This window comes from Dokdonia sp. PRO95, from assembly GCF_000355805.1.
Lineage (GTDB): Bacteria > Bacteroidota > Bacteroidia > Flavobacteriales > Flavobacteriaceae > Dokdonia.
Map to the genome: position 1 here is coordinate 1,163,435 of NZ_CM001837.1, position 57,671 is coordinate 1,221,105.

The 57,671-nt window shown below is 37.0% G+C and carries 49 protein-coding genes and 1 tRNA gene (1 of these 50 cut by a window edge); 29 read left to right on the top strand and 21 right to left on the bottom strand.

Going from position 1 to position 57,671, the window contains the following annotated elements:
- The 3 genes in view from D017_RS05040 to D017_RS05050 are tightly spaced (at most 6 nt apart) and all read right to left on the bottom strand, a layout consistent with a single transcriptional unit that may run on beyond the window.
- Positions 1-152, bottom strand: the beginning of a protein-coding gene (locus D017_RS05040; RefSeq protein WP_035335037.1) for a succinylglutamate desuccinylase/aspartoacylase family protein. 847 nt of this gene lie to the left of the window's left edge; 152 of the gene's 999 nt are visible here — the first part of the coding sequence; its start codon is at positions 150-152; the stop codon falls past the left edge of the window.
- A 6-nt stretch (positions 153-158) separates the two neighbouring features.
- On the bottom strand, positions 159-1,031 hold the full coding sequence (gene rimK, locus D017_RS05045; RefSeq protein WP_035335038.1) for a 30S ribosomal protein S6--L-glutamate ligase: 873 nt from the start codon (positions 1,029-1,031) through the stop codon (positions 159-161).
- Entirely contained in the window at positions 1,006-1,452 is a 447-nt protein-coding gene (locus D017_RS05050; RefSeq protein ID WP_035335039.1) for a RimK/LysX family protein, read from the bottom strand. Before D017_RS05050 ends, rimK begins: the two co-directional genes overlap by 26 nt.
- A 102-nt stretch (positions 1,453-1,554) precedes the next feature.
- On the opposite strand from D017_RS05050, the gene uvrC reads away from it, so the two are divergent.
- From uvrC to D017_RS05065, 3 genes are all read left to right on the top strand, one after another.
- Positions 1,555-3,351 carry an excinuclease ABC subunit UvrC gene (gene uvrC / locus D017_RS05055; RefSeq protein ID WP_035335040.1) on the top strand — a complete coding sequence of 599 codons (1,797 nt, stop codon included), beginning with the start codon at positions 1,555-1,557 and terminating at the stop codon, positions 3,349-3,351.
- A complete protein-coding gene (locus tag D017_RS05060; RefSeq protein WP_035335041.1) occupies positions 3,348-5,579 on the top strand; it encodes a patatin-like phospholipase family protein in 2,232 nt (743 codons plus the stop codon). Before uvrC ends, D017_RS05060 begins: the two co-directional genes overlap by 4 nt.
- A 131-nt stretch (positions 5,580-5,710) precedes the next feature.
- Entirely contained in the window at positions 5,711-6,463 is a 753-nt protein-coding gene (locus D017_RS05065) for an SH3 domain-containing protein (protein ID WP_035335042.1), read from the top strand.
- Between the two features lie 63 nt (positions 6,464-6,526).
- Here D017_RS05065 and pyk read toward each other — a convergent pair whose 3' ends face one another.
- From pyk to D017_RS05095, 6 genes are all read right to left on the bottom strand, one after another.
- Positions 6,527-7,954, bottom strand: a complete 1,428-nt coding sequence (pyk, locus tag D017_RS05070) for a pyruvate kinase (protein ID WP_035335043.1) — start codon at positions 7,952-7,954, stop codon at positions 6,527-6,529.
- Positions 7,954-8,415, bottom strand: a complete 462-nt coding sequence (locus D017_RS05075; protein ID WP_262485447.1) for an IPExxxVDY family protein — start codon at positions 8,413-8,415, stop codon at positions 7,954-7,956. The genes pyk and D017_RS05075 overlap by 1 nt, the downstream gene beginning before the upstream one ends.
- Positions 8,416-8,535: 120 nt before the next feature.
- A complete protein-coding gene (locus D017_RS05080) occupies positions 8,536-10,170 on the bottom strand; it encodes a HAMP domain-containing sensor histidine kinase (RefSeq protein WP_035335045.1) in 1,635 nt (544 codons plus the stop codon).
- A 91-nt stretch (positions 10,171-10,261) separates the two neighbouring features.
- The gene (rnc, locus tag D017_RS05085; RefSeq protein WP_035335046.1) at positions 10,262-10,999 is read right to left on the bottom strand and encodes a ribonuclease III; all 738 of its coding nucleotides are present in this window, start codon (positions 10,997-10,999) and stop codon (positions 10,262-10,264) included.
- 8 nt (positions 11,000-11,007) lie between these two features.
- Complete coding sequence (fabF, locus tag D017_RS05090) at positions 11,008-12,261, bottom strand: beta-ketoacyl-ACP synthase II (RefSeq protein WP_035335047.1); 1,254 nt, start codon at positions 12,259-12,261, stop codon at positions 11,008-11,010.
- A gap of 10 nt (positions 12,262-12,271) precedes the next feature.
- Positions 12,272-12,505, bottom strand: a complete 234-nt coding sequence (locus D017_RS05095; RefSeq protein ID WP_013750595.1) for an acyl carrier protein — start codon at positions 12,503-12,505, stop codon at positions 12,272-12,274.
- 177 nt (positions 12,506-12,682) lie between these two features.
- Here D017_RS05095 and D017_RS05100 point away from each other — a divergent pair, with 177 nt between their 5' ends.
- The 4 genes from D017_RS05100 (at position 12,683) to D017_RS05115 (ending at position 16,997) form a co-directional block, all read left to right on the top strand.
- Positions 12,683-13,276, top strand: coding sequence for a phosphoribosylglycinamide formyltransferase (locus D017_RS05100; protein ID WP_035335048.1), 594 nt, complete (start codon positions 12,683-12,685; stop codon positions 13,274-13,276).
- Positions 13,277-13,280: 4 nt separating this feature from the next.
- On the top strand, positions 13,281-13,916 hold the full coding sequence (locus D017_RS05105; RefSeq protein ID WP_035338013.1) for a ribonuclease H family protein: 636 nt from the start codon (positions 13,281-13,283) through the stop codon (positions 13,914-13,916).
- Between the two features lie 207 nt (positions 13,917-14,123).
- Positions 14,124-15,056, top strand: coding sequence for a PfkB family carbohydrate kinase (locus D017_RS05110; protein ID WP_035335049.1), 933 nt, complete (start codon positions 14,124-14,126; stop codon positions 15,054-15,056).
- Between the two features lie 42 nt (positions 15,057-15,098).
- Positions 15,099-16,997, top strand: a complete 1,899-nt coding sequence (locus D017_RS05115) for an amidophosphoribosyltransferase (protein WP_035335050.1) — start codon at positions 15,099-15,101, stop codon at positions 16,995-16,997.
- Positions 16,998-17,523: 526 nt separating this feature from the next.
- Here the strand turns inward: D017_RS05115 and D017_RS05120 are convergent.
- Positions 17,524-18,132 (bottom strand): superoxide dismutase, encoded by a 609-nt coding sequence (locus tag D017_RS05120; RefSeq protein ID WP_035335051.1) that lies wholly within the window; start codon positions 18,130-18,132, stop codon positions 17,524-17,526.
- A 199-nt stretch (positions 18,133-18,331) separates the two neighbouring features.
- Here D017_RS05120 and D017_RS05125 point away from each other — a divergent pair, with 199 nt between their 5' ends.
- The 5 genes from D017_RS05125 (at position 18,332) to D017_RS05145 (ending at position 28,572) form a co-directional block, all read left to right on the top strand.
- Positions 18,332-19,849, top strand: a complete 1,518-nt coding sequence (locus tag D017_RS05125) for a hypothetical protein (RefSeq protein ID WP_035335052.1) — start codon at positions 18,332-18,334, stop codon at positions 19,847-19,849.
- 73 nt (positions 19,850-19,922) lie between these two features.
- Positions 19,923-23,063 carry a UvrD-helicase domain-containing protein gene (locus tag D017_RS05130; RefSeq protein WP_035335053.1) on the top strand — a complete coding sequence of 1,047 codons (3,141 nt, stop codon included), beginning with the start codon at positions 19,923-19,925 and terminating at the stop codon, positions 23,061-23,063.
- Positions 23,064-23,086: 23 nt separating this feature from the next.
- Complete coding sequence (kbl, locus tag D017_RS05135; RefSeq protein WP_035335054.1) at positions 23,087-24,280, top strand: glycine C-acetyltransferase; 1,194 nt, start codon at positions 23,087-23,089, stop codon at positions 24,278-24,280.
- Between the two features lie 119 nt (positions 24,281-24,399).
- Positions 24,400-25,812 (top strand): OmpA family protein, encoded by a 1,413-nt coding sequence (locus D017_RS05140; protein ID WP_035335055.1) that lies wholly within the window; start codon positions 24,400-24,402, stop codon positions 25,810-25,812.
- Positions 25,813-25,875: 63 nt separating this feature from the next.
- A complete protein-coding gene (locus D017_RS05145) occupies positions 25,876-28,572 on the top strand; it encodes a PD-(D/E)XK nuclease family protein (protein WP_035335056.1) in 2,697 nt (898 codons plus the stop codon).
- A gap of 152 nt (positions 28,573-28,724) precedes the next feature.
- Here D017_RS05145 and D017_RS05150 read toward each other — a convergent pair whose 3' ends face one another.
- Positions 28,725-29,516: a universal stress protein gene (locus D017_RS05150; RefSeq protein ID WP_035335057.1), complete on the bottom strand. Its 792-nt coding sequence runs from the start codon at positions 29,514-29,516 to the stop codon at positions 28,725-28,727.
- A 48-nt stretch (positions 29,517-29,564) separates the two neighbouring features.
- Between D017_RS05150 and D017_RS05155 the strand changes: the two genes are divergently transcribed.
- Together D017_RS05155 and D017_RS05160 are read left to right on the top strand one after the other, a co-directional pair.
- Positions 29,565-30,065 carry a GNAT family N-acetyltransferase gene (locus D017_RS05155; RefSeq protein WP_035335059.1) on the top strand — a complete coding sequence of 167 codons (501 nt, stop codon included), beginning with the start codon at positions 29,565-29,567 and terminating at the stop codon, positions 30,063-30,065.
- 69 nt (positions 30,066-30,134) lie between these two features.
- The gene (locus D017_RS05160) at positions 30,135-31,478 is read left to right on the top strand and encodes an MATE family efflux transporter (RefSeq protein ID WP_035335060.1); all 1,344 of its coding nucleotides are present in this window, start codon (positions 30,135-30,137) and stop codon (positions 31,476-31,478) included.
- 8 nt (positions 31,479-31,486) lie between these two features.
- Here the strand turns inward: D017_RS05160 and D017_RS05165 are convergent, their stop codons facing one another.
- Entirely contained in the window at positions 31,487-33,391 is a 1,905-nt protein-coding gene (locus D017_RS05165; RefSeq protein ID WP_035335061.1) for a sodium:proton antiporter, read from the bottom strand.
- A 218-nt stretch (positions 33,392-33,609) separates the two neighbouring features.
- On the opposite strand from D017_RS05165, the gene D017_RS05170 reads away from it, so the two are divergent.
- The 3 genes from D017_RS05170 to D017_RS05180 all read left to right on the top strand — a co-directional run bounded on the left by D017_RS05170 (position 33,610) and on the right by D017_RS05180 (position 38,068).
- Entirely contained in the window at positions 33,610-34,470 is an 861-nt protein-coding gene (locus D017_RS05170; protein ID WP_035335062.1) for an MBL fold metallo-hydrolase, read from the top strand.
- Between the two features lies 1 nt (position 34,471).
- Positions 34,472-36,148 (top strand): S8 family peptidase, encoded by a 1,677-nt coding sequence (locus D017_RS05175; RefSeq protein ID WP_343215430.1) that lies wholly within the window; start codon positions 34,472-34,474, stop codon positions 36,146-36,148.
- 72 nt (positions 36,149-36,220) lie between these two features.
- Positions 36,221-38,068 (top strand): M1 family metallopeptidase, encoded by a 1,848-nt coding sequence (locus tag D017_RS05180; protein ID WP_035335063.1) that lies wholly within the window; start codon positions 36,221-36,223, stop codon positions 38,066-38,068.
- Positions 38,069-38,253: 185 nt separating this feature from the next.
- On the opposite strand, the gene D017_RS05185 is transcribed toward D017_RS05180, so the two are convergent.
- From D017_RS05185 to D017_RS05195, 3 genes are read right to left on the bottom strand one after another with little or no spacing between them, the layout of a single operon-like run.
- Positions 38,254-39,588 carry a hypothetical protein gene (locus D017_RS05185; RefSeq protein WP_035335064.1) on the bottom strand — a complete coding sequence of 445 codons (1,335 nt, stop codon included), beginning with the start codon at positions 39,586-39,588 and terminating at the stop codon, positions 38,254-38,256.
- 60 nt (positions 39,589-39,648) lie between these two features.
- Positions 39,649-40,920 (bottom strand): Y-family DNA polymerase, encoded by a 1,272-nt coding sequence (locus D017_RS05190; RefSeq protein ID WP_051583809.1) that lies wholly within the window; start codon positions 40,918-40,920, stop codon positions 39,649-39,651.
- Positions 40,917-41,276 carry a S24 family peptidase gene (locus D017_RS05195; protein WP_035335066.1) on the bottom strand — a complete coding sequence of 120 codons (360 nt, stop codon included), beginning with the start codon at positions 41,274-41,276 and terminating at the stop codon, positions 40,917-40,919. The genes D017_RS05190 and D017_RS05195 overlap by 4 nt, the downstream gene beginning before the upstream one ends.
- Before the next feature lie 124 nt (positions 41,277-41,400).
- Between D017_RS05195 and rnpA the strand changes: the two genes are divergently transcribed.
- From rnpA to D017_RS05215, 4 genes are all read left to right on the top strand, one after another.
- Positions 41,401-41,784: a ribonuclease P protein component gene (gene rnpA, locus D017_RS05200; RefSeq protein WP_035338017.1), complete on the top strand. Its 384-nt coding sequence runs from the start codon at positions 41,401-41,403 to the stop codon at positions 41,782-41,784.
- The gene (locus D017_RS05205; protein ID WP_035335067.1) at positions 41,759-42,580 is read left to right on the top strand and encodes a DUF4349 domain-containing protein; all 822 of its coding nucleotides are present in this window, start codon (positions 41,759-41,761) and stop codon (positions 42,578-42,580) included. The genes rnpA and D017_RS05205 overlap by 26 nt, the downstream gene beginning before the upstream one ends.
- A 64-nt stretch (positions 42,581-42,644) precedes the next feature.
- Positions 42,645-44,270 carry a S41 family peptidase gene (locus tag D017_RS05210; protein WP_035335068.1) on the top strand — a complete coding sequence of 542 codons (1,626 nt, stop codon included), beginning with the start codon at positions 42,645-42,647 and terminating at the stop codon, positions 44,268-44,270.
- Between the two features lie 16 nt (positions 44,271-44,286).
- Positions 44,287-45,141 carry an OmpA family protein gene (locus tag D017_RS05215; RefSeq protein ID WP_035335069.1) on the top strand — a complete coding sequence of 285 codons (855 nt, stop codon included), beginning with the start codon at positions 44,287-44,289 and terminating at the stop codon, positions 45,139-45,141.
- A gap of 28 nt (positions 45,142-45,169) precedes the next feature.
- Here the strand turns inward: D017_RS05215 and D017_RS05220 are convergent, their stop codons facing one another.
- The 3 genes from D017_RS05220 to D017_RS15340 form a co-directional block, all read right to left on the bottom strand.
- A complete protein-coding gene (locus tag D017_RS05220) occupies positions 45,170-45,625 on the bottom strand; it encodes a GNAT family N-acetyltransferase (RefSeq protein ID WP_035335070.1) in 456 nt (151 codons plus the stop codon).
- A gap of 31 nt (positions 45,626-45,656) precedes the next feature.
- Positions 45,657-46,088 (bottom strand): ribose 5-phosphate isomerase B, encoded by a 432-nt coding sequence (gene rpiB, locus D017_RS05225; RefSeq protein WP_035335071.1) that lies wholly within the window; start codon positions 46,086-46,088, stop codon positions 45,657-45,659.
- A gap of 905 nt (positions 46,089-46,993) precedes the next feature.
- Positions 46,994-47,161, bottom strand: coding sequence for a hypothetical protein (locus D017_RS15340; RefSeq protein WP_160164961.1), 168 nt, complete (start codon positions 47,159-47,161; stop codon positions 46,994-46,996).
- Between the two features lie 305 nt (positions 47,162-47,466).
- On the opposite strand from D017_RS15340, the gene rnr reads away from it, so the two are divergent.
- From rnr to D017_RS05245, 4 genes are all read left to right on the top strand, one after another.
- On the top strand, positions 47,467-49,671 hold the full coding sequence (gene rnr / locus D017_RS05230; RefSeq protein ID WP_035335072.1) for a ribonuclease R: 2,205 nt from the start codon (positions 47,467-47,469) through the stop codon (positions 49,669-49,671).
- 167 nt (positions 49,672-49,838) lie between these two features.
- Positions 49,839-51,362 (top strand): bifunctional GNAT family N-acetyltransferase/carbon-nitrogen hydrolase family protein, encoded by a 1,524-nt coding sequence (locus D017_RS05235; RefSeq protein ID WP_035335074.1) that lies wholly within the window; start codon positions 49,839-49,841, stop codon positions 51,360-51,362.
- A gap of 295 nt (positions 51,363-51,657) precedes the next feature.
- The gene (locus D017_RS05240; protein WP_035335075.1) at positions 51,658-52,329 is read left to right on the top strand and encodes a head GIN domain-containing protein; all 672 of its coding nucleotides are present in this window, start codon (positions 51,658-51,660) and stop codon (positions 52,327-52,329) included.
- 152 nt (positions 52,330-52,481) lie between these two features.
- Positions 52,482-53,183, top strand: coding sequence for a LysE family transporter (locus D017_RS05245; RefSeq protein WP_035335076.1), 702 nt, complete (start codon positions 52,482-52,484; stop codon positions 53,181-53,183).
- A 52-nt stretch (positions 53,184-53,235) separates the two neighbouring features.
- On the opposite strand, the gene D017_RS05250 is transcribed toward D017_RS05245, so the two are convergent.
- From D017_RS05250 to D017_RS05260, 3 genes are all read right to left on the bottom strand, one after another.
- Positions 53,236-53,306, bottom strand: a tRNA-Cys gene (locus D017_RS05250).
- Positions 53,307-53,433: 127 nt separating this feature from the next.
- Positions 53,434-53,790: a dihydroneopterin aldolase gene (gene folB / locus D017_RS05255; RefSeq protein ID WP_035335078.1), complete on the bottom strand. Its 357-nt coding sequence runs from the start codon at positions 53,788-53,790 to the stop codon at positions 53,434-53,436.
- 83 nt (positions 53,791-53,873) lie between these two features.
- The gene (locus D017_RS05260) at positions 53,874-54,083 is read right to left on the bottom strand and encodes a zinc ribbon domain-containing protein (RefSeq protein WP_035335079.1); all 210 of its coding nucleotides are present in this window, start codon (positions 54,081-54,083) and stop codon (positions 53,874-53,876) included.
- A gap of 253 nt (positions 54,084-54,336) precedes the next feature.
- On the opposite strand from D017_RS05260, the gene D017_RS05265 reads away from it, so the two are divergent.
- The 4 genes from D017_RS05265 to D017_RS05280 all read left to right on the top strand — a co-directional run bounded on the left by D017_RS05265 (position 54,337) and on the right by D017_RS05280 (position 57,616).
- Positions 54,337-56,373 carry a glutamine--tRNA ligase/YqeY domain fusion protein gene (locus D017_RS05265; RefSeq protein WP_035335082.1) on the top strand — a complete coding sequence of 679 codons (2,037 nt, stop codon included), beginning with the start codon at positions 54,337-54,339 and terminating at the stop codon, positions 56,371-56,373.
- Between the two features lie 180 nt (positions 56,374-56,553).
- Positions 56,554-56,928 carry a YtxH domain-containing protein gene (locus D017_RS05270; protein ID WP_035335083.1) on the top strand — a complete coding sequence of 125 codons (375 nt, stop codon included), beginning with the start codon at positions 56,554-56,556 and terminating at the stop codon, positions 56,926-56,928.
- 21 nt (positions 56,929-56,949) lie between these two features.
- Positions 56,950-57,369, top strand: a complete 420-nt coding sequence (locus D017_RS05275) for a hypothetical protein (protein WP_051583811.1) — start codon at positions 56,950-56,952, stop codon at positions 57,367-57,369.
- Entirely contained in the window at positions 57,356-57,616 is a 261-nt protein-coding gene (locus D017_RS05280) for a DUF6327 family protein (protein WP_035335084.1), read from the top strand. The genes D017_RS05275 and D017_RS05280 overlap by 14 nt, the downstream gene beginning before the upstream one ends.
- Positions 57,617-57,671: the final 55 nt, after the last annotated feature.

Here is a 57,671-nt window from a genome sequence, read left to right on the forward strand (position 1 = left end):
CCAGGTTTTTTTGCTCGCTCTATGATGATAGGAACCTCTACAGAATTTGCCGTGTAAAGCTTTGCAATATTAAAGTTTATGGTAGTACTCTCACCAGGCAATACTTGTTTACCTAGTAATGTGAGGATATTGTTTTCGTCTATTTCTGGCACAACTTCTTATATATTACGTTCAATATAGCGAATGATAGTTTTGGCAATATCTTTTCCAGTAGCCTTTTCAATCCCCTCTAATCCTGGTGATGAGTTTACTTCTAGTATAAGTGGGCCGCGCTCACTTTGTAACATATCTACACCTGCTACACCCAGACCCATTGCTTTTGCCGCTTTTATAGCCGCGTTTTCCTCTTCGTCTGTAAGTGTTATAATCTCTGCGGTACCGCCTCTATGTAAGTTAGAACGGAACTCTCCTTCTTTACCTTGACGCTTCATAGCTCCTACAATTTGACCATCTACTACAAAGGCTCTAATGTCTGCCCCCTTGGCTTCTTTGATATATTCTTGTACAATTACACGAGCTTCTAGTCCATTAAAAGCCTCAATGACAGACTCGGCTGCATTTTTAGTTTCGGCTAGTACTACTCCAAGACCCTGCGTACCTTCAAGGAGTTTTATAATAAGTGGCGCGCCACCCACATGAGCAATCATCTCCTCCACATCTCGAGAGTAATTTGTAAATATAGTCTTAGGCAGGCCTAGTTTTGACCTAGATAAAATCTGTAGACTACGCAGTTTGTCTCTACTTCTCACAAGTGCTTGAGAGGTAGTTGTAGTAAAAGCATCCATCATCTCAAACTGTCTTACTACAGCTGTACCATAAAAAGTAATAGAAGCGCCTATACGCGGTATAATCGCATCTGCTGTTTCCAGCGTACGGCCTTTATAAAAAACAGTAGGCTTTTTCTTTTCTATGATAAGATCACATTTAAGAGGATCAATCACCTCAACGCTATGCCCTCGCTTTAAACCTACTTCTACAAGTCTGGCTGTGCTGTATAACTGTGGATTACGAGATAATATCTTTAGATTCATTGTTTTTTAGATTGTAGGATACGTTTGTAAACTCAGTATCCACGATGAATTTTTTTGTTAGAAACTTCCTTCCTATCAGAACAGGAAATCTCATGTCTTCTCTTGATGAGAGGGTTAATGATATCTTATATGTTTTATTAAAGATAGTAATACTACTTTGAACTTGATATCTGTATTGCGTTTCTCCATTACTACTACGCACAACAGCAATATCATAATCCTCAAAAATCATTTCCTGACCGTTATAGAGTGGGTGCTGTTTATCAAAAAATGTGCAGACTAGTATATTGTCCTTTTCAACGATACTGTGACAATGTATTGAAGAGGTATAAGCACCCGTATCGATTTTAATGTCGATATCATAAAATCCTAAAGCAGGAAAATCTGCTTTGTCGGTGCGGCCTATAGTGCGTTTGGGCATAGGATAGCAAGGTATAAAATATGTACTTCCATTATTAAGATTTTAACGCGATTTTTTATGCTTTCGCGAAAGCGTAATAGGCCTCATATATTATCTTTGAGTATGCCTGCTGCTCCAATAGAACTTCAACTCAAAACACTTCCTACAAGTCCGGGAATATATCAATACTACGATAAAAACGGAAAGTTGCTTTATGTAGGAAAGGCAAAGAACTTAAAAAAACGAGTACTTTCCTATTTTAATAAAACGCTAGATAACGGCCGTATAAGGACGATGGTCAAAAAGATTTACGAGATTAAGCATATCGTGGTCGAGACCGAGACAGACGCGCTTCTTCTTGAAAATAGCCTTATAAAAGAATACCAGCCACGCTACAACGTATTACTTAAGGATGATAAAAGTTACCCGTGGATTTGTATAAAAAATGAACGCTTTCCTAGGATTTTCCCTACCCGAAGACTCATTAAAGATGGTAGTGAGTACTACGGTCCATACACGAGTATGAAAACCGTGCGCACGCTACTAGACTTAATAAAAAGTTTATACAAGCTGCGCACCTGCAATTATGATCTCTCTAAAGATAAGATAGATGCAGGGAAGTATAAAGTATGCCTTGAATATCATCTAGGTAATTGCGAAGGCCCATGTGAAGACAAACAATCAGAAAAAGAATACCACGAGCACATAGAACACATACGGCAGATTGTAAAAGGAGACTTTAAAGACTCTCTAGCTCGCTTTCGCGAAAAAATGAAGGAGCATGCCGCTGCCATGGAGTTTGAAGAGGCACAACTCATTAAAGAAAAACTTGACATACTCGAGGGATATCAATCTAAAAGTACCGTAGTAAACCCTAAGATAAGCGATGTAGATGTGTTCTCTATAATAAGTGACGAGGGATATGGATATGTAAACTTCTTACAGATATCGCACGGAGCTATTATTAAATCACACACACTAGAGCTCAAAAAACAACTGGACGAAACAGATAAAGAATTACTAGAGCTTGGTATTATTGAGATCCAGCAACGTTTTGACCATAACTCAAAGGAGATTTACGTTCCCTTTGATGTGGAACTAGGTAATCAATATAAAATCACGGTGCCTAAACTAGGTGACAAAAAGCGCATACTAGAACTCTCTGAACGTAATGCTAAGTATTACAGGATGGAGCGTTTTAAACAAACTAAAATTGTAGATCCAGATCGCCACACTAACCGTATAATGGCACAAATGAAGGTAGATTTACGACTAAGTGAGGAGCCTAGACATATAGAATGTTTTGACAATTCAAACATTCAAGGCTCAAATCCCGTAGCAGCTTGTGTTGTTTTTAAAAATGGTAAGGCTAGCAAAAGTGATTATCGTAAATTTAATATCAAGACAGTAGAAGGTCCAGATGATTTTGCGAGTATGGAAGAGGTTGTTTACAGACGCTATAAGCGACTCCTAGCCGAAGACCAGCCACTGCCACAACTTATAATTGTAGATGGAGGTAAAGGACAATTATCTAGTGGTGTAAAAGCACTAGATGATCTAGGCTTACGTGGTAAAATAGCAATCATAGGGATTGCAAAACGTCTAGAAGAATTATTTTATCCCGGTGATAGTATTCCATTATATCTCGACAAAAAGAGCGAGACTCTCAAAATCATACAGCAGTTACGTAACGAGGCGCACCGCTTTGGTATTACCTTTCACCGTAATCAACGTAGTAATGCCGCTCTAGGAACAGAACTTGACGCTATACGTGGTATAGGTGAAAAAACAATTGTAGATTTATTAAAGCATTACCGCTCAGTTTCAAAAGTTAAAGTAGCAAGTAAAAAAAGTCTCACAGAGATAATAGGCCCCTCAAAAGCAGCTATCATATATAATCATTACCACGTAAAAGAATGAAATACCTCCTACTAATTACAACTTTCATGTTAAGCCTCTCTGCGTTTGCGCAAGAAGCACAACAGGAGGATATAAAAGTAGGTCTGGTTTTAAGTGGTGGAGGTGCAAAAGGTTTTGCACACATAGGTGCACTCAAAGTTATTGAGGAAGCTGGTGTACGCATAGATTATATAGCTGGTACAAGCATGGGAGCCATTGTGGGAGGGTTATATGCCTCTGGATACACCGCAACAGAGCTGGATTCTATTTTTACCTCTGTAAATTTTGACAACATTATTCAAGATAATTTACCTCGTAAGGCAAAGACCTCTTATGAGCGTGAAGACGCAGAGCGTTATGTGATTTCATTACCGTTTGACCACCTTAAATTATCACTACCTAGCTCTTTAAGTAAAGGGCAAAACACCTATAACCTACTCGCCAAAAATCTCGATCATATTTCGAATATTAGTGATTTTAGTAAGCTACCCATTCCTTTTTTCTGCATTGCAACAGATGTAGAAAAGGGAGAGCAGGTTATTCTAGACAAAGGATATTTACCAGAAGCCCTAGGAGCTAGTGGTGCGCTACCATCACTTTTTAGTCCCGTGCTCATAAACGGAAAGCTTCTTATAGACGGAGGTGTTACAAACAACTACCCTGTAGAAGAATTACGCGCAAAAGGGATGGATATCATTATTGGTGTAGATGTACAAGATACACTACGTGGTAGATCTAACCTTAAAACAGCATCTGAGGTACTACTGCAGATCAACAATTATCGCACAGCCAAAGCGATGGAGGAAAAACGTAAACAGACAGACATTTACATTAGACCTTCTATTGATGCCTATTCTGTTGTTTCTTTTAATGAAGGTAAAATCATTATGGGAACAGGAAATACCAAAGCAAGGGAACAGTATGATGTTCTTAAGAAAGTTGCGATGAGGCAAAAACCGCTTTCGCGAAAGCGTATAAAACCCACACCACAAGATTCATTACAAATTGCCGCTGTGAGTATTACGGGTAATGAGCAATATACTAGAGCTTACATTCTAGGAAAATTAAAGCTCACTCCTCCAGTTACAGTATCTTATGAAGATTTTTACAATGGTATTAACAACCTCACAGCAACCGAAAACTTTAATAGAATAGGGCATAGACTCCAGAAAGTAAATGATGAATTTGCACTTCACGTTGAGCTAAAAGAATCAAGCAGCACACAGTCACTACGCCTTGCCCTTCATTATGACGACCTTTTCCGTACGGCAGCTCTCATTAATTTTACAAAAAAAAGAGTGCTTTTTAAAAATGATATTGCCTCTCTAGATTTTATTGTAGGAGATAATATAAGATATGACTTTGATTATTATATAGACAAAGGTTTTTACTGGAGTGTAGGTGTAAACTCTTCTTACACCTCTTTTGAGCAAGGTGTGAGCGCTCGTCTTATTGAGGATTTACGTGATATACCTCTTGATGGAATTAATAGAGTAAGTCTTAAATATCAAGATTTAACTAATAGAATTTACATACAGACATTACTAGCAAAGCAATTTACATTTGACATAGGTATACAGCACAAGTTTTTGGATATCGAAACAGAAACTGTCGTGTCTACTAATGAGGAAGAAACAGCGGTTATTTTTGAAAGAAGCAACCTTGGGGGATTGTACTCTCAATTAAAATATGACTCTTTAGATAATAAATACTTCCCTAACTCAGGAGTTCTTTTTGACGCAGATTTTGATTTATTTCTAGCCTCATCAGATTACAATAATGATTTTACAGAATTTGGGGTTGCAAATGCACGCATAAAGTATGCTGGAAGCATAGGTAATATATTTACAGCTACCGTTGAGGCCTCAGGTGGGTTTAAAGTAGGTGGGGCAGATAATAATTCTCTCGACTTTTTCTTAGGAGGTTATGGTGCAAAAAAGGTAAATAACCTTGTTCCTTTCTTAGGGCATGACTACTTAAGTATAGCTGGAGATGGTTATGTAAAAGCGCTTTTTGAGATTGACTTTGAAATTTTTCCAAAAAATCACCTTAACCTCTCGGCAAATTTTGCAAACGTAGGCTATGACATTTTTGACAATCCAGATAACTGGTTACCACCTGCTACATTTTCTGGTTATGCGCTTGGTTATGGCTCTGAAACGTTGCTTGGCCCTTTACGACTTAAATACACCTACAGTCCAGAAGTTAAACGTAGTGAGTGGTTTATAAGTCTTGGTTACGAGTTTTAAATTATTCTCAGACAATAATTGGATAGTGCGCACGTTGTTGCATTTTTATTGTTTTTTTAACTATTTCATTCTAATATTTGGCACATATCGTGGTTCCTACTGATAAATGTTTAATCTAAAAATCATTCATCATGAAAATCAACACCATCATCCTCGCCGTAACTTGTGTAGCTGTCTCTTTGAGCTGTGACACTTCAAATAAAAATAAAAGTGACTTATCTACTCAAGAAACACTTGCAATTGCAACTCCAACTCACTTTTATGTGAATACGTCTTCTGGTTTATCATTAAGATCTGGAACAAATCTAACTTCAAAAAAAATTCTCACGCTTCCATATGGTGCACAAGTCACTCTTGTAAGTAAGCCAGAACACACAGTAATGACCGTAGATGGGATTACAGGTGAGATGGTTGAAATCAATTATCAAGGTGCAACAGGTTTTGCTTTTAATGGCTATTTAACATCGCTTGCTCCACCACAGTCCAATGAAGACCTACAAGCATACATAAACCGCATAAGCACCCCAGAACGCCCTATTAAAGTAGTAAAGAAAGCCAATAAAAAGGGTAAAGACTATGGAATGACTACAACACTAGAACTTCCTGCTAAAAACTGGAGTGAAGCATATCAAATTTCTCAGCGTCTTTTTAATCTTCCTAAAGGATTACATCCTGACCTTTCAAATACAAAAGAAACAATCACTATCACAAATGGTAATAAAAGAGCTCGTACACAAACAGATGAGCTTACTGTTAAGGTAACCCCAAAAGGTGAAGTAGAAAATATCACCTACTCTTACTCATTAAGAGATTATAAGCGCACTGTCGTGATCAAACAGTCTGATAATGCTTACGTTGTTACAGAAGAGGAAATATCCTCGTAAATCTCATTAAATATTAAAAAAGGGGAGCCAATGGCTCCCCTTTTTTAATATTTAGTACAGAAATTATACCTCAGAGACACGGAGTGTGTTTACCATTCCTTTTTCAAGAAGTGGCATGGCAACTAAGTTGATAAGCATATCACCTTTAGCTACTAGCTCAGTATTTAAAGCCAGTTGTCTTATATCTTCTACCGTCTCATCTGTGCTTACAAATTTGTCATAAAACAATGCTTTTACACCCCACAATAGATTAAGCTGTGTGAGTATACGCTTGTTTGATGTAAATACGAGAATATGGGATGATGGTCTCCAGGCAGAGATTTGGAATGCTGTATAACCACTATTTGTTAGAGTAGTAATTGCTTTTGCATCTATCTCATCTGCCATGTGGGCTGCGTGATAACATATCGCTTTAGTGATATATCGCTTAGTCTTAATATGTGGTGGAGCTTGCGGTACCTTTATAAGATCTGAGTCTTCTACATTGCGACATATAGAAGCCATTTTCTCAATTACCTGCACTGGGTATTGCCCCACAGAAGTTTCTCCAGAAAGCATCACTGCATCTGCTCCATCCATAACAGAATTTGCGACATCATTTACCTCAGCACGAGTAGGTGTAAGGCTTGATATCATAGTCTCCATCATTTGTGTAGCAATGATTACTGGTATTCTTGCTCTTTTGGCGCGTAGTACTAATTGCTTTTGAACTAGTGGTACCTCATGTGCAGGAATTTCTACACCTAGATCTCCACGCGCCACCATTAAAGCGTCACAATAAGCTACAATCTTATCTATATTTTCTACAGCTTCTGGCTTCTCAATTTTTGCAATAATTGGTACTTTATGATCAGAATGCTTTTTAATTAACTCTTGTAATTGTTGCAAGTCTTCTGCATGTCTTACAAATGAAAGTGCCATCCAGTCTACCTTAAGCCCCAGTGCAAAAATGGCGTCTTTTACATCTTTTTTAGTAAGTGCAGGTAGTGAAATATCTGTATTAGGTAAGTTTACTCCTTTTTTAGAACGTAATGGTCCTCCTTGAATAACTTTTGCTTCTACCTCAGTTTTACCATCTGTCTTGAGAACCTCAAACATAAGTTTTCCATCATCAAGTAATATGCGCTCACCAGGCTTAACATCTTTAGGAAACTGCTTATAGTTCATATAAACACGCTCCTTTGTTCCTTCAAATTCACTTTCTGTAGAAAAGGTTATAATATCTCCAGGATTTACGATTACCTCTTCTTTCATTTTACCTACTCTAAGCTTTGGGCCCTGTAAATCTGCTAGTATAGACGTGTTGTACCCCGTCTCTTCGCTCAATTCACGTATCATGGCTACACGCTCCTTAACATCTTCATAGTCTGCATGTGAAAAGTTAATGCGGAATACATCTACTCCTGCATTCATCATGTCTAGCAATACTTGTCGCTTACTAGTTGCTGGCCCTAGGGTTGCAACTATCTTGGTTTTTTTTCTTTTCTGCATTATTCAAAAATTAAGTGTTCTTTATTTTTTAACGAGCTTACGTCTACTTCATAAGCGGTTACTATATGTGATATTTGATTGAGGATTTTAAGTGCTTTAGCTTTCGCGAAAGCGTTACCATCCTCAACAACTTTTATAAAATAATCTACTTGGGGCATCTCAGGAATAAAGTAGGTAGTCTTGAGTGTCTTTTCTGATTCAAAAAGACCTGCAACAGCTTTTGCTTCTACCTCTATCTTTGTTTTATTTGATAATACATAGTAATCTACGTACTGACGTTCGTCATTAAACTCAAAAAAAGGATAGCTTGCCTCTTCTTCTCGATTACCAATGATTAGATCTTCACGAGAACGAAATAGTCTTAGCCCAAGATTCTTATTGAGTAAATATGCCAAATAATATGGCTCCAATGAACCGTGAATAGCTATGAGCGTAAAGTCATAACCAATGGAGTCTTCCAAAAGAATTTTATACATTCCCATAACGTCTAAGCAAGTTAGAAAGATACAAAGAAGCATCCGAAGGAATACGTAAGAGGTATTAAAGTTACGTAAACGTTTTCGCTAGAAATTGTAAAATATTTATTTTAAAGGTAATGTGAAAGTCGCGAGTGTTCCCTTGCCGTCTTCACTTTCCACATGTAATTCTCCTTTATGAGCCTTGAGATACTCACTAGCAAGAACAAGGCCTAAACCTGATCCTTTCTCATTTCTAGTACCCACCCGACTTGTGATTTGAGTGATATCAAAGAGACGTTGCTTATCAAATTCTGGAATCCCTATTCCATTATCCTCAATGCTAAAGACAAATTTATTTTCTAGCCTTGTAAGCTCAATGACTATGATGTCGTTATCATGAGAAAATTTAATCGCATTAGAGAGTAAATTTCTAATAATAGTTGCCACCATATTCTTATCCCCCACAACTTCTCCTTTAAAGCTGGATTCTAAACGTATGTTAAGACCTTTTACTTCAAGAGCATGCTTTTGTATTTTAATTTGATCTTTTGTTAAAGACATAATATCTAATGCAACAGGAACAAATACAACTTGATCTGTTTGAAGTTTTGACCATTTCAGAAGGTTATCAAGTAGTGTAATGCTATTTCGGCTGGAATCCTCTAGGGAGTTTATTATAGCTGTGGTTTGATTATTGTTTTTATGTTCACCTTTTAAAACGTCTAAAAAATTTATAACAGAAGATAACGGTCCTCGAAGGTCGTGAGCTATGATTGAAAAAAACTTATTTTTTGTGCCTACTAATTCTGATAGTTGAACTTTTTGCGAAGCAATAATTTTGTTTTTACGCTCGTATAAGTAATACTGGCTTATTAGAAAAAACATAAATCCTAAGATGGCTAGATACCACAAACACGAAGTAACTCCGAGTGCTAGAAAGCCTTGCGATGGCTTCTTATAAGCAGTACTTAGTATAAATTCCTTATTGTAAAAAGGTACAACACTAGAGATATACTCTTTTTTATCTATATCAAAGTTCTTGAAATATTCTGGATCCTCATTTACGGAGTATATTTTTTGACCATTATGGGCTCTACTACGATCAAAATAATTGCCGTTGCTACTCTTAAACTTAAAGACAAAATCATCTTTGTTACTATGAACATATGCTTTATCTAATATAGGTGCAAACTCTGCAATACTCGTAATGTATCCTATCGAGTTCCCAAAGCTGTCCAAAACACCAAAACCTAATGGAAGTCCTACCCTACCTTCTAATAAATTTGTAGGATCTGATGCATAAAAATCTGTCTTAAGCATTAAAGAATCCATCCTTAACATTCCTTCTTTTCCTATAATTTCACCAATAGAAGTACCCACTAACTGAGCGTTAGGTACTGGTTGCATAGTAAAATCAAAAATAAATATGTGGCTTGTATCAATATATGAAACACTAAAAGGGCGCTCCATGGTAAGTCCACCTAATTGCCGCTCTATAAATGACGAAATGTCTTCCTCAGTAAAGCGACCATTAGATATTTCAATATAGCTTTTAACTCCAGAAATTAGAGTTGCATAATTGTTAAGAGCTTCTTTAAATTCCTTTGCTGCTTCTGTATTTGCTCTTTCTAGATTAAGTGTGCGTGCAACTTCCTCTTGTTCTATGATACGAGATGCTCCCCAATAGACAGCGATGGCCGTAATGAGTGCGAGAAATGTAAAAACGAGATAGTATCTCTTTGGAAATTTGACTGACATAAAGGTGGAGCCCTAAGACTCTAATCTTTAATCTTCTAGGGGAAAAAGATGATTAAAAAGCTAATGTAGTAAAATCAATTAAAAATCTCAGCTATTGAGTTTCAATTTCTCGTTGAAAAGCATAGAAAGTGCGTTTTGAAGCTATCTCTTCTGCCTTTTTCTTACTTGTGGCACGCGCTTTTGCAACAACGTTACCATCTATAAAAAGCTTTACTCCAAAATGCTTTACAGTGTCTTGACCAGTATCTTCAAAAGTTTCAAACTTAAAGGTGCGCTTTTCCTTTTGGCACCATTCTATCAGTACACTCTTGTAACTAATAATACGGCCCTCAAGCTTCTCTATATCTACATAGGGCTCTATAACACGCTTAGCTATAAACTTCTCGCAATATTTATAACCTCGATCAAGGTATATAGCTCCTACTAAAGCTTCAAAAAGATTACCGTGAATATTAACACCAAAATTATCTAAGGGTATACTTGCTCTCACATACCTCACAAGATTGAGCTCTCTACCTAACTCGTTAAGATGCTTTCGGCTTACTACCTTAGATCTCATCTTTGTTAAATATCCTTCATTACCGCCTTGAACCGCATCAAAGAGGTGCGCTGCTATTACAGATCCCAGCATTGCGTCTCCTAGAAACTCTAATCGCTCATAATTGAGAGGATTACCATCTGCTTTTTTAAGACCTAGTGAGCGGTGTGTAAATGCTTTCTCATAGTACCTTATCTCCTTAGGTTTAAAGCCTATGATGGCGTGCATTCGCATAAAAAAACTCCCGTTCTTTTCAGTACGAGAGTTAAATATTTTTTTAAATGCGCTCATCTATTAATTTAAGCGTCAAGTTTTTTAAATAGTACGCATGCATTGTGACCTCCAAAACCGAAAGTGTTACTCATTGCCACGTTTACTTCTCTCTTTTGCGCTTTATTAAGCGTTAAGTTAAAAGAGGGATCTATATTTTCATCTACTGTAGTATGATTGATTGTAGGAGGGACAAGGCTATGTTGCATCGCAAGGATAGCAGCAATAGACTCTACAGCTCCCGCAGCACCAAGAAGGTGTCCAGTCATAGACTTAGTAGAATTAATATTTATTTCTTTTGCGTGTTCACCAAAAACTTTTTTGATAGCCTTTAGCTCTGCTACATCTCCTAGAGGAGTTGACGTTCCATGCGTGTTGATGTGATCTACATCTTCTGGATTAAGTCCTGCATCACGTAAACAGTTAAGCATTACACGTTCTACACCTATACCGTCTGGGTGCGGTGCTGTCATGTGATGAGCATCACTAGACATTCCTCCACCTAGAACTTCTGCATAAATTTTGGCACCACGTGCCTTAGCGTGTTCATACTCTTCTAAGATAAGTGCACCACTTCCTTCTCCTAATACAAAACCATCTCTGGTTGCATCAAAGGGTCTTGAAGCAGTCTCTAGATCTTCATTTCTAGTAGATAATGCGTGCATCGCATTAAATCCACCCATACCAGCCTGCGTTACCGCAGCTTCACTTCCACCAGTAACGATAATATCACAATGGCCTAAACGTATATAGTTTAAAGCATCTATCATCGCATTTGCCGAAGAAGCACAAGCAGAAACCGTCGTATAGTTAGGTCCCATAAAGCCATGCTTGATAGAGATATTACCAGGAGCAATATCTGCAATCATCTTAGGTATAAAGAAAGGATTAAATCTAGGCGTGCCATCTCCAGCACCAAAGTTGAGGACTTCATTCTGGAATGTTTCCAGACCACCTATACCGGCTCCCCATATAACCCCAACCCTAAATTTATCAACAGAGTCAAGATCAATGCCCGCATCACTGATAGCTTCATCTGAAGCTACCAGTGCATACTGAGCAAATCTATCGAGCTTTCGAGCTTCTTTCCTATCAAAGAAGTCGAGAGCGTCAAAGTTTTTAAGTTCACAAGCAAACTTCGTTTTAAACTTTTCTGCATCAAAATAGGTGATGGGCGCGCACCCGCTTTTCCCTGTAGAAAGTCCTTCCCAGTAATCCTGAATATTATTTCCTATCGGGGTAAGTGCACCAAGTCCGGTAACTACTACTCGCTTTAACTCCATAAATAAAGACTTATTTTGCCTCTTCTATATAAGATACTGCTTGACCTACTGTCGCAATATTTTCTGCTTGATCGTCTGGAATCTGGATATCAAATTCTTTTTCAAACTCCATAATGAGTTCCACTGTGTCTAGTGAATCAGCGCCTAGGTCGTTTGTGAAGCTCGCTTCCGTTACAACTTCGTTTTCGTCTACTCCTAATTTGTCTACGATAATCGCTTTTACTCTTGATGCAATGTCTGACATAATTTTCTAATTTAAATTTTTATTTAAGTCGCAAAAATAACAAACTTTACCGTTAAACAAGTTTGCAACTCAAAAATGTGAAGGTAATTTACGGAAATATAAAATAAGTTCCTTTCCATAACCTTCAAATAGTTACTAATATTTCTTTATTTCGCACCCACAACAGCAACAAGAAAAATGAAACGAATTGTGATTTTTGCCTCGGGTAACGGTACAAATGCCCAGCGTATTATAGAGTTTTTCCAGGATCGTACGGATGCACAAGTTGTGCAAGTACTTAGTAACAACCCTCGTGCCAAAGTACTTCAAAGAGCTTCAGTCCTTGATGTTGCTGCGTTTAGTTTTAACAGAAAAGCGTTCTATAAAGGTGATGATGTACTCCACCTTCTTAAGGCTACACAACCAGATGTCATCATTTTGGCAGGTTTTTTATGGCTATTTCCAGAAAAAATAATTTCGGCGTTTCCAGATAAGGTTATAAATATTCACCCAGCGTTGCTCCCAGATTTTGGAGGAAAAGGCATGTATGGCATGAATGTACATGAGGCTGTTTACGCTTTCGCGAAAGCGCAACACGATAAAAATCCTTCTCAAAAAATATATACAGGCATCACCATACATAAAGTAACGCCAGAATATGACAAAGGAGATTTCTTATTTCAAGCCAAAGTTGAAGTAAGCCAAGAAGACACTCCAGAAGGAATTGCCGAAAAAATACACCAACTAGAATACACGCATTTTCCAGAGGTGATTGCAGAATTCTTATCTTAGAGAGATGGCAAAAACAAAAAAATTCTATGTAGTCTGGGAAGGTAAAAAACCTGGAATCTATGAGTCTTGGAAGGAGTGCAAGAAGATGATAGATGGTTATGCCGGCGCAAAATACAAGAGTTTTGAAACCTTTGCCAAAGCAAAAAACGCATATAACGGAGACTATAACGACTTTAAAGGCTCTTCAAAAAAGAAAAAAGTACTCACCGCCGAAGAAAAAGCCAAATATGGCTTCCCCAACCTCTACTCTATTGCTGTAGATGCCGCAAGTTCTGGTAATCCAGGCATCATGGAATATCGCGGGGTAGATACTCAAACGGTAAAACAACTCTTTCACCAAGGGCCTTTTAAGCAGGGAACTAACAATATAGGAGAGTTTCTTGCGCTTGTACATGGGCTGGCTTATTTAAAAAAGATAGGTAGTGACCGTCTTATATATAGTGACTCCCGAATAGCAATAGGCTGGGTAAAGAAGAAACATTGCAAGACCAACCTCAAGCAAAGCCCAAAAAATAAAGATGTATTTGAGCTCATCGCGCGCGCAGAGCAGTGGCTTAAAACAAACACCTACGTAACTACGATTGTGAAGTGGGAAACCAAAGCCTGGGGCGAAATCCCAGCAGATTTTGGGAGGAAATAAGTGTCAGTATGAAAAGAGAAAAAAAGAGAATTTACACAATAGCAATTTCGGCTTTCCTTACAATGCTAGTTATCAAAAACTGGGATGCTATAAAAAGTTTTATTGCCAGTTTATTTGCATAATTTAATTTAAAATTTTCGCGAAAGCGGTCACTCTAAATTTGAGTTGTCAAACATTCAAAACCGTATATTTGCACAAAAATTATAGATGAGTAAATTGGTTATTGTTGGTTCTTGTGCATTTGATGCAATAGAGACACCTTTTGGAAAAACAGATAAAATTATAGGAGGAGCCTCTCCTTATATAGGACTGGCTGCGGCACAGTTTGATAATGTTGATCCAGCCATTGTTGCCGTTGTAGGTGATGACTTCCCTCAAGAGTATCTTGATTTCCTTGCAGAAAGAGGAATTAACACAGACGGTATAGAAGTTGTAAAAGGTGGTAAAACATTTTTCTGGAGTGGTAAGTATCACAATGATATGAACTCTAGAGATACACTTGCTACAGAACTTAATGTACTAGCAGATTTTTCTCCTAAGGTTCCTGCTTCACATAAGGAAGCACCTATTGTAATGCTAGGTAACTTACAGCCGCAAGTACAGCTTAGTGTTATCGAGCAAATGGAAGTAAAACCTAAGCTTGTCATACTAGACACAATGAACTTCTGGATGGATATCGCACTTGATGAGCTTAAAACTACGCTCAAAAAAGTAGATGTTATCACGATAAATGATGAGGAAGCTCGCCAGTTAAGTGGAGAGTACTCACTTGTAACTGCTGCAAAGAAAATCCACGAGATGGGACCTAAGTATGTAGTTATAAAGAAAGGAGAACATGGAGCTCTTATTTTTGAAGGAGACAATATGTTTTTTGCCCCTGCATTACCCCTTGCAGATGTTTTTGACCCTACGGGAGCTGGAGACACCTTTGCTGGAGGATTTGCTGGCTATATAGCTCAAGCAGGAGACACTTCTTTTGAAACTATGAAGACGGCTCTTATTTATGGCTCATGCCTAGCCTCCTTTACGGTAGAAAAATTTGGAACAGAGCGTTTACAATCTGTAACACCAGAAGAAATAAAAGAAAGACTGCATCAGTTTAAAAACCTTGTGCAATTTGACATAAACATAAACAACTAATTCCTGCGCTCCATTTTTGGAGCGCTTTTGTTTTTACAAACTATGAGTGACGCTATCAAGCATGAATGTGGTATTGCAGTAATAAGACTAAAAAAACCACTTGAATTTTACAAAGAAAAATACGGTACTGCTTTTTACGGAGTAAATAAGATGTACTTAATGATGGAAAAGCAGCACAATCGTGGTCAGGATGGTGCTGGTTTTGCTAGTATAAAACTAGATGTCGCTCCAGGGCAACGCTATATATCTAGACAGCGATCTACAGCGCAACAGCCTATACAAGATATTTTTGCAGAGATTAATGGTCGTATAAACGAGCTTATGACGGCAAATCCTGACAAGAAGGATGATGTAGCCTGGCAGAAGAGTAATGTTCCTTACATAGGAGAGTTATTACTAGGTCACGTACGTTATGGAACCTTTGGAAAAAACAGCGTTGAGAGCGTTCACCCTTTCTTGCGTCAAAATAACTGGATGCACCGTAACCTTATCGTTGCAGGTAACTTTAATATGACTAATGTAAATCAGCTTTTTGATAAGTTGGTTTCTTTAGGACAACACCCAAAAGAGCAGGCAGACACCATTACAGTGATGGAAAAAATAGGCCATTTTCTGGATGATGAAGTTGGAAAACTTTACAAGAAACTAAAAAAGGAAGGATTTAATAAACAACAAGCCTCTCCTCAAATAGCAGAAAGACTTAAAGTAGGCAAAATACTTAGAAGAGCTTCAAAAGATTGGGATGGTGGTTATGCAATGGCTGGACTTTTAGGTCATGGTGATGCTTTTGTTTTAAGAGATCCTGCAGGAATAAGACCTGCATATTATTTTGAAAACGACGAAGTAGCGGTGGTTGCTAGTGAGCGTCCCGTGATTCAAACAGCGTTTAATGTGCCTTTTGATGAAGTAAAGGAATTAGATCCAGGGGCTGCTGTAATCATTAAAAAGAATGGCACACTGACTATACAGCAAATTATAGAACCATTAGAACGTAAGGCTTGTTCCTTTGAGCGTATTTACTTCTCTAGAGGTTCTGATGCAGAAATTTACAAAGAGCGCAAAATGCTTGGGCGTTTATTAATGCCTCGAGTACTTGAAAGCATAAATCATGACACAAGGAACTCTGTGTTCTCATTTATTCCCAATACGGCTGAGACTTCGTTTTACGGTCTTGTAGAGGCTGCTCAAGACGAACTTAATAAGCAAAAAGGAGAAAAGATACTTGCTGCCAAGGGTAATCTCAATGAGAGCGAACTTACAGAAATTCTCTCACAGCGCTTGCGCACAGAGAAGATTGCTATAAAAGATGCTAAGCTCCGTACATTTATCACAGAAGATAGTAGTCGTGATGATCTAGTAGCACACGTTTATGATGTAACCTACGGTGTTATAAAACCAGAAGACAAGCTCGTCATTATAGATGATAGTATCGTGCGTGGCACAACGCTCAAAAAGAGTATCATCAAGATGATGGCACGTTTGAATCCAGCCAAAATTATTGTTGTATCTAGTGCCCCTCAAATACGATATCCAGATTGCTACGGTATTGACATGGCTCGCCTTGAAGATTTTATTGCTTTTAGAGCTGCAATAGCATTACTAAAAGAAAATGATAACGAGAGTATCATACAGGAGGTTTATGAAAAATGTAAGGCGCAAGTAGATCTAGATGATAAAGATGTAACAAATCACGTTAAAGATATTTATGCTCCTTTTGAACAGAAGGAAATCTCTAAAAAGATAGCAGAGCTACTAACTGATAGCTCAGTTCAAACAGAAGTAGATATCATCTATCAAACTGTAGAAAACTTACATAAAGCCTGCCCAGAAAATCTTGGAGATTGGTACTTTACTGGAGACTACCCTACAGCTGGAGGTAACCGCGTTGTAAACAAAGCCTTCATAAATTACGTAGAAGGAAACAAAGAGAGAGCCTACTAAAAGACAAGCTTTTGTTCTTAATGATATCACAATTTACAAAATAATTGTGTATTTCATCTAAAATTTACGCCTTTGGTCTAAAACATACTGCCATTTAGTAAAACCCTCTTATATTAGCATTGCCATAGCATAAGTAGGTTAAGTTCATGGTAGATTTGGGGCAAAAAAAGGTGGATCTTTCCACCTTTTTTTATGTCCGATTTTTAGCGTTTTATGACCTAACCGTTAAGCTTCAATTACAATCTTTAAAGTAATTAAGTTTTGATTGAAAAATTACTCATTCAATTCAATTTATTCTATGTTATTGTTAATTAGTTATTATCATCAAATAAGCTACACTAAAACTCACTTTACTTCGTATCATATTGAATAGTTAATTATTGATTTTAACACTATAATTCCATGTCATTAAAAACATGTGATAAAAATAGATACAAAAATTAGAGAAAGAATTTACTTACATTTTCTTGCATAAAAAAAGCCCACTATAAAAGTGGGCTTTGAGATTTAAAACAAGAGTTATTTCTTATTTGTTCTGAGCATATAGTGCAGACACTTTTTCCCAATTAATCACATTAAAAAATGCGTTTACATAATCTGGACGTCTGTTTTGATAGTTTAAGTAATATGCATGCTCCCATACATCAAGTCCTAGGATAGGGAACCCTCCACATCCTACTTTAGGCATTAGTGGGTTATCCTGATTAGGAGTTGAGCATACTTCAACTTTTCCGCCTTCGTGTACACAAAGCCAAGCCCATCCTGAACCAAACTGTCCTCCTGCTGCAGATGAGAATTTATCTTTAAAAGATTCAAAGTTTCCGTAGGCAGCATTTATTGCCTCAGCAAGTTCTCCCGTAGGTTCTCCTCCACCGTCTGGTGACATTACTTCCCAAAAAAGTCTGTGGTTGTAAAAACCTCCACCGTTGTTACGAACAGCAGTGTTAGACATATCTAGGTTTATAAGTATATTTTCTATTGTCTTTCCGCTAAGGTCAGTTCCTTCGATAGCAGCATTAAGCTTTGAAGTGTAACCAGCGTGATGCTTCCCGTGGTGTATCTCCATTGTTTTTGCGTCTATATTAGGCTCTAGTGCATCCTTAGCATATGGTAATTCTGGTAACGTAAATGACATTTCTTTTTCGTTTTTGGTTAAACTTCTTTTCAGATTTTAACAAAGTTACATAAAGTATGCTACTCTTTATGTTATAGATTTCTTATAAAAGTTAGGTTTTGCTTTCGCGAAAGCAAAAAAATATAATAGTGGTGCGACTCCTCCGCAGAATTATTTTCCTATATTTCCGAATGTATAACCATCTAAAAACCAAATTGCTATGTTTAACTTTAGGACAAATATATTATTATGCTTATTAAGCTTTACATTTATTATAGCTTGTAGTAATGATGAGCAGGAACCACCTGTATTAACAGATGACACAGATCAAGCCGACCCTACAGATGACAGTGAAGCGACATTGCAAGAAGAACAAGAAGAGACGATTATTACATTAACCAATGGATCTGAGCAAGTATGGCGCATTACAGAGGCTTCGATTGATAATGCCTCTGGAACAATCGAAGTGTCATCTAACTTTAATGTTGTCGATGATGAATTTATCTTTTCTGGAAACACTTCTAATGGAAATTTAGAATGGAGACCAGGAAATGCTATTGAATTAACTGGAACTACATCACAAGAAACTCTATTAGACTTTTACAAAGCCCCTGTAAATACCCAGTTTACATTTGATGAAGGTAGTAGTGTAAATATTACGGCATTAGATGGGGATCTTATTTTTGAGGTAGTTGATCAAAACACTATAAAAGGGACTCTTTCTTCAAGTGGAATGAGAAACACTTCGGAAACCTTGACATTCATACTGAAAATTAAAACATCAAGTGATTATATCGCGCCTCCCGCAGATGGCCTAACATTTACACCTGCATTTACTTACAACTCTAATAGTGTAGTTTGTTGTGCACCTGGGATGATAGGATCTTATAGCGATAATAGTTTTTTTATAGCTACTAGGGAAAATATAGATTTTGGTACAACCGAAAGCATTGTAAAGTTTGATGTTGACACAGGTCTAAGCACACAATCTACTTTTGATCAATCTGACTTTGTTTCAAAACAACTGCACATTATTAACAACACCTTAGTTGTTATGGGTGGGCAATATGTAAATTACTATCCTTTAGATTTATCTGACACACCAACATCCATTGCGCATGGCAAACGTCTTACTCGTTTTGGTCTTGCCGTTCAAGAGAATAATGCTTATTTCATAGGGGGTGATCTTAATGTTGATGAGAATGGTAATCCCGTAGATGCAGATAAGGTTTTCAAATTTGATATAGGAGATGGGACAACTACAGAAGTGGCAACATTACCAGAAAATCGATTTGGCGCTCGTGGGACTATTGTTAATAATAAACTTTATGTATTTGGAGGCCTTACAAGTTTTCCAGATGGCAATGGAACTAATTCTATATATACAATCGATCTTGAAAGTGGTGTCATTGAAACTTCAAACCTACCTGAATCGATAGACTATAGTTTTGTGAGTAAATATCAAAACCTCATATACATAGCAGGTAAAAGTGATATTAGAGATGATGCTGGAAATATTACAGGAAGAGATCACTTTCTAGCCTATTACGATACGGAAACAGGTGTGCTAGAAGAAATATCAACCAATCTACAAGGAACTCCAGAAGACTTAGAAACAATACATGGAATGACTGTATTCAACAATAAAATCTATATTTTATATGGAGATAATTTAGATAACGATAATGATACCACCACTCCTACTCCTAATAGTATTCTAGTTGCTAATCTCAACTAATACAAAAACAAAAAACAGTACTTAAAATATCTAAAGCTACCTCATTCGAGGTAGCTTTTCCTATCTTAGTATTATGACCGAAACAAATACGTTTATCGTACTTAATGCTTCTGCGGGATCTGGAAAAACATACAGTCTAGTAAAGCAATATATTACTACTCTTCTCAAGAGTAATGATGCCAATAAGTTTAGACATCTTCTTGCTATTACTTTTACAAATAAGGCAGTGGCAGAAATGAAAAATCGTGTGCTAGACACGCTCAAGAATATAGGTCATTATGAGCCTGGCACTAAAAAACCAGACATGCTAGACGACCTAGTTTCATCTAGTGGGTTGCCTGAGGATGCTGTAATAAAAAAGTCTAAAGAAATACTCAATCGCATACTACACAATTATGCTGCCTTTGATATTGTAACGATAGATACTCTTACTCATAGAATCATACGCACTTTTGCCAAAGATCTAAATATCTCTGGTAGCTTTGAGGTCTCTTTAGATCAAAAAACACTCAATGCCCAAGCAGTAGATGCACTCATTGCAAAGGTGGGTATAGACGATGAGGTTACTAAAGTTCTAATAAATTTTGCTTTAGAAAAAGCAGATGATGATAAGAGCTGGGACATTGCTCGAGATTTACTAGAAATAGCAAATTTATTACATAATGAAAACGACCTCAAAGCATTAGAACTCATTGAAGACAAGTCTCTTGCAGATTTTGAATCATTAACCAGCTATTTACATAATCAAATTAAGTCACTTGTATCAGCACAAAAACAGCTAGGAGGAGATCTCATAGCATTGATTCATGAACTCGGGCTAGATCAAAAAAGTTTTGCGAGAGGCTATTTTTATAAATTCATGCTTCAAGTTGCAAATGGTGTACAAGGGCTTGCGTATACAGGGTCGGCATATAAAGATAACATTACGTCTTACACCTTTTACACAAAGACTCAAAAAGACCATATCAAAGCTACTATTGATGGGCATAGAGATCATTTTATAGCCACCTTCCTAAAGCTTAAGGAACTTGCTTCTAAGCAAAGTATGTTACAATCTTTTAGATCTAAGATTATTCCACTCTCTGTGTTACACTTAATCAAGAAAGAGCTGGAACTTATAAAGGAAGATGAAAATGTATTACTCATCTCAGATTTTAATGCACTTATTGCTCAGTCACTCAAAGATCAGCCAGCCGCTTTTTTATATGAAAGACTTGGCGAGCGATATACAAACTACTTTATAGACGAGTTTCAAGATACTTCGGTAATGCAATGGGGCAATTTAATCCCACTTATAGATAACACCATAAGTAGTGAGGCAGAAGATACTGTTGCCAATTCCCTATTACTTGTAGGAGACCCTAAGCAAGCGATCTATAGATGGAGAGGAGGAGAAGCAGAGCAATTTATAGCGTTGAGTAATCAAATAAACCCCTTCTCAACCCCAGCAACCATAGACCGTCTAGAGACTAACTATAGAAGTAGCGCCGAAATTATAAACTTTAATAATCAGTTTTTTACACATATCTCGAATCATTTTAACAACGAGTTATACCGCGAAATTTATTATAAAGACAACTCACAACAAACTAATAGCAACACAGGCGGCTTTGTCTCTCTTGAGTTTTTAGAGTATGATAATAAAGAAGAGGCAAATGAAATATATCCTGCCCGCATTATTGAAATAATAAATGAAGCTACTAGCCAAGGCTACTTGCATAGTGACATTTGTATACTTACGAGAAATAATATAGATGGCTCATTAATAGCAACTGCCCTTCAAGAGGCAAATGTAGAAGTTGTCTCTTCTGAGAGCTTGCTTATCTCAAACTCTAGCACAGTACAGTTTATTCATGCATTTGCAACAATGCTCTCCTACCCTAGTCAAATAGAAAATAGACTACCTGTACTCTACTTTTTGGCAACTTATTATAATGTAGAAGACACACACACATTTTATAGTACCAATACCTCTTGTACGTTTTTAGAGTTCATTGAACATTTACAGCAATTTGATGTCTATGTACACATTGACTATCTTCAAACGTTGCCTCTTTATGAATATCTAGAGTCTATAATTAGATCCTTTAATCTCACAGCAATCTCTGATGCATATGTGGTTGCTTACCTAGATCTAGCTTATGGTTACTCACAAAGTAAAACTGGCGGGATACTTGGATTTTTAGAATTTTGGGAGGAAAAGAAAGAGAAGTCAAGTATTGTTGCTCCAGAGCAGGATAGCGCTGTACAGACCATGACCATTCATAAATCTAAAGGATTAGAGTTTCCTATTGTTATCTACCCTTATGCAAGTTCAGATTTATATAGAGTACGAGGAGAACATCAATGGTACCCTATTGATGATCCAGCATTTGAAGGTTTTAAAACGTTGATGATTCCACATAATAGTGCTCTTAAAGATTTTGGCGAAGCTGGTGAAACGCTATATGAAACGAGAAATAATGAACAGCAATTTGACACTATTAATGTCTTATACGTTGCACTCACAAGAGCCGCAGAACGATTGTATGTGTTATCACGCTTTCGCGAAAGCAAAGAAAAAATAAATAACTACAGTGACTTGTTTATAGATTATCTCAAACAGAATAACTTATGGAATGAAGATCAACAGGCCTACACTTTCGGGCAGATTACACCTGCAAAGAAAGAAAACAAAAAGACGGATTACACATCATTTGTCCCTTCAATTATCTCTACCTCAAAAGAAGAGCTAGGTATCCAAATAATCACTCAGGCCACTTTTTTATGGGATGAGCAAAAACAAAATGCCATTACATATGGTAACCTCATCCATGAGCTCATGGCTCAGATTAACAGTCATACAGATATCCAGCATGTACTAGAAGATGCGGTAAAGCAAGGTGTTGTTCCTGAGGAAGGTTATGAAACTATAAGTAATGTCATCCAGAATATAACCACTCACTCCCAACTAATAGATTATTATCAAGATCAAAATACAGTTTATAACGAGCGTATGATTTTATCTAGCGATGGTTCGTTTTATATACCTGATAGAGTTGTTGTATTGCCTAATGGTGATACCACCATTATAGATTACAAAACAGGAATGCACAATCCATCACACAGTAAACAAGTCGCTATGTATGGAGCACTATATGAAGAAATGGGTTTTAAAGTGGCTAATAAGTTTCTAGTATATATAGACGCCACTGTAGATGTAATATCTGTTTAATACCTTTGTAAAAAATCAAACACATGTACGGTAATATTCAACAATATTTACAAAAAGAACTTGCTGAAATTAAAGAGGCAGGACTATATAAAAAAGAACGTATCATCACATCTGCACAGGATGCGGTGATCACTATTTCTACAGGAGAAAAGGTAATTAACTTTTGTGCAAATAATTACTTAGGCCTTTCTTCACATCCAGAGGTAATACAAGCTGCCAAAGATACTATGGATACACATGGCTTTGGTATGAGCTCTGTGCGATTTATATGTGGTACTCAAGATATTCACAAAGAACTAGAACAACGCATTGCTAAATTTTACGGGACAGAGGATACAATTCTGTATGCAGCGGCCTTTGATGCAAATGGTGGAGTTTTTGAACCACTACTAGGTGCAGAAGATGCTATAATCTCTGACTCACTCAACCACGCTTCTATTATAGACGGTGTAAGACTTTGTAAAGCTGCAAGATATCGTTATGCAAATAATGACATGGCAGATCTTGAAGAGCAGCTTAAAAAAGCAAATGATAATGGCGCTCGTCATAAAATCATTGTAACAGATGGTGTGTTCTCCATGGACGGGCTTGTTGCGCCATTACACCAGATTTGCGATCTAGCAGATAAATATGATGCCCTAGTAATGATAGATGAATGTCACGCAACTGGATTTATAGGCGATCGCGGTATAGGTACTCTTGAAGAAAAAGGTGTATTAGGAAGGATAGACATCATCACTGGAACTTTAGGAAAGGCGCTTGGAGGTGCTATGGGTGGATATACTACAGCAAAGAAAGAAGTGATAGAAATACTGCGCCAGCGTAGCCGTCCTTATTTATTTTCAAACTCTCTTGCTCCAGCAATTGTAGGCGCTTCTATCAAGGTGTTTGATATGCTAGAAAAAGACACTTCACTCAGGGATAAGCTAGCAGAAAATACTGCATATTTCAAAAAGGGGATGAAAGATGCTGGTTTTGATATTATAGATGGAGATTCGGCTATTGTGCCTGTTATGCTTTATGATGCCCAGCTATCTCAAAACATGGCTGATGCATTATTAGAAGAAGGAATTTATGTAATAGGGTTTTTCTTCCCAGTAGTTCCTAAGGGAAAAGCTAGAATAAGAGTACAGCTAAGTGCTGCACATACAATCGAACATCTAGATACCGCTATCAAAGCATTTACTAAGGTTGGTAAAGCATTAAAAGTGGTTTAATATGGCCGCAGCCCTTGTAAACAAGGGCTATTAGGAAAAATTTAGTACATTTACCTTTGTTGATTAATTTTAACAACTTACTTTTGACGATAATTAACACTTAAATTTAAGACTAAACAATGAAACATCTTAGCAGATTTTTAGTTGCAGCACTTATGATTCTTGCTATAGGATCATCAGTAAATGCACAAGACGCAAACAACCCTTGGGCTTTCTCTATCGGAGTTAACGCTGTTGACACATTTCCAGTTGGAGATGCCGCAGACACGCCAGGTCCAGGAGGGTTACGAGGAAACCTTTTTGAAGAATTTTATAATGTAGAAGATCACTGGAATATTCTTCCATCTATTTCTTACATTAATGTATCGCGTTACTTAGGAGATGGATTCGCTTTTGGCGTTTCTGGTTCAATTAACAGAATTGAAAAATTAGGTGATGCAAGACCTAGAAATGAACTACAGTATTACGGTGCTGATGGAGATTTCTCTTATAGCTTAAGAGATCTTATCAACGGTGAAGGTGGATGGTTTGACCCAACCCTTTCTGTAGGTGCTGGTTATACTTGGGTAGAAAGTACTCTTGATGGTAACCTTGATGGATTTGGAACGGCAAATGCTGCTGCTGGTGTAAAAATATGGTTAAGTGAAAACCTGAACCTTGGATTACAATCTAAATATAAGCATGCTTTTGAAGATGATGGTATTAAGCACTTCCAACACGTTGCTGCTGTAGGTATTGTTTTCGGAGGAAAAGATACTGATGGAGATGGTATATACGACAAAGATGATGCTTGTCCAGAAGTTGCAGGTTTACCTGAATTTAACGGTTGTCCTGATTCTGATGGAGATGGTATCGAAGATTCTAAAGATGCTTGTCCTACTGTTGCTGGTTTAGCTGAGTTTGACGGTTGTCCTGATACTGATGGTGACGGAATCCCTGATCCTAAGGATGCTTGTCCTACTGTTGCTGGAATCGCTGCTTTAGGTGGTTGTCCTGATGCTGATGGTGACGGAATCAAAGATGCTGATGATGCTTGTCCTAATGAAGCTGGACCACGTTCAAACAACGGATGTCCTTTTGAAGATAAAGATGGTGACGGTGTACTTGACAAAGATGATGAATGTCCAGATGTTGCAGGAACTGTAGCAAATAACGGATGTCCTGAAGTATCTGTTGAAGTTCTTAACGAGCTAAACGTAGAAACTAAAAAAGTACTTTTTGATTACAACAAAGCATCAATCAGAACTGAATCTTATGCGACTCTTGATAAAGTAGCATCAGTAATGATGGAATACCCAACAACTCGTTTCCTTATCGAAGGTCACACTGATGATAGAGGACGTGATGCTTATAACTTAAACCTTTCTGATCAGAGAGCAGCTTCAGTAAGAAGCTACTTAACCGGAAAAGGAATCCCAGCGTCTCGTTTAGAGTCTAAAGGATTTGGTGAAGCTAGACCAGTTGCTTCAAATAAAACTGCTGCAGGACGTCAAGAAAACAGACGTGTTGAGCTTTCTATTCTTGAGCAATAGAAAATAAGATTTTTATAATCTTAAAAATGCCTCGCAATTGCGAGGCATTTTTTATTTTAGACTATGCAAACTTTTATTGACGTAGTACTTGATAAAGAACAAGGTTCTAAAAACGAGAATATCATTTATATTCTTCCTAGCCGGCGTGCAGGGAACACCCTAACTAAAAAAATAGCTTCTCGAGCGATTACCACTTCGTTTGCTCCTAAAGTTTTTTCAATAGAGGAATTTATTGGTCATGTTACTGGTTTAAAATCTGCTAGTAATATTGACTTAATTTTCATCCTCTTTGAAAGTTATAAAGAAGTTGTGGGTAAGGAAAAGCTTGCCGATTTCCAGACGTTCTGTGGATGGGCTCAGTCCATTTTAAGTGACTTCAACGAGATAGACAGATTTCTCTTAAATCAGTCAGAAGTATTTAATCATCTTAAAGATATTAAAGAACTATCTGATCACTGGTCTTCCTCAAAAAATGAATTAGTACTCAACTATATTGATTTTTGGAATAGCTTATTTGATATCTATACGGTCTTTTGTTCAAAATCATTAGATAAAGGCTCTGTACATCAAGGTTATGTTTATAGACAAGCGGTAGAGACTATAGAGCACTATATTCATTCATCAACCAATGTTAGACATGTGTTTATAGGATTCAACGCTTTAAATACTGCTGAACAACAACTTATTCAGGCCTTGCTTTCAGAAGGCAACGCAGAAATTTATTGGGATACTGAGAAAACTTTTTTAAACAATCCTTTTCATGAGACTAACTCGTTTGTAAAAAACTATAAATCTAAGTGGACTTACTATAGCTCAAATCCTTTTAACTGGACCTTTGATAATTATAGTGCTCAAAAAAATATTACTACATACGCATGCTCACAAGATATTTTGCAAGCCAAAACATTAGGAACAATTCTTGCAAAAATATCAGATCAAGAACTATCTAACACGGCCATTGTACTGGGCGAAGAATCTCTTCTATTACCAATACTCAATGCCTTGCCGCGTACTGTACAAAAGGTGAATATTACTATGGGGTTACCTTTGAGTAAAACACCTACAGCTTCCTTTTTTGACCAGCTTATTACCTTAAAAAAGAATCCTCATATAAATGGTTATTATTTTAAGGATATTTTAAATATTCTTCGCAATCCATTATCTGCTGCATTACTAGGGTCGCAAACTGAGCATTTAGAACAAGGGATTATTACAAATAATCTTATATTTATTAGTGTTGCACAACTTGCTCAGCTTAGCAGTGATAGCGCAGATCCTGTTTTTAATTTGCTATTTAAAACTTGGAGTGAAAATCCTAAAGATGCAGTAACAAACTGCATACGTATCATAGAAGCACTGAGGGCATTATTTGATACTGGCAACAACACTCTACAACTAGAATACATTTATGGTTTTTACGTGGCATTTAATAAGCTCAAGCAGCTCATGGATACACAAGACCACATTAAAGATATACCAACGTTTATACACTTCTACAGAGAAATATTATCTTCAGAAACCATAGACTTGCGTGGTGATCCTGAGCAAGGTCTTCAGATTATGGGTGTATTAGAGTCAAGGGTATTAGATTATAAGCATGTAATTATAACCTCTGTTAATGAGGGAATATTACCTTCTGGAAAAAGTCAAAATTCATATATCCCGTATGATTTAAAAATACTCTATAATTTACCTACCTACTCAGAGAAGGATGCGGTTTATGCGTATCACTTCTATCATTTATTACACAGGGCTAGCGCTGTAGATTTATTATACACCACACATAGTACTGGGCTAGGAAGCAGTGAGAAAAGTAGATTTATTAGACAAATAGAAGAGGAAGGTATACACAGTATAAAAAAACACGTCGTTACTCCAACTACCATTAAGATTGAAGAACGATTGCCTCATATTCCTAAGGACACAGCAATTATTGATTCGCTCAAGAACTTATTTAAAAAAGGTATTTCACCCTCTGCTCTCACGACCTACTTGAGAGATCCTATCGTGTTTTATGAACGATATGTTCTTGGTATCAATTCAAGTAATGAAGTTGAAGAAACTGTGGCGGCAAATACTATGGGTACAATCGTTCATAATACACTTGAAGAATTATACAAACCACACATAGGGCAACAATTAACTGTTACCATCATTGAAGAATTACTTACAATGATAGAGGGGGAAGTTCGCAATCAATTTAAATTGGTATATGGACTTAATCATATCACTGAGGGTAAAAATAAGATTGTCTACGCGATAGTTACCCGCTATGTAGAGAATTACCTCAAAAGAGAAAAAGGACTCCTCAAAAACGGCGATACGGTGATTATTAAATCTGTAGAAGATGATTTAAGAAACATACAGCTTGCAGAAGATATATTTTTGAGAGGAAAAGTAGACTTAGTAGAACAACGCAATAACAATCTCAACATCGTAGATTATAAAACCGGAAAAGTAGTACAGAAGGATTTAAACCTGTCTGCCTTTGATGATTTACTATTGCCAGAAGGTAAGTTTGAAAAAGCCTTTCAGGTCTTGATGTATGCCTATATGCTTAACAAGAAAAAACCGCTTGATTTTCCAGTAAGCGTTGGTATCATATCTTTCAAAAATTTACAGTCGGGATATCTTCCATTTAGGTATAATAAAAATGAGCAGGTCACAGAAGATACACTTCTGGAGTTTGAAGGAGTTTTAAAATCACTCATAGCAGAGATACTCAATCCAGAAATTCCGTTTACACAACGGGAGGTATAAGGGGTGTTATGCTTTCGCGAAAGCATAAAAATCAACAATATCGCAAATAAAAAAGGCATTTACAGAAATCCTGTAAATGCCTTTATATCTTGGTGAAGAATACCAGATTAGAACTGGTCGCCTCTAGCCAAATAAGCTAATCCTCATCTATATTATTGTACTCTTAAAATAAGAAGTGGTTTTGTTGTAAAAAACTCCTTTTTTAAGACCACATTTTTCTCCCAAAGTTTTTTAAAGAAACCACGTTTTCTACGCACAACACATAACATATCTGGCTCTACAGACTGGAAGTGCTCTAGCACTCCTTGATAAGTAGTTGCATTTGTTGTGTTTTTATAAGACGCACTCATTTTTTTAAGATCATCAGATACTTCTTTCATAGCTTCGTCAGATTCTGGAGTTTCCACGTGCAACAAGTGAAGCTCTGTCCCAAAATGCTTTTGAAGCTTTCTCAATGGTTCTAAATGACGTTTTTTATCAAACTTTCCATTTTTAAAAGCCATTAAAATATTAGAAGGCTCCTTAAATTTTTCATTTTCTGGTACTACCAGTACCGCAATATCAGTTCCTTTTACAAGCTTCCCTGTCATGTTACCTAGATAGACCTCATCACGCACAGAGTTACTGCGTGGTGATAACACCATAAGATCTACCGGTACGTGTTTATTAAAGCGCTCTACGCCTTCTATCACACCACCTTTAATAGGGTGAGCAACTACAGATACTCCTTTATGATCTACTCCATTTACAACCTTCTCGAGCCTGCTTTCTGACTCTTCTTTAATAACAGTATTTAGCTTTGAAGCACTACCTGCTTTAGAAAACTCTTGAAAGACTGATATCGCATACACATTTGCATCAATCTCTTGTGCAAGATCTATTGCATATTGAAGCGTATTAAAAGCGCTGTCTGAAGAACCTATTGGAACGAGAATATTTTTCATACTGTAACTTGTATTTTTACCTATTAACACAAAAATACTTTTTAATCTGTGATTGTACCTGCAAAAAATTCAGAAATCCCTGAAATCCTTTCACTTACTCGTGCCTGTGCACAAGAAATGATCTCTAGAAATATCTTTCAGTGGAATGAGCACTACCCTACTGTCACTGCTTTTGAGCAAGATATTGCTCGTGATGAGCTCTTTCTTCTCAAAGAGAATGATAGCATTATAGGTACCATTGTATTGTCCACATTAATGGATGATGAGTATCTAGACATTGACTGGCTTACACCATCTAAAAACAATTTGTACATCCATAGACTCGCAGTACATCCAGACCATCAAGGTCAAGGAAACGCTCGCAAACTAATGGATTATGCATACGCTTTCGCGAAAGCGCACTCGGCACCCTCAATACGTCTCGATACTTTTTCTCAAAATAAACGCAATCAAAAGTTCTATGAGACTCGAGGTTATAAGAAGCTAGGGAGTATCTATTTTCCAAAACAAAGTGAGCACCCATTTTATTGCTATGAAAGAGTTCTGTAGAGGTGGGTTATCATTTTATTAGTCTGTAGTTTTACATTTTATTGATCTTTCTATTTAAAAAACTATCCTATCAGTACCACCACAAGTAATATAGATATTTCATTCAAGCGTATACAACAGCTAGCTATTCCAGCACTTATTGCTGGTATTGCAGAGCCTATACTGTCGAGTACAGATGCTGCGGTAGTGGGAAATATGGCAGAAAATAGCGTTGAGTCACTTGCTGCGGTAGGTATTGTGGGTTCATTTTTATCTATGCTTATATGGATTTTAGGTCAAACACGTAGTGCGATATCTACCATTATCTCTCAAAATCTAGGTGCAGGAAAACTAGACGATATTAAGGTTCTCCCTGCCCAAGCAATTTACTTCAATATCATCTTAAGTATTGTGGTACTTGCCAGTACCTATTTCTTTGTTGCCGAAATTTTTACGCTACTCAATGCAAAAGGCTTAGTGCTCTCTTTAAGTATAGATTATTATAATATTAGAGTATGGGGCTTTCCGCTCACCTTATTTACGTTTGCTGTTTTTGGAATTTTCAGAGGATTACAAAACACTTTTTGGCCTATGATTGTTGCCATCATTGGTGCTTCTTTAAACATAGGTTTAGACATTGCATTAGTGTACGGTGTAGAGGGAATTATTGAGCCGCTTGGTGTAAAAGGGGCTGCGTGGGCTAGTTTAATTGCTCAGGCTTTTATGGCAGTTATGGCTCTCATACTTTTACTAGTAAAAACAGAGGTTTCTCTTAAACTTACATTGCCCTTACATCCAGAAATAAAAAGGCTTATCTCCATGAGTCTCAACTTATTTGTGCGCTCATTTTCTCTTAACGTAGCACTTGTGCTGGCTGTGAGAGAAGCAACTGCAATAAGTGATGAAACTGTAGCGGCACATACTATTGCTGCCAATATCTGGCTATTTACAGCCTTTTTTATTGATGGTTATGGTGCTGCAGGAAACCTGCTAAGTGGTCGTCTACTTGGAGCAAAAGACTATCCTAATCTATGGGAATTAACCAAGAAGGTTGTTCGTTACAATCTTGTTGTTTCGGCTGTATTAATTATTGTTTGTACATTTTTATACAAACCTCTAGGTCTTCTTTTTAGTAATGAAGAAACGGTACTCTCTGTTTTTTACGGAGTGTTTTTTATGGTAATTATCATGCAACCCATCAATGCTGTGGCATTTACACTAGACGCCATTTTCAAAGGGCTTGGTGAGATGGCGTGGTTACGCAACACCCTACTACTAGCTACTTTTGTAGGTTTTGTACCTGTTCTATATTTAAGCAAGTATTTAGGATGGGGCGTGATAGGCATCTGGCTCGCCTTTATAGTATGGATGCTTTTTAGAGCAGGCATGCTTATCATCTTTTACAAGAAAAAGTATTATAACAGACTATCTTAAGGTAATTTCTAATCACCTATTGGGACAACAATATCCTCATCATTATTAGATGGTGTCTCGCTAGCTTCGGTTACTTTGGCTAGATCTTCATCAGTAATAGGTTTACCTAAGTAGATTAAGTGGCTTCCCTGAAAAGATTTTACATCTACATCTTGCATAAATGAACTTATGATTTCTAGAGTATTATCCTTCTTCTTTACAAACAGCGGAATCATATTTTTATCATCTGCTACAAGTTTTCCTATAGCCATGTACTCCTCTTTTGAAGATACAGCGACCTCATTGATTGTAGGATACTGTCTCGTAACATCTGTCATATTAAAAAAGTCATCTGTTGCTGAAAATAATCCTTCCTTAGGTAGTTGTGCTATGTTGTCCATCTCTCTCTTGGAGATAAGGCGGTAAGCTCCATTTTCTCCAAACTGCTTTCTAAAACGATTAATCGCATACTTATTTATATCGCTATTTCCTGTTAAAGACATTAGATATCCTATATCACTAAGCTCAACATCAGCTGTAAGATCATCTGCATAGACATTTGCTTCTAGCGCCATGAGCCCAGCTTCTTTTGCTGTGCGTATGTGATTTGTATTACTATCAAGAAGTACTACGTGGCGACCATTTTTTTGGAGATATTTGGCTATCAATCGTGGCATTTCTGATGCTCCTACAATTAATATCCCTTCAGATTTAGTAAGAAATACACCCACCATCTTTGCAAATAGTCGCGCAGTGGTCGCATTAAGTAATACCGTACCTAGTACAATCATAAATACCAGCGGCGTTATGTACTCTGCTCCTGGCTCGCCTTTAATTAATAACTTAGAACCAAAAAGTGAAGCAATACCTGCTGCTACAATTCCTCGTGGTCCTACCCAAGAAATAAAGAGCTTGGCATTGGTCTGTAAATCTGATCCCCAAGTGCTTAAAAATACACCTATAGGTCGTACCACAAATACTACTACTAGAAAAAGTGCTAGTGTCTCCCAGCGATATAATAACTCAAGGTCCACAAGATTCATATTTGCCGAAAGCAAGATGAATAGCACAGAGATAAGTAATACACTTAATGATTCTTTAAAGTATAGTAGTTCCTTAATGTTAGGAAGATTTATATTTCCTAGTACCATTCCCATCACTACCACTGCAAGTAGTCCAGACTCGTGAGCAAACTGGTCTGACATTACAAACACACCAAGTACTGCGGCTAGTGTAAATACATTCATTAAGTAATGTGGTACAAGCTTCTTTTTGATAATAAAAGCCAGCGCATGAGCAAACGTAAACCCAAACGTACTTCCAAAAAGTACAATCTTACCAAACTCCACTAAGGCCGTCTTAGTAAAAGCTGCCCCTTCTCCTACAGAGATAAATTCATACATTAATACTGCCACAAGTGCTCCTATAGGGTCTATAAGAATCCCTTCCCATTTAAGTACTGTAGAGATATCTCGCTTTACGGGCACGTTTCTTAAAATAGGCGATATCACGGTAGGTCCTGTTACAATGATAAGTCCTGAGAATAATAAAGAGATCTGAAGGCTGAGTCCAAATATCCAGTAGGCGGCAAATCCTGCTCCTAAAAATGTTACAAGGCTGCCTAAAGAGATAAGCTTTGTAATTACTGGACCTACATTCTTAATTTCATCACGTTTAAGTGTAAGGCCGCCCTCAAAGAGTATAATAGATATCGCTAGCGAGACAAAGTAGTATAGACTCTCTCCCGGAAATAATCCTTCTTCTCCATTCCATATAGGTTCTATCCACTTTGTACCATCTTCAGATATGAGTGTAGATACAGGTCCCACAAAAAGCCCTATGAGTAGTAGTGGTAAAATGGCAGGTAATTTTAAACGCCAAGCAGCCCATTGTGCAATGATCCCTAAAATTATGATTCCGGCTAGTTCTAACATATGAATTCAGTTTTGATGCGATATTAATGTTTTAAAGCTTTTGGCTCTCGTTGTGAAGTTACAATTCTTTGTTAAAAACTAGTGTGTATAAGGGTTTAAAAACTCTCTTTTTGGTATTTTGCAGAGATTTATGCGGTGGTTAACACGCTTTTTTTGAGGTCTATTACGCTTTCGCGAAAGCATAAAAAAACCATTATCATTCTTATTGACACGTTTTTATGAAAATATACCCTATTGAGGCAGGAAATTTTAAACTGGATGGTGGTGCCATGTTCGGCGTGGTACCTAAGTCTATCTGGAGCCGAACAAACCCTGCAGATGCTAATAATCTTATAGATATCGCCGCAAGATGTATGCTTATAGAGGATGGCAAAAGACTTATCCTCATTGATAACGGGATGGGAGATAAGCAGTCAGAAAAGTTTTTTGGCTATTATCACCAGTGGGGAGACCACTCTATAGATGCATCACTTGCTCAATATGGTTTTCACCGTGATGACATTACAGACGTATTTATGACGCACCTACATTTTGATCACGTAGGTGGAGCCATCCAGTGGAATAAAGACCACACAGGTTATGAACCTGCATTTAAAAATGCAAAATTCTGGACCAACGAAAATCACTGGCAATGGGCTGTGGAGCCTAACAATAGAGAGAAAGCTAGTTTTTTAAAGGAAAACCTCATCCCTATGCAAGAAAGTGGCCAGCTTCACTTTATAGAACGAGGAGAACAAGCTTTTCAAAAAAACAGCGAGCTCAACTTTGGTATTCTCTTTGCAGATGGTCATACAGAAAAGCAAATGCTTCCACATATTGAGTATCAAGGTAAGACCATTGTTTTTATGGCAGACCTACTTCCTACGCTAGGGCACTTACCTATTCCTTATGTGACAGGTTATGATACAAGACCGCTTCTTTCTATTACAGAGAAAGAACAGTTTTTAAATATCGCTGCAGATAATAATTACTATCTCTGGCTAGAGCACGATGCTCACAATGAAATTATTACCGTACAGCATACCGAGAAAGGCGTGCGTGCAAATGAAATTTATACCTTTAAAGACTTATTTAACTAATATGATGAATTTACAACACACAAAATCTCTTGTGATTGCAGCTATGGCTGCCACTTTTTTAGCCTCTTGTGAGACTCCATCTGCACTGGTAACTGTACCCGTAGAAAATGTAGATAGCAATCCTCTCAAAGTTTCTGCACTTACAGAAAGTGAGAAACAAGCATGGAGCTCAAGAGATCTTAGAACTGATACCATCCCAGGCATGAGCGTAGATCGTACGTATGCAGAAATTCTTCCTGGTAAGTCTGGACAGCAAGTAATTGTTGCTGTAATAGATTCTGGTATTGATATTAACCACGAAGATCTTAAAGGTCGTATCTGGACGAACCCTAAAGAGATTGCTGGTAACGGTAAGGATGACGATAACAATGGATATATAGATGACATACATGGCTGGAATTTTCTAGGCGATGTAGGTGCAGAGCAACTTGAGTTTGTACGTATCATCAAACGTTTTGAAAGTGAGTTTGCTGGTAAAACACTAGCAACTATTCCTGCTTCTCAAAAAGATATCTTTTTACAATATCAAAAAGCAAAAGCTGAGTATGACGAGAAAGTTGCAGGTGCACAGCGCCAAAAAACACAATACGAGCAAATCGCTAGCCAGCTTAAATCTTCTCATCCTGCGATAGTAAAAGCATTAGGAAAAGAAGATTACACGCAAGCAGATCTTGCAAGTATTAAAAACCCTTCTGCCGAGATGCAGAACCACCTTGGGTTTATTACTCAAATGTTTCAGTACACAGATAACATTCCTGACTTTATGAAAAACATAGATGAAGGTGTTGAGTACTTTACAGGACAGCTAGAAGCAAATTATAATAAAACAGCCGATTTTAGAAAAGTGCTAGGTGATGATCCTTACGACATTACAGACACAAAATACGGTAATAACAACGTGTATGGACCTGAACCAGACCGTGCAAAGCACGGTACTCATGTAGCAGGAATCATTGCTGCAACACGTAACAACGGTAAAGGAATGAATGGTGTTGCAAATAGCAACATTAAGATCATGGCAGTACGCGCAGTGCCAGACGGAGATGAGTATGATAAAGATATCGCACTTGCAATACGCTACGCAGTAGATAATGGTGCAAAGGTGATTAATACTTCTTTTGGAAAGTATTATGCACAAAACCCGGAGTGGGTTTATGATGCAATAAAATATGCTGCCAAAAATGATGTGCTTATCGTAAATGCTGCAGGTAATGAAGGGTTATCTCTCGATGATCCAGCAAACCGTGTGTATCCTAATGATCAACTAGACAACGTAACAGAAATGGCAGATACTTTCTTAACGATAGGCGCACTAGCACCTAAATATGGAAGCCAGTTGCTTGCAAACTTCTCAAACTATGGGAAATCTAATGTAGATGTATTTGCTCCTGGAGTAGATATTTACTCTACTACACCAGAAGATACGTATGAGTATCTGGGCGGTACGTCTATGGCTGCGCCTAACACAGCTGGAGTTGCTGCAATGTTACGTAGCTACTACCCTAAGCTTTCTGCAAACGAGGTTAAAAACATTATCATGAAGAGTGGTCTTACTACTAATACTTCGGTAATTCTAGGTGGAGATACAGAAAAGCAAGCACGCTTCAATGAAGTATCAAAATCTGGCGAAATGGTAAATATGTACAACGCTTTTAAACTAGCAGAACTACAAAAATAATTTTAGTAATTTCTCAAAATCCCAAACTCCTCAATAACGGAGTTTGGGATTTTAACTTTAAATCAATCTATAATGAAAAACGCTTACAAATTACTGTTGATGGTATCGTTGTTCGCTTTCGCGAAAGCGTATGCACAAAACAACACCTCTTACTGGCAACAGCACGTCGATTACGAAATGGAAATCGACATGAATGTAAAAAACTATCAGTATGATGGTACACAAAAGCTAGAGTACACAAACAACTCTCCAGAGACACTAGACCGTGTTTTCTATCACTTATATTTTAACGCGTTCCAACCTGGAAGTGAGATGGACGTGCGCTCACGCAACATTGCAGATCCAGATGGTCGTGTAAAAGATCGTATCAGTAAGCTAGCTCCAGATGAGATTGGGTTTATTAAAGTAAATAGCCTTACCCAAGATGGTAAGCAGTTGACTTACGAAGTAGCGGGAACGGTACTTGAAGTACAGCTTGCAACTCCTATTGCACCCGGAGCAAAGACTACTTTTGAGATGGATTTTAAAGGTCAAGTACCTACACAAATACGCCGTAGTGGTCGTAACAACAAAGAAGGTGTTGCACTATCTATGACGCAATGGTACCCAAAAATGGCCGAATATGATTTTGAAGGATGGCACGCAGATCCTTATATCGCTCGTGAGTTTCATGGAGTTTGGGGAGATTTTGATGTAAAAATCAATATTGATGAAAACTACACCGTAGGTGGTACAGGATATTTACAGGATCCAGAAGATATGGGTCATGGATATGCAGGAACTTCTATGAAGCCAGGTAAAAATGCAAAGCGTGGTAAATTACAATGGCACTTTAAAGCACCAAACGTTCACGACTTTACATGGGCTGCAGATCCTGAGTATGTGCACGACATGATCATGGGAGAAAATGATACAGAGCTTCACTTTTTCTATAAAAATAAAGAGTCTATCAAAGCAAACTGGAAGAAACTCCAGCCTATGACGGCAGACTTACTTGCCTTTTACAACAAGCACGTAGGTACCTATCCATATAAGCAGTACTCTGTGATACAAGGTGGTGATGGTGGTATGGAGTATGCGATGAGCACACTTATTACTGGTGAGCGCAAGTTTGGAAGCCTATTTGGTGTGACTGCACACGAGATGGCACACACTTGGTTCCAGTTCTTACTAGCAAGTAACGAAGCAAAACACGAGTGGATGGATGAAGGATTTACGTCATACATCTCTTCTCTTGCCGAAAATGAACTTACAGGAGGTGATAATCCTAATCCGCTTTCTGGGTCGTACAGAGGCTACTATTACCTCGTTAAAAGCGGTAAAGAGCAACCACAAACTACGCACGCAGATCGTTACAACGAGAATATGCCTTACAGCATCGCTGCATATAGTAAAGGAGCAGTATTTCTTGCACAGTTAGGATATGTTATTGGTGAAGACAATCTTAAGAAAACGCTTAAAAAGTATTTTGATGATTTTGCTTTCAAGCACCCTACACCTAACGATATTAAACGTACTGCAGAAAAAGTTTCTGGAATGGAGCTTGACTGGTATTTAATGGACTGGGCACAGACTACAAACACTATTGATTATGGTATCACAAGTGTTGAGGCAGATGGTAATAAAACAAAGGTTACGCTTACGCGAAAAGGACTTATGCCTATGCCTATAGATCTTTATGTTGATATGGCAGATGGTTCTCAAAAATCATACTACATGCCTCTACGTATGATGCGCGCCGAAAAGCCAAACCCAACGCCAAACATCGCTCGTGAGCAACTAGCAGACTGGCCTTGGACAAACCCTACGTATACATTCACCATTGATGCACCACTAAGTGAGGTAAAAATGATGAAAATTGATCCTACATCAATGATGGCAGATATTGATCAAACAGATAACGTTTGGGAGAAAGAGTAAGGAACTCTTTTAAGAATATAATATTATAAACCAACCCGCAATGGGTTGGTTTTTTTATTTCCCAATCTCCAGTAAACTATTCCATTACTTTGTATGTCGCGGCTGCGGTCTTCTTTGATGAGTTCCTTCTTAAGAAAAGAATCCATTTTTAGGCATCAGATATCCTTGTCAGGATAGATTAAAAACTACATATCCGGGTAATACCAAAAGGGAATGCTACCCAGTGTGTCATTTACGATAGCGTCTTTTTTGTTTAATTTTTTTGATATTATTTGAAATGTATGTCGCCCTCGTTCTAGGTTCTTTAAATCCAGATAGGTCTCATAACCCCTCTGACCATTTTCTAAAAAACTAGCAACTAAATTCTCTTTGTACATTATACTATCTATCTTAATGATAGTATTCTTATTCAATGTGTTCAAATATTCTTTAAAATTTTCTGAATCATATTCTATGTCATCTTTAAAGAGCTTTGAAAAAAAGGTGTTTACACCACGTTGATCGTTTTTTAAGGATAGTGAATCATTTAATTTCAGTACAATATCTTCTAGACTTGCATTATGCGTGAGAAAAACACGTAATGAATTTTTTGAAACATTTTTTCTTTGAATTGCAAAGTCCCTGAAATATCGCTTTCTATTATCCTCAACTCCCTCTAAGTACATTCCTCTAGAAGCAAAACTTTCACTTGCGGCATTCTCAGATCTGTGAAAATTAGATTGCTCGTACTTTAATGTTGTTAAAGTGGCTATTATAATATAAAATGGAATCATCCAAAAGAGAATCCTTTTGCCTTTTTTATCATCTAAAAAATTATAGAGAATAGGTCGGTAAATGAATGAAAGAGATACATAACTCATAATCCAATATAATGGAAAATAGAGCATCGCAATCGTTTCATTTTTCTTAAGTATTCCTTGTCCTAAAAAATCAATAAGCATAATCAATAGCACAATCGCAAAGCCTATTACCGCCAAACCAACAAGCATAACAATCACTATTGAGTCTAAATTTGAAGCAGAAATTACACCAAGTGCAAAAATGATGGAAAAAAATATAAAGAAAGATAACCCTATGAATACTAGTAAAAAACTCAAAGAGAAAATGATACTACAGTAATCTTCAAGTTTACCTATATACTTATCAAACGATCCTATCTTCTTATTAAGATAGTCTGTGAATTTCTTAGAATAATTTAATTCATCAAAAATTATATCTCCTGAGTAGTAACGTAAGCCAATAGCACCTATCCACAATCCTCTCAGTACAAGGTGCACAATCAAGTTAAATATGAGTATATAATTAATACTAAGTAACACAAACCCAGCTGCAGCAACTAACCCACCTGTGCGTCTATCTACAGAGTTAACTATACTATCCACTTTAGCAATTAAGGGGTCTATGGATGAAAATAGTCCGAAAATCACAAAACCAGATACTAGCAATTCCAATTGCCAGCTCTCTCGCTGTAATTTATCAAGCCATTTTTTAAATTTCTTAGAAGTATAATCGTTTTGCATAGGAAAATTTTCAGAAAGTACTTGTATTTCCTCAGCAATATAAGTGTTATTTTTAATTACCTATTCCCCTATCTCCAGTAAACTATTCCATTGCGTGGTATATCTAGGGCTGCGCTCTTCTTTGATGAGTTCCCATTCCTTGTTGCTTTTTGTGGTGCCGGATAATCCCGCAGAAACTGTAGACTTCCCGTAGCGGTTATTAATAGCATCAAAGGCTTTTATGAGACGTTTATCTCCTGTTGCTTCGGGCATAAATAGATTACCTTGTACTTGCTCCTCTGGGATGAGACCTAGGAGGTCTACTCCTACTTTTTTATACTTAAATCCTGGCTTGTAGATTCGTTTTAAAGCTTTCTTAGCCTCTACTATGAGTATGAAAGTATCATTTGTGGGTACAGATAAAGTGACAATGGTCTTATCTGCATGTTGAACATCATTTGTGCTGTGGTAGTTTGTAGTAAGATATATGCGCAGCTGTGTACAGCAACATTTCTGGAACCGTAGCACCTCGCTTACTTCGCTTATATAGTAGGCACAAGCCTCCTCAATTTGAGGCAGATTATCCAGTTTTTTGCCAAAGGACTTTGCGGTACCTATTGCTTTCTTCTTTCGCGGAAGCGTATCAAAAGGAATACATGATTCTCCATTGAGTTCGCGCCAGAGCCGCTCCCCTATTACCGTCATCTCCTTGCGTACCCACGCTAGCGGCAATTGTGTAAAATCATAAGCTGTGAAAACACCCACATTTGCCAGGCGTTCTACATGCTTTTTACCAAGTCCCCAAACATCTTTTGTTTCGGCCCATTTGAGACATTCTATACGGCGTTCTTCGGTGTCCATGACAAAGACATAATTAAAGCGTGCTATCTTCTTTGAGATTCTATTGGCAAGTTTTGCAAGGACTTTAGTGGGTGCAATTCCTACGCCTACAGGAACTCCCGTGCGTCGCACAACGGAATCTTTTATTTTATGCCCATATGTTTCGAGGTTTACGTGGGTGATACCAGATAGGTCTACAAATGACTCATCTATACTATATACCTCAACGGCTGGTGAGAAGTCTCTGAGCACGTTCATCACGCGATCAGACATATCGCCATAGAGCGTATAATTAGAAGAAAATAAGGTTACATCATTTTGAGCCAGCAACCCTTTTATCTTAAATAGCGGATCGCGATAAGGAATATGCGTGAGCGCTTTTGCTTCTTTATTTTTGGCGATAATACAACCATCATTATTGCTGAGTACCGCCACTGGTCTTCCTCGTAAATCTGGACGAAATACTTGCTCGCACGAGGCGTAGAAGCTATTACAATCTACCATTGCAATCATACCGCTTTGTGAATTATGTAGCTTATCATTCCCCAGAATTCCACTGTTTTATTGGTGTCTATCCTCTGTACATCAAAACCATCTGAGGTCACTACTAATGCAAGTTTGCCCTGACTAGGATGCAAAGCTCTGTCTATAATTAAAACATCTTGATCTAGAATATTGTAGTCCTTCCAGATATCTCCTTTTACGCGTACAAAGAATGTCGCATCTCGTGAAGAACTGAGCTCTTTGTTGAGGTCAATCATAGGCTCACGATAGTGCGTTGCAGGACTGGGAAACCCAGTTTGCACAGACCGATTACCTGCATAGTCTTCTTTGGCTCTTTTTACTTTATGAGGTTGTAGTTCATTCACGCTACAAATTTATGGATATATTCCTATTAAACGTATTTTATCCATAATTTTATGTGCTTTTTTGCTTTCGCGAAAGCGTAATACTACCACACAACCTATTTCAATTCTACTATCTTTGCCAGCAATGCCACATACCTATCCAAAAGCCGAAAAATTAAAGTCTAAAAAATTGATAGACACCCTTTTTATTGAGGGAAAGTCTGTAAAGTCTTTTCCGCTTAGGATGGTTTATATAGAGACCCCACTATCTACTGATGCTTATATGGTCCAAGCTGGAGTCTCTGTATCCAAGCGTAATTTTAAGCTGGCCGTTTCTCGCAATCGCATAAAACGTTTAATGCGAGAGTCCTATCGTTTACATAAAGACCTTATAGATACAAAAGGCACGACATTTGCGATGCTTATTTTATATACAGGCCAAGAGGAAGTCCCGCAAGCAGTTCTTCATAAGGCAATGGTCAAACTTATAAAACGTTTTAACGATGCGACAGCTCCTACTACTTCTTAGTTTTTTACTCATTCTTTCATGTGAGAATGCTAATAACGGTACTTCTAGCACTAGCGAACCAGGACTAGCATACGAGTCTTTTGACGATATGGAGATTGATGAAATAGTACTTGAAGAAACTGCTCCAGATACTCAAGCCACTGCACAAAAAATTATCAAAACAGGAAATCTACGTTTTGAAACTCAGGATATGGCGACAACGCACGCACATATTCTCAATATTATAAAAAAGACTGAAGGATATATACAGAATGATAATTCTGGTAAAGAAAGCTACGGTGGCGTTTTTCAAAATCTTACTGTACGCGTTCCTACTCGTAATTTCCGGATGGCACTTGATGAGATTTCAAAAGGTGTAGCATATTTTGATGAGAAAACCATCTCTCAAAAAGACGTTACAGAAGAGTTTGTAGACCTCAACGCCCGCCTTAAAGCAAAGCGAGCGCTAGAAGATCGTTACATTAACTTACTTTCTAAGGCAAAAAATGTCAAAGAAATGCTAGAGATAGAACGCGAACTCGCAGAGATAAGAGAAGAAATAGAAGCAAAGCAGGGAAGACTTAAATATCTACAAAGCCAGGTCTCGCTCAGTACACTACACATCCATTTTTATAAGAACGAGGTGGCGACTAAGGTCACAAACTCCTATGGTTCAAAAATGATGAATGCCCTTAAAAGTGGCTGGAACGGTGTTTCAGTATTCTTTTTAGGTTTGTTGCATCTTTGGCCATTTCTTATCTTGTTAAGTGTAAGCACGTTTTTTGTGCGTCGCTGGATAAAAAAGAAAGATAAATAATATACGTACGCTTTCGCGAAAGCGTTATACTCACAACTACGGTCTACTACAGATATAAAAGATTATGAAAAAGAAAATATTCATCCCCATCATTGCGGTTGCGATTGGTATAGGAACGGTAAGTTTTAAAAGTGACTTTTTTGAAATTGCAAAGCAAATCGAAATTTTTACAGAGCTTTTTAAGGAGCTTAACATGAATTATGTAGATGAGACTAACCCTGCAGAATTGATGGATAGCGCAATAGAAGGGATGCTTGCAGATCTTGATCCTTATACTAAATACTGGACTGAGCAAGAGGTTGAGGACGCCAAAATTAATCGCTCTGGAGATTACTCTGGAATAGGAGCAACGGTAAGAAACGTAGATAATAAAATGACCATAATTGAACCTCGTAAAGGATATCCAGCAGATAAAGCAGGATTAAAAGCGGGTGACAATATCCTTAAAATAGGAGATATCACCGTTGCAGATATGGACGGAGATGCAGGAGATTTATTAAAAGGAGCGCCTAACAGTGAGGTTGTTATCACTTATGAACGTCAAGGAAAAACGAATACCACTACGATAAAACGCTCTTCTGTTGAGATTGATGCGGTTCCGTTTTCAAAATTAATTGATGGAGATACTGGGTACATCGTACTTACTACTTTTAGTAAAAAAGCATCAAGCCAAGTGAAGGATGCACTCGTAAGTTTAAAAACGGATGGGGCAAAAAAAATCATTCTAGATCTACGTGGTAATGGTGGTGGATTACTAAGTGAAGCTATCAATATCTGTAATCTATTTTTACCTAAAGGATCTCTTATAACTACGACAAAGTCTGTTGTAAAAAAGTATAATAAAACCTATGTAACCCAGCAAGAACCGGTGGATATTGAAATACCACTCGTAGTGCTCGTAAACGGTAGATCTGCCTCTGCATCTGAGATTGTATCTGGTGGTTTACAAGATTATGATAGAGCAGTGGTAGTGGGAGCAAGAACCTTTGGGAAAGGTCTTGTACAGCGTCCTAAGCCTCTTACTTATGGGACTTCTGTAAAGATTACGATATCGCGATATTACACGCCTTCTGGACGTTGTATCCAAGCGTTAGATTACTGGAATCGTGATAATGATGGTAATGCCGTGCGTACGAATTCTGAAGATTATAACGAGTTTAAAACTAAGAACGGCCGTAAGGTTTTTGATGGTGGTGGTGTACTACCAGACATTCAAGTATCATCTGCAAAGCTTAGTCCTGTGACTACAGCGTTACTTAAGGATAACGCCATTTTTGAATACGCTACAGATTATTATTATAAGCATCAGTACAGCGATATGAGCGAATTCTCATGGTCTCAAGCAGATTTTAATGACTTTAAAAACTTCTTGACACGTACAGGTTTCAACTATGAGACTGAGACTGAAAAAGCATTTGCAAAAGCGCTTCTTCAAGCAGAAAAGGATGATCTTAAAAAAGAAGTACAGACTGCATACTCACAACTAGACAATGCTATTGCACAAGCTAAGGAGAAAGCGATAGATGAACGTCAAGAGGAGATTCAAAATTTACTGATTGATGAGATTGTAAAACGATACTTCTATCGTGACGGACTGTATGAATACCAGCTTATTAACAATACAGAAATTAAAGAAGCGATTACTGTGCTCAATGATAGTAAACGCTATAGTAAGATTTTAAATTATTAAGTTCCTTGCGTTACATATTGTATGTTACCTCTGTGTACTTTCTGCAAGTGCGCAAGTAGATCGCACTCATGAAACCTTTTTTGACACCGATAAATCGGCGCTTATTAAAACGGAGTTAGCGTCTTTAAATCGCTTTATCGTATCGCTGCCTAAGGATAAAATAGAAGATATATCAATCTACGGTTATTGTGATGATCGTGGCACAGATGCCTATAATAAACGTCTCTCGCAAGATCGCGCAAATACTATTAAAGACATTTTTATGTTGCAAGGTATTGCAGACACGATTATCAAAAATTCTGATGGAAAGGGAGAGCTTTTACTCACCAGATTAGATGATGCGGGGAGCGAGATACAACGTAAACTTAATCGTAAAGTAGAGATTATTGTTTCTCTAAAACAAGCCCGCAAGACTACTCCAGAAGAAGTAGAAGTGGCTGAAGAAATCACGACCAAAGTAGATCGCTATAAAAACTACGAGGAAGACACGATAGCCAAAGGAGATCGTATTTTACTTAAAAACATCCTTTTTAAAACTAACTATAGCTACATACACGGGAAGTCATACAATGATCTAAAAAAACTAGCCAAATACTTAAAAGAACGCCCTGAAATCATATTTAAGATTCAAGGTCATGTATGTTGTGTAGATCACGGTCGGGATGGTATCAATCTTAAAACTGGCAAGCGCAATCTTTCTGAAGCAAGAGCAAAGTTCATTTATGATTATCTCGCAGATCAAGGAGTAGCAAAAAAACGCATGCGTTATCAAGGTTTTGGAAGTAGATTTCCACTAGGTGGTGATCCTTCTGAGGATAAGCGTGTGGAAATTTATGTGACTTATATCAAGAAGGTGAAGCCTAAGAAATAATAAAATTGACGTGAGAATATTATTGCTTTTATGTTCTGATCATCACAATGTGAGGAATCCCATCTTCTAGATATTCTGCTCCTTGTTCTTTAAAACCTAGGTTGTTGTAAAAGCTTTTTAAATACTTCTGCGCAGATATTTTTATAATGCGCTCATCATAGTATTTCTGTACGGCTTCTATAGATGCGTTCATAAGATCATAACCGTACTTGAAGTTTCGCTGGTTTTCTTTTACAAGTACGCGACCTATACTTGCCTCATCAAAATATGCACCTGGTTTGAAAATACGCGTGTAAGCAATGAGTTCATCACCTTTATAACCCAGAACGTGTACGGCCTTGTCATCCTTACCATCTATATCTTGGTAAACACAGTCTTGCTCAACAACAAAAACCTCAGATCTGAGCTGTAGTATAGCGTACAGCTCGTCTCTACTTATAAACTCGTACTTCTTTATAATAAAACTAAGGCCAGCTTCTTCCATATGTATATCGCGCAGCGAATTTTTTTTTGAGTTATTTACAAGCAATCTTATCTACGCGTCTTTGGTGGCGTCCGCCTTCAAAATCTGTTGCGAGAAACGCTTTAACCATGTCTAGTGCTTGATTTTCTGAGGTGTATCTAGCAGGAATCGCTATTACATTTGCATTGTTATGCTCGCGTGCAAGCACAGCAATTTCTTTAATCCAGCAGAGTGCTGCTCTTACACCTTGATGTTTATTAACAGTCATGGCAATACCGTTACCACTTCCACAAATTACAATCCCAAAATCTGCCTCACCCTTCTCTACATCGCTAGCGACTGGGTGTCCAAAGTCTGGATAGTCTACACTTCCATCATCGTTTGTACCGTAGTTATTAACGGTATGTCCAGCTTCTTTTAAAAATTTTACAATAAGATTCTTATAACTGGTTCCTGCGTGATCGTTACCTATAGAGATTTTCATAGTACGTTTGTTTTACACATCAAAGTTAAGGAATAGCATTCTCGTTTTATAAATAAGTGGTAACGTGATATCCTTCTTATATGAACAATAAGGTGAATGATAGCTCTTAACTACATTATGGTATAAAGCACGACAATTATTAATAACGTTAAGTGATTGAAATAATGACACTTAACTTAATATTAATTGTGTTTATTATCCTAATTAGCTATAAAATGTTCCAATTCTAGTCCATTGTTAATAACCCTTGAATAGCTGTTAATAGCGTTTGTCAATAACTTTTGACGGTAAATGATAAGTCTACTTGCAGATTAAGATTAAAAAAACAATACTAGACATAAGGTACACGAACCAAATTTTTCTTTGCTTAATAGTGATCAATTTTATGAGCATAAAAAGAGTCGATTTTTAATAAGTTAATAACTCGACTTATGAGCAATTTGTAATAATCTCTGGTTATCAACATTTGTTAACAGCGCTTCATAAATCTCATGTTTTCAGCGAAAAAAGAATCTAATAAGTGCATGATAAGCTGTGAACAAGTATCAAAAAGTGATATTTACAATATTCTCTCTTAAAAGTTATACCGCTATTCACAGTATATAATAAGCATCATTATTTTTTAAAATTTTAAAAGAAAACAAATGATATATATATATATGTGAATAACATCTAAAATTTAAAAAATTGAATTCTGTAAAATGAAATCTTTCTTTAGTCAATTAAATGAAAAAAGAGATTGACTACTTTATATTATTCTGAAGTGATTTGTTTTTTTAATCGATTACCTGACTTTCGGTATACTTAAAAAGGAAAATGCTAGGAAGATGAAGGAAAGAGTATATGCTTCAATTTCTTATAAAAAAGGAAGGGCCACTCAAAAAAAGAAAAGTTTTAATAGAAAACTACGAGTTGTAAGAAACAACTTTGATTGTAGAAGGTGTTGCTGTCTGACGACCATTTGATTCCTCTTCAAAAGTTGCATTAATATATATCACAGCGACTACAATCCCTATCAAGAAAATAGCGAGTAGTAAAATCGTGTTTTTATGTATTAATTTAGAAGAGTTCATAGATGTCATCTACTTAAAGACGCAATAAAATTTAAAACGTTACAGCAAAATTAAGATTTAATTAAGATAATCCTAATTTTTTGTTAAAATTAGAGTGTTAAACTTTAGAACTGATTACGTTAAGATGGTAAGACTATCTAAAAACGGTATAAGAGTTGCTTTACATATTATATCTTTAAAGTACGCTTTCGCGAAAGCGTAAAAAACCAATTTAAAGTATACAAAACGTTACTAAACCTTAAATTTTTAACATAAAAGCTATAGTTGAGCTTTTTAAGGCTAATTTTGTGACAGAAATAAAATAGATGAATAAGAAGAAGAGAAGGAGAGGACCGGGAAAAATATCAAACCTCTCAGAAAGAATCGTAAGAATATTAAAAGACGATCACCAAAAGACCTACAATTACAAACAAATAGCGGCAAAACTTGATGTAGACGATCCATCGAGCCGTAATCAAATTATCAAAAACTTACAGCAACTTAAGGCCAAAGAACAAATCGTAGAAGAGGGACGTGGCCAGTTTAAGATTGCAGCAAATAAAAATTACCACACTGGGATACTCGATGTTTCTGGTAAAGGTGGTGGTTATGTGATGGTAGATGATCTCGAACAAGATATCTATGTACCACCACATCACTTAAACAAAGCACTTAATGGTGACGAGGTTGAGGTTTACATATATCGCCAGCGACGCAGCAAGAAGCACGAAGGTGAGATTACTAAAATCATAAAGCGCAAGACAGAAGAATTTGTTGGTGTTGTAAAACTTCAAAAAAAGTTTGCCTTTGTACTTACCTCTGAGTCTAACAAGATGTATACAGACATCTTTGTACCACTTAAAAAAATAGGTGATGCACAAGATGGTGATAAAGTAGTAGTTACCATAGAAGACTGGCCAGAAAAAGCAGACTCTCCTTATGGTAAAATCACAAAAGTACTAGGTAAACCAGGTGAGCATAACACAGAGATACATTCTATCCTTGCTCAGTATGGTCTTCCATATGAATTTCCAGTAGAGGTAGAAGAGTATGCAAATAAGATAGATACCTCTATTAAAGCTGAGGAAATTGCAAAACGTCGCGACATGCGTGATGTACTCACTTATACCATAGATCCTAAAGATGCAAAAGATTTTGATGATGCATTAAGTTTTCAAAAACTTGAGAATGGTAATTATGAAATAGGAATTCACATTGCAGATGTAAGTCATTATCTCGTACCAGGAACAATACTAGATGATGAAGCTTATGAGCGTGCAACATCTGTATATCTAGTAGATAGGGTAGTACCTATGTTACCAGAAATATTAAGTAATGGTGCTTGTTCCTTAAGACCTCATGAAGAGAAGTATACCTTCTCTGCAGTGTTTGAAATGAAAGCAGACTCTGGAAAAATAGTAGATTCTTGGTATGGACGTACTGTAACTTATAGTGATGCCCGATTTGCATATGAAGAAGCGCAAGCAATTATAGAAAGCAGATCAAACCTCATCCCAGTCGAAGTTTCTCTTACTGGAGAAGCTTATAAAGTATCTGATGAGCTTGTAGAAGCAACATTAGAAATGGATAGAATTGCTAAGATTATGCGTCGCCAGCGTATGAAGGATGGAGCTATTTCTTTTGATAAAGTAGAAGTAAAATTCAAGCTTGACGATGAGATGAATCCAGAAGGCGTTTATTTTAAAACCTCTAAGGATGCAAATAAACTCATAGAAGAATTTATGTTGCTGGCAAATAGAAAAGTGTCTGAGTTCATTGGTAAACAAACACCTAAAAAGACATTTGTATACAGAATACACGATGAGCCTAATGATGAAAAACTAGCGTCTCTTGAAAAAGTGATAGGGAAGTTTGGTTATAAATTAGACTTAAAAGATCGCAAGACTACCACCTCTTCTTTAAACCAACTTCTTACAGATGTACAAGGGAAGAAGGAGCAAAATATGGTAGATACACTAGCTATACGCACCATGAGTAAAGCAGTATATTCTACAGAAAATATAGGTCATTACGGTCTTGCTTTTGATTATTATAGTCACTTTACATCTCCTATACGTCGTTATCCTGATGTAATGGTACACCGTTTACTACAACATTATCTAGATGGTGGTAAATCAGTAAGTGAAGAAGAGTATGAGCAAAAATGTAAGCACTCTTCACAAATGGAGCAGCTAGCTACAAGTTCAGAACGAGACAGCATCAAGTATATGCAAGTTAAGTTTATGCAAGATCATCAAGATGAAGAGTTTGTAGGTGTTATTTCTGGAGTTACAGAGTGGGGAATCTATGTAGAGATTATCTCAAACAAGTGTGAAGGAATGGTGCGCTTAAGAGACATTAAAGGTGATCACTATGAATTTGATCAAGATAGCTACTCTGTAATAGGGCAGAAGTCTGGTAACCAGATTACCCTAGGTGATGAAGTTATTGTAAAAGTAAAAGAAGCAGATCTAGTGAAGAAGCATCTAGATTTTACACTTGTGGGTGTAAAGGAAGGGTTGCATCAGTAGGTAACTTATTACTTATATTAAAGTTTAAACCATCACACTATCATAAGTGTGATGGTTTTTTTTATGCTATTAATTATTCTTAAAAGTTTAGTAAATTATTAAGAAAAAGCGCACTAATTTTGTCATTCTGTAGAAGAATTAAAAATCACTCTTCTTACCCATGATACATGTCAACACCTATAGAAAATATCGAGCTTAAATATCTTACGCTCAACGATTACGAAGAACTTAAAAGTGCAATGATACAGGCGTATTCTAATATGCCAGACATGTACTGGAATGAGAAGCAAATCACTGCACTTATTAATAAGTTTCCAGAAGGTCAAGTTGTTATTAAAATTGATGGAAAACTTGCAGGTTGTGCGCTCTCTATAAAACTCAATGAGTCTACTTTTGACAGTGTTCATACCTACGAAGAAATTACAGGTAATTATACGTTCAACACACATAAGCCAGATGGAGATATTCTATACGGTATAGACGTGTTTATTAAAACAGAATATAGAGGTTTACGTCTAGGAAGAAGATTATACGATTACCGTAAAGAGCTTTGTGAGGAGCAAAATTTAAAAGGAATCCTCTTTGGTGGGCGTATTCCTAACTACCACAAACACGCAGATTCTGTAACTCCTAAGGAATATATTGAGAAGGTGAAACGCAAGGAAATTCATGATCCGGTATTAAACTTCCAGATTAATAATGATTTTCACCCTGCTAAGATTTTAAAAGGATACCTACCTGGTGATGAAGACTCAGGTGAGTTTGCCGTACTTCTAGAGTGGAATAACATCTACTATGAGAAAAAATCTGTTGTAGCAGCTACGCAGAAAAAGGTAGTAAGACTTGGCTTGATACAATGGCAAATGCGTTTGTATAAAGATCTTGAAGAACTCATGCAGCAAGCAGAGTACTTTGTAGATGCAGTTTCTGGTTATCGATCAGATTTTGCACTCTTTCCAGAGTTTTTTAACGCTCCGCTTATGGCAGAAAATAACCATTTACCAGTTTCAGAAGCTATACGTGAGCTTGCAAAACATACAGAGGAGATTAAAAATCGTTTTTCACAGTTAGCAATATCTTATAACATCAATATCATTACAGGTAGTATGCCAGAAGTGGTAGATGATTTACTATACAACGTAGGCTATTTATGCCGTAGAGATGGAAGTACAGAGCGTTATGAAAAACTTCATGTAACTCCAGATGAGGCAAAAGTATGGGGAATGCAAGGAGGTAATAAATTACACTCTTTTGATACAGACTGTGGTAAGATAGGAATCCTTATTTGCTATGATTCTGAGTTTCCAGAACTAAGCAGGATTCTTGCAGATGATGGTATGGATATTCTTTTTGTTCCTTTCCTTACAGACACTCAAAACGGATATTCTCGTGTGCGTAACTGCGCACAAGCAAGAGCTATTGAAAATGAATGTTACGTTGCCATTGCAGGTAGTGTGGGTAACTTACCTAAGGTGCATAACATGGATATCCAGTATGCACAGTCTATGGTATTTACTCCTTGTGACTTTTCATTTCCAGCAAACGGGATTAAGGCAGAGGCTACACCTAACACAGAGATGATTCTTATTGCAGATTGTGATATAGACTTACTACGTAACCTCAACCAGTTTGGAGCAGTGAAGAACCTAAGAGATCGTCGTAAAGATTTATTTGAATTGAGAAGAAGATAGTTTTTTAAATACGCTTTCGCGAAAGCGTAACACATCTCACAAAGAGCTGTTTCATAAATAATTTGATATTAAAACAAAGGCCTGTCATACTTGTAACAAAGAAATAACTGTAGCTTTTAGAGCAAGGTTAAATCACGCCAAAGAGTGGGTTTTTATATGTGAAACATGTTGCAATAAACATCGTTATGAAGAAGGTTACACCTATGGTGGAACATGGAAAGGGAAGAGGCATTAACATGTAAACTGTAACAATCTAGTAATAGCTAGGTCTCTATATCAAACAAAAACAATGAATATGAAATTTATATATACCATAGTAGCGCTAGTAATTACAGCAACAGCATTTGCTCAAAATCCAGTTACAAAAGACGTAGGAGATTTTACAGAAGTAAAAGTGTATGATCGCATTGTAGTAAATCTTGTAAAGTCTACCGAAAATAAAGTTATTATTACGGGAGAAGATGTAAGCCAAGTTAATGTGGTAAACAAAGACGGAACGTTAAAGATTAAAATGGATCTTGATCTTATTTTTGACGGAAACAAAACTTTTGTACATGTGCATTACAACAACCTGCAAGTAATAGATGGAAATGAAGGAGCTGTTATTACCTCAAATGAGCTTATAGAGCAAGACAAAATTGAAATCAAAATGCAAGAAGGAGCTCGCGTTAAAGTAGGTTTACAAGTACGAGAAGCTCTTTTAAGGGCAGTTACAGGTGGTGTAATAGAAGCAAGCGGTCAAGCAAGCCTGCAGAAGGTAAAAGTAAACACAGGAGGCATTTATGAAGGTAGAGATCTTGAGACAGAAACAGCAGAGATATTTGTACAAGCAGGAGGAGAGGTAGAAGCTTATGCTAGTAAACTAGCAGATCTAACAATAAGAGCTGGTGGAGATATTGTGATTTATGGTAACCCAGCAGAGGTAAAGCGTCGTCGTACTTTTGGAGGACGTATCAAAATAATGTAAGTAATTAAGACTGTAGTGCAATCAATCAAAATGATTTGAAATACACTTTAATCTTTAAATGATTAGATATATACAAAGGATGTTTACATACGTAGGCATCCTTTTCTTTTTACTGTATGCTTTTGTCTAACTTTGTGTAAAGCACTTTCTATATGTTTCAAGATTTACACACGGCTATACCTCTAGGATTTTTCTTAGCGTTCTTAATAGGCCCTGTATTTTTTGTGTTATTAGAAACGGCAGCTACCAAAGGTTTTAGAGCTGCACTTACCTTTGACATAGGTGTTATTATTGCAGATATTGTTTTTATAGTAGTTGCATATTTAAGTAGTTATCAATTACTAGAAAATTTAAGTAATCAGCCGGGTCTTTATGTTTTTGGAGGAGCGATTTTAATCGTATACGGACTTACTATTTACCTCAAAAAACCAACAAGAGATGCACTTGACCCTAATAGGGCAAAAGTGAAGAAAGGTGGTTACTTACAGCTTTTTATAAAAGGATTTTTACTCAATTTTATAAATATAGGTGTACTTGTTTTCTGGCTAGGTATCTTAATAATTGTAGGTCCTACGGTAGAGAATGATGGTGAACGCCTATTGGGTTTCTTTATTGGGATGATAGGTGCTTATCTTATTACAGACATAGGTAAAATAGTGCTTGCAAAACAACTCAAGCGCTACCTTACACCACGTAGAATTTTTAAAGTAAAGAAATCATTAGGTCTTATTCTTATCTTTTGTGGTCTTGTACTAGTAACAAAAGGTTTTGTTCCTTCAGATGAGTTTAATATCCAGCAAGAGATGGAGCGTTTTCAAGAGATTCCAGAAGTCAAACCAGACACTATCCATTAATTTATTAGGGTTTAAGACAAAAAAAAAGGAACTCCGTGAGAAGTTCCTTTTGAGGTATCGAGCGGATTCGAACCGCTGTAGATGGTGTTGCAGACCACTGCCTAGCCACTCGGCCACGATACCAGTTTGTGGGTGCAAATATATGAATAGTCCCGACAAATATCGAAATGAGATATTCTTTTTTTATTTTAAAAATATCCTTTTTGTTAAGTGATTGTTTTACCCACAATTGTAAGTGGTTAATATGGTTTTATCGCACTCGCGTGCGCTCTACGGTAACCATCTCAACATCTCCACCTATAGGAGGATTTACTTTTGATACTGCAACTGTAGCTAGCTGTATAAGAGCCTCTTCCTTAAAAAATCTACTTAAAATACGCTCGCATACTACTTCTAGTAATGCAGATGGAATTGCCATTTCTTCTTTTACAATACGATTAAGTAATACGTAGTCTACTGTGTCTGCAAGTTTATCTGTTTGCGCACTTTTTGATAAATCTGCTTCAATCTCAACATCTACTCTGTAGTCTGATCCTATGGCAGTTTCCTCAGAAAGACAACCGTGGTAGGCGTATGCACGTATATTTGTTACTCTTATTTTTCCCATAATATGGTGTTGTTTATAAGTGTTCAAAGTTACAACTCAAAACATGATGTTGCATTTTTAAATCCCAAGGTTAAACCTTTGGTTTATCCCCCAAACAAATCAAAAATATTGCTAAGTGCTCCAGTTTTTGCCTTGTAAAACTCGGTGTAAGAACAATTGCGGCAAGTGACTGTGCTGTACTTTTCTGTTTGCATATTGAGCAATTTTGTTAGAAAACTACCAGTAGCGCGCATTTCACCTATTTTGTAAGTATGGTTTTGGCATTTTACGCAAGTATAATTAAGTGGTTTCATAATGTATTGTTGTTGTAATAGATGAGTGTCTATTTTTTTAAAATGTTACACAATGCCTGTTTAAACCTTATAAGTCAGTTATAAACAACAGCTTTTGATACTATGCTTGGTAAGAGAGTTACCTAGCACAATGATTTGTATGAATGCTTTTGTATAATGATTTCAAGTTTTCGCGCAAGCAATAAAACATCAGTTAAAACACTTATTAAATCCAACTACAAATTGATTAATTTTACCCCTACAATCATACATCATGACAGAGGATAATAAATCATTGAATTTTCTAGAACAAATCGTTGAAGAAGACCTTAAAGGTGGCTATAGTAAGGAGGATTTGCGTTTTCGCTTTCCACCAGAACCTAATGGATATTTACACATAGGTCACTGTAAGGCAATCTGTATAAGTTTTGGACTAGGGGAGAAGTACGGGGCACCGGTAAACTTACGTTTTGACGATACTAATCCTGCAAAGGAAGAGCAAGAATATGTAGATGCTATCAAGGAAGATGTTTCTTGGTTAGGGTATCAATGGGATAAGGAATGTTTTTCTAGTGATTATTTCCAGCAGTTATATGATTGGACTGTCCAGCTTATTAAAGATGGAAAAGCTTATGTAGATTCTCAATCTAGTGAGGCCATGGCAGAGCAGAAGGGAACACCTACACAACCTGGTGTGCCTGGTCCTTATCGTGATCGTACGGTAGAAGAAAACTTAGACCTTTTTGCTAGAATGAAAGCGGGTGAGTTTAAGGAAGGAGAGCATATTTTACGTGCAAAAATTGATATGGCGCATGTAAACATGTTAATGCGTGATCCCATTATTTATCGTGTGTTGCACAAAGATCACCACCGTACAGGCAGTGACTGGTGTATCTACCCTATGTATGACTGGACACATGGAGAGAGTGATTATATAGAGCAAATAAGCCATAGTTTATGTTCGCTTGAGTTTAAGCCTCACAGAGAACTTTATGATTGGTTTTTAGACCAAGTATACTCTGGTGAGGATTTACGTCCCAAGCAGCGCGAGTTTGCACGTCTCAACCTTAACTACACGATTATGAGTAAACGTAAGTTACTCAGACTGGTAGAAGAAGGAGTGGTATCTGGATGGGATGACCCACGTATGCCTACTATATCTGGACTGAGACGTCGTGGTTATACAGCTGCAGCAATACGTAATTTTATAGATGCAGTAGGAGTTGCAAAGCGTGAGAATGTGATTGATGTTGCATTATTAGAATTCCATATTCGTCAGGATTTAAATAACATTGCTCCAAGAGTAATGGCAGTATTAGATCCAGTAAAACTGGTGATTACTAACTATCCAGAAGGGCAAGAGGAGTGGCTAGATGCAGAGAATAATCCAGAGGATGAGGCTGCAGGAGAGCGCAAAGTTCCTTTTAGCCGAGAGTTGTACATAGAGCGTGAAGATTTTAAAGAAAATGCTGGAAACAAGTATTTCCGCCTTACTACAGATAAAGAAGTACGTTTAAAGAACTCATACATCATTAAAGGTGGTGAGGTTATCAAAGATGAGAACGGAGTTATCACAGAGATACATTGTACCTATGACCCAGAAAGTAGATCTGGAAGCGGTACAGAAGCTTCTAAGCGCAATGTAAAAGGAACACTACACTGGGTTTCTATTGCTCATGCTATTAAAGCTGAGGTACGTTTATTTGATAGACTATTTAGTGATGAAAATCCTGATGGTCATGAGGATAAAGACTTTATGGAATTTATAAATCCTAACAGTCTTACTACTATTACTGGATATCTTGAGCCTAGCCTTAAAGATGTTGAGGTAGGTGATATATTCCAGTTCCAGCGTAAAGGATATTTTAATGTAGATAAGGAATCTACGGCAGAGCATCTTATTTTTAATAGAACAGTAGGTTTACGTGATTCATGGGCAAAAGTGAAGCCTAAGCAAAAACAAGCTAATGGTCAAGGTCAATCAAAACCACAGCAGCAGCAAAAGGCTTCAGCTCTTAGTACTATCAACAAACTAGGTAAGAAACTTGCAAATCTTCCAGAAGACAAGCGTGTTGCAACTATTACAGATATACAGAAGCTAGCAGCGAGTTTAACAGAAGATGAGGTAAAAGGATTCTTTAATACTTCGGCAAAGAAGGTGGGTACTCGTATTGCGGGTATTGAGAGTTTGTACGCTTTCGCGAAAGCGCAAAATAAAAACATTAAAGACATTGAAGGAGCCGAAGCATTTGTTGAAAAGGCAAAAGATGATAGCAACGAAATATTAAAAGAAGCAGCGTCTAAATTTTAATATCTAGGTTCTATATTTTAACAATTATTGGCATAAACGTCTCATTTAAGGGTCATAAGAGACTTGTTTTAACAAACATTGTGAGTTGGTTAAAGAGATATTAACCGGTTATTAACGGAGTAAAGAAACATATCAAAATATCTTTACACTCAACCAATTATTAATATAAAATAGAATCATATGAGTAAGTCAAGTAATACATTGTTAGCGTTAGTTTTAGGTGGTGCAATAGGTGCAGCAGCAGGAATATTATATGCTCCAGATAAAGGAACTAAAACAAGAAAGGATCTTTCTAAAAAAGCTAAGAAGGAGCAAGAAAAGCTTGTGAAGCAACTTAAGGAAACTAGAGAGTCACTTTCAGATAATGCGCAAAAGGCAAAGCTAACTTTTGAAGAAAAGTTAAATGATAGTATTTCAACTGCAAGTCATAAAGCAGATGATGTAATCTCAACATTAGAATCAAAACTAGCTGAGTTACGTGTACAAAATGCAAAACTTCAAAAAGATGCAGTGGTAGATAAAAATGCAGCCAAAGTGGAGAAAGCATTATCATAAGCCAAAAGAAACCAATCAGATATGGCTTTTGAAAAGTTAACAAATAACTTAAAAGGACTCACAGATAACGGGCAGGAATATGCCAAAGTCACTGCAGAATACTACAAACTAAGCTTGTTCAAAAATGGAATGAGAGGATTAGTAAGTAGTGCAAACTTAGCTTTAAGAGCCACTTTTGGTCTTATAGCACTGATGTTCTTTTCTATAGGCCTTTCAATTGTGATAGGGGAGTCTCTAGATAGCTTGAGTGCAGGATTCTTTATTGTAGGAGGAATTTACTTAGTTATATTCTTTCTAGTGTTTCTTTTTGCTGGAAAGCCTTTAGAAACTATGTTACTTAAGAAATATAGTAAGCTTGCCTTTAGCGAAGATTCACTTCCAGATGTTTCACCAGTTGCTCCTGTAGCTTCTAAAAATATAAACATTGATGAGAGAGTATAGTAGTTTTGAACAAATAGAGCACGATCTTAAAATTCTCAAACTTAAAAGACAAATAAGCGAGGAAGAAGTAAGGCTTAATGTAAACGGTGCAAAGAGCGGTATGAGCTCTGGATTTTCTCCAGTATCCTCATTAGGAACTGTCTTAGGATCTTTAATTCAAAAAGCAGTAGTTACAAAGTTATTAGGTACAATCTTTGGCTATAAGCGTGTTAAGGAAGTCAATAAGAAAGGTGACTACAAAGTGTAAAGACTTATTTTATAAATAAATAAAAACCCCAATAACAATTTGTTCTTGGGGTTTT

What these genes read in the sequence shown, in the direction of transcription:
- rimK (WP_035335038.1), bottom strand. Translation starts at nt 1,031, where the DNA reads ATGAATCTAAAGATATTATCTCGTAATCCACAGTTATACAGCACAGCC.
- D017_RS05050 (WP_035335039.1), bottom strand. Translation starts at nt 1,452, where the DNA reads ATGCCCAAACGCACTATAGGCCGCACCGACAAAGCAGATTTTCCTGCT.
- uvrC (WP_035335040.1), top strand. Translation starts at nt 1,555, where the DNA reads ATGCCTGCTGCTCCAATAGAACTTCAACTCAAAACACTTCCTACAAGT.
- D017_RS05060 (WP_035335041.1), top strand. Translation starts at nt 3,348, where the DNA reads ATGAAATACCTCCTACTAATTACAACTTTCATGTTAAGCCTCTCTGCG.
- D017_RS05065 (WP_035335042.1), top strand. Translation starts at nt 5,711, where the DNA reads ATGAAAATCAACACCATCATCCTCGCCGTAACTTGTGTAGCTGTCTCT.
- pyk (WP_035335043.1), bottom strand. Translation starts at nt 7,954, where the DNA reads ATGCAGAAAAGAAAAAAAACCAAGATAGTTGCAACCCTAGGGCCAGCA.
- D017_RS05080 (WP_035335045.1), bottom strand. Translation starts at nt 10,170, where the DNA reads ATGTCAGTCAAATTTCCAAAGAGATACTATCTCGTTTTTACATTTCTC.
- rnc (WP_035335046.1), bottom strand. Translation starts at nt 10,999, where the DNA reads ATGAGCGCATTTAAAAAAATATTTAACTCTCGTACTGAAAAGAACGGG.
- fabF (WP_035335047.1), bottom strand. Translation starts at nt 12,261, where the DNA reads ATGGAGTTAAAGCGAGTAGTAGTTACCGGACTTGGTGCACTTACCCCG.
- D017_RS05095 (WP_013750595.1), bottom strand. Translation starts at nt 12,505, where the DNA reads ATGTCAGACATTGCATCAAGAGTAAAAGCGATTATCGTAGACAAATTA.
- D017_RS05100 (WP_035335048.1), top strand. Translation starts at nt 12,683, where the DNA reads ATGAAACGAATTGTGATTTTTGCCTCGGGTAACGGTACAAATGCCCAG.
- D017_RS05105 (WP_035338013.1), top strand. Translation starts at nt 13,281, where the DNA reads ATGGCAAAAACAAAAAAATTCTATGTAGTCTGGGAAGGTAAAAAACCT.
- D017_RS05110 (WP_035335049.1), top strand. Translation starts at nt 14,124, where the DNA reads ATGAGTAAATTGGTTATTGTTGGTTCTTGTGCATTTGATGCAATAGAG.
- D017_RS05115 (WP_035335050.1), top strand. Translation starts at nt 15,099, where the DNA reads ATGAGTGACGCTATCAAGCATGAATGTGGTATTGCAGTAATAAGACTA.
- D017_RS05120 (WP_035335051.1), bottom strand. Translation starts at nt 18,132, where the DNA reads ATGTCATTTACGTTACCAGAATTACCATATGCTAAGGATGCACTAGAG.
- D017_RS05125 (WP_035335052.1), top strand. Translation starts at nt 18,332, where the DNA reads ATGTTTAACTTTAGGACAAATATATTATTATGCTTATTAAGCTTTACA.
- D017_RS05130 (WP_035335053.1), top strand. Translation starts at nt 19,923, where the DNA reads ATGACCGAAACAAATACGTTTATCGTACTTAATGCTTCTGCGGGATCT.
- kbl (WP_035335054.1), top strand. Translation starts at nt 23,087, where the DNA reads ATGTACGGTAATATTCAACAATATTTACAAAAAGAACTTGCTGAAATT.
- D017_RS05140 (WP_035335055.1), top strand. Translation starts at nt 24,400, where the DNA reads ATGAAACATCTTAGCAGATTTTTAGTTGCAGCACTTATGATTCTTGCT.
- D017_RS05145 (WP_035335056.1), top strand. Translation starts at nt 25,876, where the DNA reads ATGCAAACTTTTATTGACGTAGTACTTGATAAAGAACAAGGTTCTAAA.
- D017_RS05150 (WP_035335057.1), bottom strand. Translation starts at nt 29,516, where the DNA reads ATGAAAAATATTCTCGTTCCAATAGGTTCTTCAGACAGCGCTTTTAAT.
- D017_RS05165 (WP_035335061.1), bottom strand. Translation starts at nt 33,391, where the DNA reads ATGTTAGAACTAGCCGGAATCATAATTTTAGGGATCATTGCACAATGG.
- D017_RS05170 (WP_035335062.1), top strand. Translation starts at nt 33,610, where the DNA reads ATGAAAATATACCCTATTGAGGCAGGAAATTTTAAACTGGATGGTGGT.
- D017_RS05175 (WP_343215430.1), top strand. Translation starts at nt 34,472, where the DNA reads ATGATGAATTTACAACACACAAAATCTCTTGTGATTGCAGCTATGGCT.
- D017_RS05180 (WP_035335063.1), top strand. Translation starts at nt 36,221, where the DNA reads ATGAAAAACGCTTACAAATTACTGTTGATGGTATCGTTGTTCGCTTTC.
- D017_RS05185 (WP_035335064.1), bottom strand. Translation starts at nt 39,588, where the DNA reads ATGCAAAACGATTATACTTCTAAGAAATTTAAAAAATGGCTTGATAAA.
- D017_RS05190 (WP_051583809.1), bottom strand. Translation starts at nt 40,920, where the DNA reads ATGATTGCAATGGTAGATTGTAATAGCTTCTACGCCTCGTGCGAGCAA.
- rnpA (WP_035338017.1), top strand. Translation starts at nt 41,401, where the DNA reads ATGCCACATACCTATCCAAAAGCCGAAAAATTAAAGTCTAAAAAATTG.
- D017_RS05205 (WP_035335067.1), top strand. Translation starts at nt 41,759, where the DNA reads ATGCGACAGCTCCTACTACTTCTTAGTTTTTTACTCATTCTTTCATGT.
- D017_RS05210 (WP_035335068.1), top strand. Translation starts at nt 42,645, where the DNA reads ATGAAAAAGAAAATATTCATCCCCATCATTGCGGTTGCGATTGGTATA.
- D017_RS05220 (WP_035335070.1), bottom strand. Translation starts at nt 45,625, where the DNA reads ATGGAAGAAGCTGGCCTTAGTTTTATTATAAAGAAGTACGAGTTTATA.
- rpiB (WP_035335071.1), bottom strand. Translation starts at nt 46,088, where the DNA reads ATGAAAATCTCTATAGGTAACGATCACGCAGGAACCAGTTATAAGAAT.
- D017_RS15340 (WP_160164961.1), bottom strand. Translation starts at nt 47,161, where the DNA reads ATGAACTCTTCTAAATTAATACATAAAAACACGATTTTACTACTCGCT.
- rnr (WP_035335072.1), top strand. Translation starts at nt 47,467, where the DNA reads ATGAATAAGAAGAAGAGAAGGAGAGGACCGGGAAAAATATCAAACCTC.
- D017_RS05235 (WP_035335074.1), top strand. Translation starts at nt 49,839, where the DNA reads ATGTCAACACCTATAGAAAATATCGAGCTTAAATATCTTACGCTCAAC.
- D017_RS05240 (WP_035335075.1), top strand. Translation starts at nt 51,658, where the DNA reads ATGAAATTTATATATACCATAGTAGCGCTAGTAATTACAGCAACAGCA.
- D017_RS05245 (WP_035335076.1), top strand. Translation starts at nt 52,482, where the DNA reads ATGTTTCAAGATTTACACACGGCTATACCTCTAGGATTTTTCTTAGCG.
- folB (WP_035335078.1), bottom strand. Translation starts at nt 53,790, where the DNA reads ATGGGAAAAATAAGAGTAACAAATATACGTGCATACGCCTACCACGGT.
- D017_RS05260 (WP_035335079.1), bottom strand. Translation starts at nt 54,083, where the DNA reads ATGAAACCACTTAATTATACTTGCGTAAAATGCCAAAACCATACTTAC.
- D017_RS05265 (WP_035335082.1), top strand. Translation starts at nt 54,337, where the DNA reads ATGACAGAGGATAATAAATCATTGAATTTTCTAGAACAAATCGTTGAA.
- D017_RS05270 (WP_035335083.1), top strand. Translation starts at nt 56,554, where the DNA reads ATGAGTAAGTCAAGTAATACATTGTTAGCGTTAGTTTTAGGTGGTGCA.
- D017_RS05275 (WP_051583811.1), top strand. Translation starts at nt 56,950, where the DNA reads ATGGCTTTTGAAAAGTTAACAAATAACTTAAAAGGACTCACAGATAAC.
- D017_RS05280 (WP_035335084.1), top strand. Translation starts at nt 57,356, where the DNA reads ATGAGAGAGTATAGTAGTTTTGAACAAATAGAGCACGATCTTAAAATT.